57 protein-coding genes (1 of these 57 cut by a window edge) are annotated in these 55,052 nt (G+C 72.5%); 28 read left to right on the forward strand and 29 right to left on the reverse strand.

The annotated features are described in order from the left end of the window. Both CXR44_RS02275 and CXR44_RS02280 read right to left on the reverse strand, forming a co-directional pair. Window positions 1-674: serine/threonine-protein kinase (locus CXR44_RS02275; RefSeq protein ID WP_144069851.1), on the reverse strand; the 674-nt coding region annotated here is incomplete at its 3' end. Then, window positions 664-2,175: a serine/threonine-protein kinase gene (locus CXR44_RS02280; protein ID WP_101783133.1), complete on the reverse strand. Its 1,512-nt coding sequence runs from the start codon at window positions 2,173-2,175 to the stop codon at window positions 664-666. The genes CXR44_RS02275 and CXR44_RS02280, both read right to left, overlap by 11 nt. An 85-nt stretch (window positions 2,176-2,260) precedes the next feature. Between CXR44_RS02280 and CXR44_RS02285 the strand changes: the two genes are divergently transcribed. After that, window positions 2,261-3,985: a DEDD exonuclease domain-containing protein gene (locus CXR44_RS02285; protein ID WP_101783490.1), complete on the forward strand. Its 1,725-nt coding sequence runs from the start codon at window positions 2,261-2,263 to the stop codon at window positions 3,983-3,985. Window positions 3,986-4,089: 104 nt separating this feature from the next. Here the strand turns inward: CXR44_RS02285 and CXR44_RS02290 are convergent, their stop codons facing one another. Then, window positions 4,090-4,617 carry a CGNR zinc finger domain-containing protein gene (locus CXR44_RS02290; protein WP_101783134.1) on the reverse strand — a complete coding sequence of 176 codons (528 nt, stop codon included), beginning with the start codon at window positions 4,615-4,617 and terminating at the stop codon, window positions 4,090-4,092. A 26-nt stretch (window positions 4,618-4,643) separates the two neighbouring features. Here CXR44_RS02290 and CXR44_RS02295 point away from each other — a divergent pair, with 26 nt between their 5' ends. Together CXR44_RS02295 and CXR44_RS02300 are read left to right on the forward strand one after the other, a co-directional pair. Further along, window positions 4,644-5,108: a GNAT family N-acetyltransferase gene (locus CXR44_RS02295; protein WP_101783135.1), complete on the forward strand. Its 465-nt coding sequence runs from the start codon at window positions 4,644-4,646 to the stop codon at window positions 5,106-5,108. Further along, complete coding sequence (locus CXR44_RS02300) at window positions 5,105-6,268, forward strand: MFS transporter (RefSeq protein ID WP_245898760.1); 1,164 nt, start codon at window positions 5,105-5,107, stop codon at window positions 6,266-6,268. The genes CXR44_RS02295 and CXR44_RS02300 overlap by 4 nt, the downstream gene beginning before the upstream one ends. Window positions 6,269-6,327: 59 nt before the next feature. Here the strand turns inward: CXR44_RS02300 and CXR44_RS02305 are convergent, their stop codons facing one another. Beyond that, a complete protein-coding gene (locus CXR44_RS02305) occupies window positions 6,328-7,839 on the reverse strand; it encodes an alpha/beta hydrolase family protein (protein WP_101783136.1) in 1,512 nt (503 codons plus the stop codon). Continuing rightward, complete coding sequence (locus tag CXR44_RS02310; protein WP_101783137.1) at window positions 7,839-8,504, reverse strand: TetR/AcrR family transcriptional regulator; 666 nt, start codon at window positions 8,502-8,504, stop codon at window positions 7,839-7,841. The genes CXR44_RS02305 and CXR44_RS02310 overlap by 1 nt, the downstream gene beginning before the upstream one ends. A 172-nt stretch (window positions 8,505-8,676) precedes the next feature. On the opposite strand from CXR44_RS02310, the gene CXR44_RS02315 reads away from it, so the two are divergent. From CXR44_RS02315 to CXR44_RS02330, 4 genes are all read left to right on the forward strand, one after another. Next, window positions 8,677-9,201, forward strand: coding sequence for a Chromate resistance protein ChrB (locus CXR44_RS02315; protein WP_101783138.1), 525 nt, complete (start codon window positions 8,677-8,679; stop codon window positions 9,199-9,201). Next, entirely contained in the window at window positions 9,198-9,629 is a 432-nt protein-coding gene (locus CXR44_RS02320; RefSeq protein ID WP_101783139.1) for a chromate resistance protein ChrB domain-containing protein, read from the forward strand. The genes CXR44_RS02315 and CXR44_RS02320 overlap by 4 nt, the downstream gene beginning before the upstream one ends. Window positions 9,630-9,735: 106 nt before the next feature. Next, the gene (gene chrA, locus CXR44_RS02325; RefSeq protein WP_101783140.1) at window positions 9,736-11,094 is read left to right on the forward strand and encodes a chromate efflux transporter; all 1,359 of its coding nucleotides are present in this window, start codon (window positions 9,736-9,738) and stop codon (window positions 11,092-11,094) included. Window positions 11,095-11,210: 116 nt separating this feature from the next. Next, complete coding sequence (locus CXR44_RS02330) at window positions 11,211-11,498, forward strand: Lrp/AsnC family transcriptional regulator (RefSeq protein ID WP_101783141.1); 288 nt, start codon at window positions 11,211-11,213, stop codon at window positions 11,496-11,498. A gap of 300 nt (window positions 11,499-11,798) precedes the next feature. Here CXR44_RS02330 and qcrB read toward each other — a convergent pair whose 3' ends face one another. The 4 genes from qcrB to ctaE are packed head-to-tail and all read right to left on the reverse strand — an operon-like array spanning window position 11,799 to window position 16,067. Then, complete coding sequence (gene qcrB, locus CXR44_RS02335) at window positions 11,799-13,472, reverse strand: cytochrome bc1 complex cytochrome b subunit (RefSeq protein ID WP_101783142.1); 1,674 nt, start codon at window positions 13,470-13,472, stop codon at window positions 11,799-11,801. Then, window positions 13,469-14,593: a cytochrome bc1 complex Rieske iron-sulfur subunit gene (gene qcrA, locus CXR44_RS02340; protein ID WP_101783143.1), complete on the reverse strand. Its 1,125-nt coding sequence runs from the start codon at window positions 14,591-14,593 to the stop codon at window positions 13,469-13,471. Before qcrA ends, qcrB begins: the two co-directional genes overlap by 4 nt. Next, complete coding sequence (qcrC, locus tag CXR44_RS02345) at window positions 14,590-15,399, reverse strand: cytochrome bc1 complex diheme cytochrome c subunit (protein WP_180903149.1); 810 nt, start codon at window positions 15,397-15,399, stop codon at window positions 14,590-14,592. The genes qcrA and qcrC overlap by 4 nt, the downstream gene beginning before the upstream one ends. A gap of 14 nt (window positions 15,400-15,413) precedes the next feature. Continuing rightward, window positions 15,414-16,067: an aa3-type cytochrome oxidase subunit III gene (gene ctaE / locus CXR44_RS02350; RefSeq protein ID WP_101783145.1), complete on the reverse strand. Its 654-nt coding sequence runs from the start codon at window positions 16,065-16,067 to the stop codon at window positions 15,414-15,416. A gap of 196 nt (window positions 16,068-16,263) precedes the next feature. On the opposite strand from ctaE, the gene CXR44_RS02355 reads away from it, so the two are divergent. Next, on the forward strand, window positions 16,264-16,662 hold the full coding sequence (locus CXR44_RS02355) for a response regulator transcription factor (RefSeq protein ID WP_101783492.1): 399 nt from the start codon (window positions 16,264-16,266) through the stop codon (window positions 16,660-16,662). Between the two features lie 9 nt (window positions 16,663-16,671). Further along, window positions 16,672-17,712: an anthranilate phosphoribosyltransferase gene (trpD, locus tag CXR44_RS02360; RefSeq protein ID WP_101783493.1), complete on the forward strand. Its 1,041-nt coding sequence runs from the start codon at window positions 16,672-16,674 to the stop codon at window positions 17,710-17,712. Window positions 17,713-18,030: 318 nt separating this feature from the next. On the opposite strand, the gene CXR44_RS02365 is transcribed toward trpD, so the two are convergent. The 4 genes from CXR44_RS02365 to ctaC all read right to left on the reverse strand — a co-directional run bounded on the left by CXR44_RS02365 (window position 18,031) and on the right by ctaC (window position 22,309). Further along, on the reverse strand, window positions 18,031-19,230 hold the full coding sequence (locus CXR44_RS02365) for a L,D-transpeptidase (protein WP_101783146.1): 1,200 nt from the start codon (window positions 19,228-19,230) through the stop codon (window positions 18,031-18,033). Between the two features lie 138 nt (window positions 19,231-19,368). Continuing rightward, window positions 19,369-19,782, reverse strand: a complete 414-nt coding sequence (locus CXR44_RS02370; RefSeq protein ID WP_101783147.1) for a cytochrome c oxidase subunit 4 — start codon at window positions 19,780-19,782, stop codon at window positions 19,369-19,371. Beyond that, window positions 19,779-21,422, reverse strand: coding sequence for an aa3-type cytochrome oxidase subunit I (ctaD, locus tag CXR44_RS02375; RefSeq protein WP_397022199.1), 1,644 nt, complete (start codon window positions 21,420-21,422; stop codon window positions 19,779-19,781). The genes CXR44_RS02370 and ctaD overlap by 4 nt, the downstream gene beginning before the upstream one ends. 23 nt (window positions 21,423-21,445) lie before the next feature. Further along, window positions 21,446-22,309, reverse strand: coding sequence for an aa3-type cytochrome oxidase subunit II (gene ctaC, locus CXR44_RS02380; RefSeq protein WP_449596163.1), 864 nt, complete (start codon window positions 22,307-22,309; stop codon window positions 21,446-21,448). 132 nt (window positions 22,310-22,441) lie between these two features. Between ctaC and CXR44_RS02385 the strand changes: the two genes are divergently transcribed. From CXR44_RS02385 to CXR44_RS02395, 3 genes are all read left to right on the forward strand, one after another. Continuing rightward, entirely contained in the window at window positions 22,442-23,584 is a 1,143-nt protein-coding gene (locus tag CXR44_RS02385) for a cysteine desulfurase family protein (RefSeq protein WP_219601638.1), read from the forward strand. Continuing rightward, on the forward strand, window positions 23,581-23,826 hold the full coding sequence (locus tag CXR44_RS02390; RefSeq protein WP_101783150.1) for a sulfurtransferase TusA family protein: 246 nt from the start codon (window positions 23,581-23,583) through the stop codon (window positions 23,824-23,826). Before CXR44_RS02385 ends, CXR44_RS02390 begins: the two co-directional genes overlap by 4 nt. A gap of 85 nt (window positions 23,827-23,911) precedes the next feature. Continuing rightward, complete coding sequence (locus CXR44_RS02395; protein WP_101783151.1) at window positions 23,912-24,346, forward strand: CBS domain-containing protein; 435 nt, start codon at window positions 23,912-23,914, stop codon at window positions 24,344-24,346. A 107-nt stretch (window positions 24,347-24,453) separates the two neighbouring features. Here CXR44_RS02395 and CXR44_RS02400 read toward each other — a convergent pair whose 3' ends face one another. Together CXR44_RS02400 and erpA are read right to left on the reverse strand one after the other, a co-directional pair. After that, the gene (locus CXR44_RS02400; protein WP_101783152.1) at window positions 24,454-25,440 is read right to left on the reverse strand and encodes a carbohydrate kinase family protein; all 987 of its coding nucleotides are present in this window, start codon (window positions 25,438-25,440) and stop codon (window positions 24,454-24,456) included. A 121-nt stretch (window positions 25,441-25,561) separates the two neighbouring features. After that, window positions 25,562-25,915 carry an iron-sulfur cluster insertion protein ErpA gene (erpA, locus tag CXR44_RS02405; protein WP_101783153.1) on the reverse strand — a complete coding sequence of 118 codons (354 nt, stop codon included), beginning with the start codon at window positions 25,913-25,915 and terminating at the stop codon, window positions 25,562-25,564. A 162-nt stretch (window positions 25,916-26,077) separates the two neighbouring features. Between erpA and nadA the strand changes: the two genes are divergently transcribed. Further along, window positions 26,078-27,229, forward strand: a complete 1,152-nt coding sequence (gene nadA, locus CXR44_RS02410; RefSeq protein WP_101783495.1) for a quinolinate synthase NadA — start codon at window positions 26,078-26,080, stop codon at window positions 27,227-27,229. 27 nt (window positions 27,230-27,256) lie between these two features. On the opposite strand, the gene CXR44_RS02415 is transcribed toward nadA, so the two are convergent. From CXR44_RS02415 to CXR44_RS02435, 6 genes are all read right to left on the reverse strand, one after another. Then, window positions 27,257-27,874, reverse strand: a complete 618-nt coding sequence (locus CXR44_RS02415; protein WP_245898764.1) for an SIMPL domain-containing protein — start codon at window positions 27,872-27,874, stop codon at window positions 27,257-27,259. A gap of 39 nt (window positions 27,875-27,913) precedes the next feature. Next, complete coding sequence (locus tag CXR44_RS02420; RefSeq protein ID WP_180903151.1) at window positions 27,914-30,187, reverse strand: serine/threonine-protein kinase; 2,274 nt, start codon at window positions 30,185-30,187, stop codon at window positions 27,914-27,916. A gap of 226 nt (window positions 30,188-30,413) precedes the next feature. Then, complete coding sequence (locus CXR44_RS02425; protein WP_101783155.1) at window positions 30,414-32,231, reverse strand: alpha/beta fold hydrolase; 1,818 nt, start codon at window positions 32,229-32,231, stop codon at window positions 30,414-30,416. Between the two features lie 377 nt (window positions 32,232-32,608). Then, the gene (locus CXR44_RS38750) at window positions 32,609-32,827 is read right to left on the reverse strand and encodes a hypothetical protein (RefSeq protein ID WP_144069832.1); all 219 of its coding nucleotides are present in this window, start codon (window positions 32,825-32,827) and stop codon (window positions 32,609-32,611) included. Window positions 32,828-32,906: 79 nt separating this feature from the next. Beyond that, on the reverse strand, window positions 32,907-33,185 hold the full coding sequence (pspAA, locus tag CXR44_RS02430) for a PspA-associated protein PspAA (protein WP_101783156.1): 279 nt from the start codon (window positions 33,183-33,185) through the stop codon (window positions 32,907-32,909). Further along, on the reverse strand, window positions 33,182-33,994 hold the full coding sequence (locus CXR44_RS02435) for a PspA/IM30 family protein (RefSeq protein ID WP_180903152.1): 813 nt from the start codon (window positions 33,992-33,994) through the stop codon (window positions 33,182-33,184). The genes pspAA and CXR44_RS02435 overlap by 4 nt, the downstream gene beginning before the upstream one ends. Window positions 33,995-34,147: 153 nt before the next feature. Here CXR44_RS02435 and CXR44_RS02440 point away from each other — a divergent pair, with 153 nt between their 5' ends. Further along, window positions 34,148-34,732 (forward strand): DUF3043 domain-containing protein, encoded by a 585-nt coding sequence (locus CXR44_RS02440; RefSeq protein ID WP_281260232.1) that lies wholly within the window; start codon window positions 34,148-34,150, stop codon window positions 34,730-34,732. Window positions 34,733-34,839: 107 nt separating this feature from the next. Here CXR44_RS02440 and CXR44_RS02445 read toward each other — a convergent pair whose 3' ends face one another. Continuing rightward, window positions 34,840-35,880 (reverse strand): SMI1/KNR4 family protein, encoded by a 1,041-nt coding sequence (locus CXR44_RS02445; RefSeq protein ID WP_144069833.1) that lies wholly within the window; start codon window positions 35,878-35,880, stop codon window positions 34,840-34,842. 67 nt (window positions 35,881-35,947) lie between these two features. Between CXR44_RS02445 and CXR44_RS02450 the strand changes: the two genes are divergently transcribed. Beyond that, window positions 35,948-36,946 (forward strand): aldo/keto reductase family protein, encoded by a 999-nt coding sequence (locus CXR44_RS02450; RefSeq protein WP_101783160.1) that lies wholly within the window; start codon window positions 35,948-35,950, stop codon window positions 36,944-36,946. A 57-nt stretch (window positions 36,947-37,003) separates the two neighbouring features. Here the strand turns inward: CXR44_RS02450 and CXR44_RS02455 are convergent, their stop codons facing one another. Then, window positions 37,004-37,210: a hypothetical protein gene (locus tag CXR44_RS02455; RefSeq protein ID WP_101783161.1), complete on the reverse strand. Its 207-nt coding sequence runs from the start codon at window positions 37,208-37,210 to the stop codon at window positions 37,004-37,006. Window positions 37,211-37,345: 135 nt separating this feature from the next. On the opposite strand from CXR44_RS02455, the gene CXR44_RS02460 reads away from it, so the two are divergent. Beyond that, complete coding sequence (locus CXR44_RS02460) at window positions 37,346-38,356, forward strand: bifunctional adenosylcobinamide kinase/adenosylcobinamide-phosphate guanylyltransferase (RefSeq protein WP_101783162.1); 1,011 nt, start codon at window positions 37,346-37,348, stop codon at window positions 38,354-38,356. Window positions 38,357-38,368: 12 nt separating this feature from the next. Here the strand turns inward: CXR44_RS02460 and CXR44_RS02465 are convergent, their stop codons facing one another. Beyond that, a complete protein-coding gene (locus CXR44_RS02465) occupies window positions 38,369-39,169 on the reverse strand; it encodes an ABC transporter ATP-binding protein (RefSeq protein ID WP_101783163.1) in 801 nt (266 codons plus the stop codon). A 55-nt stretch (window positions 39,170-39,224) separates the two neighbouring features. Here CXR44_RS02465 and CXR44_RS02470 point away from each other — a divergent pair, with 55 nt between their 5' ends. Together CXR44_RS02470 and CXR44_RS02475 are read left to right on the forward strand one after the other, a co-directional pair. Next, window positions 39,225-39,947 (forward strand): aminoglycoside 3'-phosphotransferase, encoded by a 723-nt coding sequence (locus CXR44_RS02470; RefSeq protein ID WP_219601639.1) that lies wholly within the window; start codon window positions 39,225-39,227, stop codon window positions 39,945-39,947. After that, window positions 39,947-40,876 (forward strand): adenosylcobinamide-GDP ribazoletransferase, encoded by a 930-nt coding sequence (locus CXR44_RS02475; protein WP_101783165.1) that lies wholly within the window; start codon window positions 39,947-39,949, stop codon window positions 40,874-40,876. The genes CXR44_RS02470 and CXR44_RS02475 overlap by 1 nt, the downstream gene beginning before the upstream one ends. A 56-nt stretch (window positions 40,877-40,932) precedes the next feature. Here the strand turns inward: CXR44_RS02475 and CXR44_RS02480 are convergent, their stop codons facing one another. Both CXR44_RS02480 and CXR44_RS02485 read right to left on the reverse strand, forming a co-directional pair. After that, window positions 40,933-41,898: an SdpI family protein gene (locus CXR44_RS02480; RefSeq protein ID WP_144069834.1), complete on the reverse strand. Its 966-nt coding sequence runs from the start codon at window positions 41,896-41,898 to the stop codon at window positions 40,933-40,935. Next, the gene (locus CXR44_RS02485; RefSeq protein ID WP_101783167.1) at window positions 41,895-42,242 is read right to left on the reverse strand and encodes a GntR family transcriptional regulator; all 348 of its coding nucleotides are present in this window, start codon (window positions 42,240-42,242) and stop codon (window positions 41,895-41,897) included. The genes CXR44_RS02480 and CXR44_RS02485 overlap by 4 nt, the downstream gene beginning before the upstream one ends. Window positions 42,243-42,337: 95 nt before the next feature. Between CXR44_RS02485 and CXR44_RS02490 the strand changes: the two genes are divergently transcribed. The 10 genes from CXR44_RS02490 (at window position 42,338) to CXR44_RS02535 (ending at window position 52,978) form a co-directional block, all read left to right on the forward strand. Then, window positions 42,338-43,819 (forward strand): leucyl aminopeptidase, encoded by a 1,482-nt coding sequence (locus tag CXR44_RS02490; protein ID WP_101783168.1) that lies wholly within the window; start codon window positions 42,338-42,340, stop codon window positions 43,817-43,819. A 51-nt stretch (window positions 43,820-43,870) separates the two neighbouring features. Continuing rightward, window positions 43,871-45,235 (forward strand): dihydrolipoyl dehydrogenase, encoded by a 1,365-nt coding sequence (gene lpdA / locus CXR44_RS02495; protein WP_101783169.1) that lies wholly within the window; start codon window positions 43,871-43,873, stop codon window positions 45,233-45,235. 36 nt (window positions 45,236-45,271) lie between these two features. Beyond that, window positions 45,272-46,738 carry a 2-oxoglutarate dehydrogenase, E2 component, dihydrolipoamide succinyltransferase gene (gene sucB, locus CXR44_RS02500; protein ID WP_101783170.1) on the forward strand — a complete coding sequence of 489 codons (1,467 nt, stop codon included), beginning with the start codon at window positions 45,272-45,274 and terminating at the stop codon, window positions 46,736-46,738. 204 nt (window positions 46,739-46,942) lie between these two features. Then, the gene (locus CXR44_RS02505; RefSeq protein WP_101783171.1) at window positions 46,943-47,830 is read left to right on the forward strand and encodes a TIGR01777 family oxidoreductase; all 888 of its coding nucleotides are present in this window, start codon (window positions 46,943-46,945) and stop codon (window positions 47,828-47,830) included. A gap of 50 nt (window positions 47,831-47,880) precedes the next feature. Next, on the forward strand, window positions 47,881-48,618 hold the full coding sequence (locus CXR44_RS02510; RefSeq protein WP_101783172.1) for a Type 1 glutamine amidotransferase-like domain-containing protein: 738 nt from the start codon (window positions 47,881-47,883) through the stop codon (window positions 48,616-48,618). Between the two features lie 38 nt (window positions 48,619-48,656). Continuing rightward, a complete protein-coding gene (gene lipB / locus CXR44_RS02515; RefSeq protein ID WP_101783173.1) occupies window positions 48,657-49,352 on the forward strand; it encodes a lipoyl(octanoyl) transferase LipB in 696 nt (231 codons plus the stop codon). A gap of 116 nt (window positions 49,353-49,468) precedes the next feature. Beyond that, entirely contained in the window at window positions 49,469-50,449 is a 981-nt protein-coding gene (locus CXR44_RS02520) for a M48 family metallopeptidase (protein WP_101783174.1), read from the forward strand. 52 nt (window positions 50,450-50,501) lie between these two features. After that, window positions 50,502-51,431, forward strand: coding sequence for a lipoyl synthase (gene lipA, locus CXR44_RS02525; RefSeq protein WP_101783175.1), 930 nt, complete (start codon window positions 50,502-50,504; stop codon window positions 51,429-51,431). An 81-nt stretch (window positions 51,432-51,512) separates the two neighbouring features. After that, entirely contained in the window at window positions 51,513-52,193 is a 681-nt protein-coding gene (locus CXR44_RS02530) for a DUF4191 domain-containing protein (RefSeq protein ID WP_101783176.1), read from the forward strand. Further along, the gene (locus tag CXR44_RS02535; protein ID WP_101783177.1) at window positions 52,193-52,978 is read left to right on the forward strand and encodes a class I SAM-dependent methyltransferase; all 786 of its coding nucleotides are present in this window, start codon (window positions 52,193-52,195) and stop codon (window positions 52,976-52,978) included. The genes CXR44_RS02530 and CXR44_RS02535 overlap by 1 nt, the downstream gene beginning before the upstream one ends. Window positions 52,979-53,026: 48 nt before the next feature. Here CXR44_RS02535 and CXR44_RS02540 read toward each other — a convergent pair whose 3' ends face one another. The 3 genes in view from CXR44_RS02540 to CXR44_RS02550 are tightly spaced (at most 45 nt apart) and all read right to left on the reverse strand, a layout consistent with a single transcriptional unit that may run on beyond the window. Continuing rightward, window positions 53,027-53,965 carry a glycoside hydrolase family 113 protein gene (locus CXR44_RS02540; protein ID WP_101783178.1) on the reverse strand — a complete coding sequence of 313 codons (939 nt, stop codon included), beginning with the start codon at window positions 53,963-53,965 and terminating at the stop codon, window positions 53,027-53,029. Continuing rightward, window positions 53,962-54,711, reverse strand: a complete 750-nt coding sequence (locus CXR44_RS02545) for a TetR/AcrR family transcriptional regulator (protein ID WP_245898768.1) — start codon at window positions 54,709-54,711, stop codon at window positions 53,962-53,964. The genes CXR44_RS02540 and CXR44_RS02545 overlap by 4 nt, the downstream gene beginning before the upstream one ends. Window positions 54,712-54,756: 45 nt before the next feature. Beyond that, window positions 54,757-55,052, reverse strand: partial view of an NADP-dependent oxidoreductase gene (locus tag CXR44_RS02550; protein ID WP_101783179.1) — the 3' portion only. Its footprint extends 622 nt past the window's final position; 296 of the gene's 918 nt are visible here — the last part of the coding sequence; its start codon lies beyond the right edge, outside the window; its stop codon occupies window positions 54,757-54,759.

Here is a 55,052-nt window from a genome sequence, read left to right on the forward strand (position 1 = left end):
ACCGCGGCCGCCACGGCGGCGGGCATCGGCCGCTCGAACGGCGCCCGCCCCTCGGCCGCCGCGTACAGGGCGGCGCCCAGCGACCACAGGTCGGAGGCGGGGCCGGCGGCCTGCTGGTTGAGGCGTTCGGGCGCCATGTAGCCGAGCGAGCCGCCGGCCGGGCCGCCGCCGTCCTGGCCGTACAGGGGCACCGCGATCCCGAAGTCGGTGAGCATGGCCGAGCCGTCGGCGTCGAGCAGGATGTTGGCCGGTTTGACGTCGTGATGCAGGATGCCGTGCATGTGCGCCGTCTCCAGCGCCGACAGCACCCGCAGCCCGATCCGGGCCACCTCGTGCGGCGGCAGCGGCCCGTCCGCCTTGATGACCTTGTCCAGCGAGCGGCCGGTGACCAGGTCCATGATGATCCAGGGCTGGTCGCCGTCGAGCACCACGTCGTGCACGAGCACGATGGCGGGGTCGCGCAGCCGCCCGGCCGAGCGGGCCTCGTGGATGGCCCGGCCGGTGAACGCCGTGCGCTCCTGCGGGGTGAGGCCGGCCGGCACGCGCACCTGCTTGACCGCCACCTGCCGGTCGAGCACCCGGTCGACGGCCCGCCACACGGTGCCGGCGCCGCCCTCGCCGAGCCGCTCGGTGAGGAGGTAGCGGCCGGCGAGCAGGTAGGGCTCAGCCCGCACGGCGCAGCGCCCCCTCGACCGCCCGCGCCGCCGTGAGCGCGTTCCGCTGGATCTCCTCGTCGCTCAGCCGGTCTCCCAGGGTCGTGTAGTGGGCCCGTACGACGAGGTTGGCGAGCCGGTAGTAGACGTAGGCGGAGTGCGTCAGCTTCGTCGGGCCCTGCAGCTCATGGGCGAACGCCTCCTCCCCCAGGCCGCTGACGGCGCGGACCGGCGTGCTCGTCGCGCTGAGACGTCTGTCGGCCCCGATCTCGGGCCAGGACCAGTCGACCTGCTTGCCGGCGAGCTTGCCGTAGTAGCGCTTCTGGTTCTCGAACAGCGTGTGCGCCGTGGCCGGCGTCATGGACCACGGGTCGGGGGTGTCGGAGTCTCTCTGCACCTGCAGGCTCAGCCCCTGCTGCTGCTCCTTGGCCGGCCATGCGCAGGTCGGGCCCTCCCCGTTGGAGCCGGGGCGCCCCTTGGGCGGACTCTGCACGCGCAGGATGCGGCCGACCTCCTCCTGCGTCAGCAGGGAGCACACGTCCATCGGCAGGACGAACGCCTCGGGCACCCCGTCGTCCTGGCCGCGTACCACGACCAGCGTGACCGCGGCCGCGACGGCGACGAGCGCCGCGGCGGCCGCCGCCCACAGCCAGGACCGCCCGCGTCTTCTGATCCTGCCCGGCACCGTGGCGTCGTGGTGCGGGAGCTGGGGGGCCTGGCCGGCGGCGACCTGCCTGAGCGCGTTGCGGGCGCTCCAGGCGTCGGGCCGGGCGACCGGGTGGCGTGCCGTCATGGCCGCCACGACCTCGCCGACCGGGCCGGAGGCGCGCGGCGGCGGCACGGTGAGCGTGGCGGTGATCCGTTCGCCCGGCGCGCCGTCGTACATCGGCCGGCCCTCCACCGCGACGTACAGCGTCGCCCCGAGCGACCACACGTCGCTGGCCGGGCCGCCGGGGTCGCCTTCCAGCCGCTCCGGCGCGATGAACCCGGGCGAGCCGATCATGACGCCCTGCTCGGTGAGGGCGGCCTGGCCCTCCTGCCGGGCGATGCCGAAGTCGGTGAGCACCACGCGGCCGCCGTCGGTGAGGAACACGTTCCCCGGCTTGACGTCGCGGTGCTGCAACCCCTGCGCGTGGGCGGCGGACAGCGCCTCCAGCACGTCGGCGCCGATGCGCGCCGCGTGCTCCTGCGGCATCGGCCCGTGCCGCTGGACGACCTCGCCGAGCGTGCTGCCGCGCAGCAGCTCCATGACGAGCCAGGGCCGGTCGTACTCGACGATGACGTCGTGCAGCGCCACGATGCCGGGGTGGCGCAGCCGCGCGGTGGCCTGGGCCTCGCGTACGGCGCGCGTGACGAGCTCGGCCCGCTCCGCGGGCGGCAGGCCCTCGGGCAGGGTGAGCTCCTTGACCGCCACCTCACGGTCGAGCATCTCGTCCCTGGCCAGCCACACCCGCCCCATGCCGCCGCTGCCGAGCGGCCGTACCAGGGCATAGCGGTCGGCGAGTCTTCCTTCGCCGGACATAAACGGAAGAGTAACGAAGTCTGCAAGAGACCGGATATCGGTCCGCGACGCCCGACTGTCGGTCGGGGTCTCTATGGTCTTGGTCGTGGACGCGGTTCAAGGCACTCTCGACGAGCTCGGCACTCCGCTGAGTGACGTCACGTTCGTCGTGTTCGACCTGGAGACGACCGGCGGCTCACCGGCCGAGCACGCGATCACCGAGATCGGCGCCGTCAAGGTGCGGGCCGGCGAGGTGCTCGGCGAGTTCTCCACGCTGGTCGATCCCGGAGGGCCGATCCCGCCGTTCATCTCCGTGCTGACCGGCATCACCGACGCCATGGTGGTGGCGGCTCCGCGCATCGAGGCGGTGCTGCCGAGCTTCCTGGAGTTCATCCGCGGCACCACGCTGGTGGCGCACAACGCGGGTTTCGACACCCGGTTCGTCAAGGCGGCCTGCGCCGCGCACGGCTATCCGCCGCCGGCCAACCCGGTCGTCGACACCGTCGACCTGGCCCGCCGGGTGCTGACCCGCGACGAGACGCCCAACGCCAAGCTGGGCACGCTGGCGAGGTTCTTCCGCAGCCCGGCCGAGCCGTGCCACCGCGCCCTGCAGGACGCCAGGGCCACCGTCCACGTGCTCCACGGGCTGATCGAGCGGGCCGGCTCGTTCCAGGTGCACACGCTGGAGGAGCTCAAGTCGTTCGTCCGCGCTCCCACACCCGAGCAGCAGCGCAAGCGCCACCTGGCCGAGTCGGTGCCCCACGCCCCCGGTGTCTACCTCTTCGAGGACGAGCGGGGCGAGGTCCTCTACATCGGCAAGTCCACCAACCTGCGCAACCGCGTCCGCTCCTACTTCACGGCCGGCGAGACCCGCCCGCGCATCCGCGAGATGATCGGCATCGCCGAGCGGGTCCGCCACATCGTCTGCGCGACCGCCCTGGAGGCCGAGGTGCGCGAGCTGCGGCTCATCGGCGGCGCCAAACCCCGCTACAACCGCCGTTCCCGCTTCCCCGAGCGGGTCGTCTGGCTGAAGCTCACCCAGGAGCCGTTCCCCCGCCTGTCGATCGTGCGCGAGCTCAAGGACGACGGGGCCGCCTACCTCGGCCCGTTCGGCAGCACCAGCGCCGCCGACGACGCCCGCATCGCGCTGCACGAGGCGGTGCCGCTGCGCCAGTGCACCCAGCCCATCAGCCTGCGCACCCGCCGCGCGGCCTGCGTGCTGCACGAGATGGGCCGCTGCGGCGCCCCGTGCGAGGGCAAGGAGAGCCCCGCCGACTACGCCGTCCACGCGGCCAACGCCCGCCGCGCCATGACCGACGACGCCTCCCCGGTCCTCGCCGCCGTGACGGCCCGGATGGAGCGCCTGTCCCTGGAGCAGCGCTACGAGGAGGCGAGCGTCGACCGCGACCGGCTGGCGGCGTTCGTCCGCACGGCGGCCCGCATGCAGCGGCTGTCCGCCATCACCCGCATCCCCCAGCTCGTCGCGGCCAGCCCGGCGTTCGACGGCGGCTGGGACATCCACGTCGTCCGCTACGGGCGGCTGGCCGCCGCGGGGGTCATGCCGCGCGGGGCCCATCCCACGCCGTTCGTCGAGTCGCTGGTCGCCACGGCCGAGGCGGTCATCCCCGGGCCGGGGCCCGTCCACGCGGCCAGCGCCGAGGAGACCGAGTGCATCCTGCGGTGGCTGGAGTCGCCGGGGGTGCGGCTGGTGGAGGTCGACGGCGAGTGGAGCCTGCCCGCCCACGGGGCTGCCCGCCACAAGGCGCGCATCGACCTCGCCTACCGGCCCCTCGTCGCGCCCCGCTCCCGCGAAGGCCGCCCCCTGACCTGACACCCCCTCCCGGCCCGCGCTGGCCGCCGCCGGCTGGCGGCTCCCGCCGGAACCCACGACGAGCTGCCGGCGGGCGACGCCGGCCACCGCCGCCTGCCTGCCGGTCAGGTGGAGGGCGTGGACTGACGGGCGCGATGGCGGCGTACCGCGTCCCGGTTGGCGCACGGGTGGGAGCAGTAGCGCTGCCGTGCGGTGCGTGAGGTGTCCGCGAAGATCGTCTCGCAACCGGCGGCGGCGCACCGTCCGAGCCGGTCCATGCCCCGGCTGACGAGGTGCATCGCGGTGCCCACGGAGATCAGCGCGAACAGCACCGCGCCGAGCGGCTGCAGGTCGTCGCGATAGTGCAGGTGCCACCCATGAGCGTGGTCGGTCAGCCGGGGGTAGGCGGCCGACCGGGCCAGCATCTCGTTGACCAGCTTGGCCTTCTCGCGCTCCCCCGTGGCGTCGACGACGTTCGTCCAGGCGTCGATGACGGCGAGGGTCTGGTCGAGGTCCGACGGTTCGACGGGGCGCTCCAGCACCAGACCGGCCGTGCGGCAGCGGTCCGCGAGCTCGTCGGCGCTCGTCGGAGGGCGGTTCGCCAGGTCCGCGGCGAAGTTCACCACGTCGGCGCCGTAAGGGTTGAGGTGCACAAGCTCATTACATCAGCCTGTACGTCATGGCGCGAACAGCAACAGAGCACGATATTCCGGAACTCGTCCGCCTCCGGGCGCTGCTCTTCGACGACCTCGGCGGTGACTTCTTCAACCCGGCGAACTCCGTTGACGACTGGCGCGACGCGCTCGCCCGGGTTCTCAGGCGGAAGCTGACCGACCCCGACTGCCGGATCCTGGTCGTGGACGGCGGCACCGGCCTGGCCGCGTGCGGCATCGGCACGATCGAACAGTGGTTCCCCGGCCCTCACTCCCGCAACGGGAGGATCGGCCACGTCATCGGCGTGGTCACCGACCCGGCGTATCGGCGGCGTGGGCACAGCCGGGCGATCATGATCGGTCTGCTCGACTGGTTCCGCGACCGCGACGCCGTACGGGTCGACCTCACCGCCTCCCACGAGGCGGAGCCGCTCTACCGGCAGCTCGGCTTCGCCGACCACCCCGATCCCCTGCTGTGCTGGAAGCCGTGAGGACATCGCGATACCGCTGGGTCATCCTGGGTGTCGCGACCTTCACCCAGGCCGCGGCCGCGTTCTTCGTGCAGGGCATCGGCGCGATGAGTGTCCACCTGCGACGAGACCTGGAGCTGAACACGACCCAGCTCGGCCTGCTGCAGTCGGCGGCTCAGCTCCTTCCGCTGGCCGGACTGCTCGTGGCGGGACGACTGCTGGACCGCCACGACGAGCGCTGGGTCGTCGGGATCGGTGCTCTTGTGGTCGCCGTCGCGTTGGCCGCCGGCAGCGCGGTCCCGGGGTACGTCTCCTTGCTCGTCGTCCTGCTGGTCGCCGGTGCGGGGTACAGCACCGTTCAGCCGGGCGGCAGCAAGTCGGTGGCGTCCTGGTTCGACGCCTCGCAGCGTGGCCTGGCCATGGGTATCCGCCAGGCCGGACTCCCGCTCGGCGGCGTCCTCGCCGCCTGCGCACTTCCCTCACTCGCGACGGCCTACGGCTGGCGGTCGACGCTCGCGGCCGGCGCGCTCGTCGCGCTGTCGGGCGCCGTCGCCTTCATGGCCTTCTACCACCGTCCACCGGACCGGCGCCCCGTTGCGACCACGTCCCGCGTGCGGCCGGCCCTGCTCCGCGAACCGTACATGAAGAAGATCATCTTGTCCGGCGCCAGTATGGTGTCGGTGCACAGCGGCGTGGGCGTGCTCACCGTGCTGTACCTGCACGAGGTGACGGCCATGGACCCCGCCTCGGCGGCCTTGGTGTACGTCGCGGTCCAGTGCGCGGGCGCGCTGGGCCGGGTCTGCCTGGCGGCCTGGAGCGACCGGCACGGAGCCGGCCGCTACGCCTGCGTCCTGACCTGCCTGGCCGCCGTGATCATCGGGATGGCGGTGTTGACGACCCCCATCGGCCGGTCTCCCGTCGCGGCCTGCCTGCTCTTCGTCTGGCTCGGCTTCTTCGGAATCGGCTGGTACGGCCCCTGGGTCGCCTACGCCGCCGAATCGGCGCCGCCGGACCACACCGGATTCGCCCTCGGCCTGGCCATGGCCGTCAACCAGGTGGCGGTCGTTCTGGCGCCACCCGTCCTCGGCCTGCTCACGGACCTTACCGGCAGCTTCGCGCCCGCCTGGGCCCTGCTCGCCGCGCTGACCGCCGCCGCCATGACGCTGACGGCCCGGCTGTGACCGGTCCGGACGGCAGGTGGTCCTTGGCCGCCGGCGAGGACGCCGGCGACCGCCGGAGACTAGGGCTTGGCAGGCGACGGCGCGCCCTGGTGATGTCGCAACCGCGCTTCCGGGAAGCGGCTCGACGGCCCCTTGAGCAGTGACGGTGACCGTCCCCGGAGATGCGCGTCGAAGAAGGCGAGCGAGTAGGCGTTGATGATGTCGTGTCCCCGCTGGGGGTCGAGCGTCCCGTTCAGGCCCAGCTGCCCTGTGAGGGGGGAGAACAGCGGGGCGTCGGTGAAGTCGGCGTGGAACAACCCGGGGACCTCCACGTAGTAGCCGGCGCCCGGCAGGCGTCCGTACACGTCGGTCATGGTGTCGATGGTCCCGGAGATCTCCTCCTCCGGCCACCCGCCGCCGCGCTCCCGTTCGAGACGGAAGGTCGCGGCATCGCGGGTCATGAACATGACCGGCTGCCGCAGGCCCGCCCGGACGACGTTGGCCGTCATCTGGACGTCCATGATGAAGCACGCCTTGATGCGCTGGTCGTTCGCGCACGCCTCGGCGGCGGTCGCGCCACCGAGGGAGATCCCGAAGACGCCGGCGCGCTCGAGGTCGAGGCGGCCGGTCAGGATGCCGTGGGGGTCGGCCTCGTTCAGCGTGGCGAGCCGATCGAGCGCGAAGCCGACGTCCTGCGCGAAGTACGGGATGATCCCGTCGGGAAGCGCCTTTCCACGAAGGGCCGGCGCGTCGGGCCGCGGCGTCCAGCTCTGGCTGATCAGCGGGTAGATCTCGTCCCTGGACCATGCCGGGATCTGCCGCCCGTCGGGGAAGCGCGTCATGGCGGCGGCGCCCGGCTGGTCGAGCCCGACGACCACATAGCCGTGCGAGACGAGCTCCTGGATCTGGAAGGTGCTCGCGGCGCGGAACCCGTGCAGCCCGGTGAGGGAGATGAGCACCGGGTAGCGGGGGCGGCCGGCCGCCATCCGGGCGGATGCGACGGCGTTGCCGGTCACGTGTCCGAGTTGGCTGAAGGCGAGCTCGGGCAGGCCGAACAGGCGCGCGATCGCCGGCGCCACCGCCTCGGCGTCCTCGATGTAGGGGGCGCGCGGCGCTGACGGCCGAGGCTCGGCGGGATACCAGATCTGCGCCATGAGCTCCCGTCGATCATCGGGGGCGTTCGTGAACAGCTCAGGGCGGCTCGAGTCCACCCAGTGGTAGGTCGTGGTGCCGACCGCGTACGGCCCGGTCGGCTCGGGAAAACGGAACACGGGCATCACCGTTGCCAGGAGGACGGAGGCGAGGGCCGCCAGCACACCCAGGCCGGCGCCTGAGCCGGCGACCAGCCGGTTGCCGCGCACGGCGCTCGGTCGCACGGTGCGGGCCAGCCAGACCAGCGGGAGGATCGCGGACAGCACGTAGGCGGGGACCATCTGCCAGCGCGGGCTCTCGACGAGAACCTGCGTGACCGCGAGCAGCGGCGCGACGGGAACCGCGAAGCCCGTCAGGCGCGACGCGCGCAGCCGGGGAATCGCCACGGTCGTCAGCGCCAGCAGGTTGACCGCCGACAGAAGGATCTCCAGGGGTCGCATCAGACGCTCCTCACGTCGTGGCCGCCACCGGCCGCACGGGCGCGGTCCAGGATTCCGCCGAGCGCGGTGCCGAGGATCCGGTCGAACTCCTCCACGGACCCGAAGCCGGCCTGCAGGGGTGCGAGAGCCGCCATCGTCGGGTACGTGGTGGCGTCGATCGCGGGCATGGCGCCGCCCCCGCCGGATCCGCCGCTGAGGACCGCCATCAGGTAGCCGTTGAGAAAGCCGAACAGCGTCATCGGCGCGTCGGCGACCACCTGGTCGGGCAGGCCCGCCTCCCGCATCGCGGTGACCAGCCGTTCCAGGGCGGCGAGGGCCACCGGTGAGGTCTGGGCGCGCGTGGCCAGCAGCGGGAACACCTGAGGGTGCCGGTAGGCCGTCTCGCGGTAGGCGTGCGCCGTCCGGCTGGCGATCTCCTGCCAGCCGTGTGACGCGTCGTGCGCGGCGGGCGCCACCTCGGCGAGCACGGCCTCAGAGATCGCGTCCAGCAGTGCCGCCTTGCCCTTGATGTGGTGGTAGATCGACATCGGGTCGACTCCGAGTTCGTCCGCGAGTCGCCGCACCCCGAAGCGCTCCAGGCCGTCGCGGTCGACGAGCGCGACGGCGGCGGCCGCGATGCGCTCGCGGTCGAGCCCCGCCGAGGTGCCCTGGGTCCGTCTGGCCACATCCGCTCCTCTCTGCCGTCAAACCTACGTCGTAGGATAACAGACGAAATCTACAACGTAGGTTTCTCGGTCGGCCGCGGTGCCGGAGATGTCTCGCCCGTCGAGTGGAGGGACCCACTGGGCGCTGTCCCTTGAGATGTGCAACCATGGCTACAGTAACTATGGTTACTGTATGGAGGCTGACGTGGAGGAGACGTTGACGGGCGCGACCGGGCAATGGGTGCTGCTGGCGTATCGCATCCCGCGCCAGCCCTCGACGCTGCGGATCACGATCTGGCGCAAGCTGGACCGGCTCGGTGTGGCGCGGCTGGGTGACGGGCTGGTCGCGTTGCCCGCCGACGCCCGGACCCGGGAGCAGATCGACTGGATCGCCGAGGAGATCGGCGAGATGGGCGGCAGCTCCACCGTGTGGCTCGCCGCCGCCGGCAGCGCCGCGCAGGAGAAGGCGATCGCCGCCGAGATGCGGACCGCCCGGGCCGCCGAATACCGGGCAGTGCTGGAGCAGGCCGAGGCGGCGGCCCGAGGGCGACCGGGCGAGCGCAGTCGCGCTGTGAAACGGCTGCAGGCCGAGCTGCGCAGGATCGGCCGGCGCGACCACTTCCCGCCCGCCGAGCGTGAGGCCGCGCAGCGCGCGGTGCGGGCGCTGGCCGACACCGGCTCCGGCGCCGACACCGATGCGAGGGAGGTCGCGCGATGAGATGGGCCACGCGGGCCGGCGTGCACATCGACCGGGCGGCATGTGCCTGGCTGATCCGGCGGCACCTCGATCCCGAGCCGGAGTTCGTGTTCGTCGACGACCCCGCGGCGGTGCCCGCGGACGCGACGCCGTTCGACATGCGCGGGGCCGAGTTGTCCCATCACGGCGGCGACTGCAGCTTCGAGACGATCCTGCGCCGCTACGAGCTCGACGACCCGGTGCTGTGGAAGCTGGCCGAGATCGTGCACGAGGCCGACATCGACGACGAGCGCTTCGACGCACCCGAGGCGCCCGGCGTGGACGTGATCCTGCGCGGACTGTCCATGATCTGCGACGACGCCCGGGTGCTGGAGATCACCGGGCCGGTCTTCGACGGCCTGTACGAGTTCCACCGGCGCGCCCTCCTGCTGGGGCGGGAACCGGCGTGAGCAGCGCGGCCGGCCCGTTGCCGACCTCTCACGCGCTGCGCGGACCTCCCCTCCGGCGGATCTCCCGGTCCGTCCGCCTGCCTATATCGCCCTCTGAGAGGCCGTCATGACGATCGAAGCCACCCGGGATGTGATCCCGTTCCGCCAAGCCGTACGGGCCTGGTTCCTGATCTCGCTGCAGACCTTCGGCGGCCCGGCCGGGCAGATCGCCGTCATGCAGCGCACCCTGGTGGAGGAGAAACGCTGGATCGGCCAGCAGCGCTTCAACCACGCGCTCAACTACTGCATGCTGCTGCCCGGACCGGAGGCCCAGCAGCTCGCCATCTATGTCGGCTGGCTGCTGAACGGCACCCGCGGCGGACTGGTGGCCGGCACCCTGTTCGTCCTGCCCGGCATGCTGGCGTTGCTGGCCCTGTCGGCGGTCTACATCCTGTGGCAGGACACCACGGTCGTGACCGCGCTGTTCGCGGGCATCGCCCCGGCCGTGCTCGCGATCGTCGCCCAGGCCGTCATCCGGGTCGCCAGGCGCTCGCTCACCCACCCCTTCTTCGTCGCGCTGGCCGTGGCCGCCTTCGCCGCGCTCGCGCTGTTCGCCGTACCGTTCCCGATCGTGGTCGCCGCCGCGGCGCTCGCCGGCCGGCTGGTCCACCGGCTGGCCCCGCACGTCTTCAAGGCGGGCAACGGGCACGGCGGCGACGGCGGCCCGGCACCGCTGATCCCCGACGACGCCCTGCACCACGCCCAGCCGAGCCGGCGGTCGGCGGGCAGGATCCTGGCCGTCGGGCTGGTCGTCTGGTGGGTGCCGGTCGCCGCGGTGGCGCTCCTCCTCGGCACCGACAGCGTGTTCACCGCCCAAGGCCTGTTCTTCTCCGGCACCGCGCTGGTCACCTTCGGCGGCGCCTACGCCGTGCTGGCCTTCGTCGCCCAGCGTGCCGTGGAGGTGTACGGCTGGCTGACACCGGGAGAGATGGTCCGCGGACTCGCGTTGGCCGAGACCACCCCCGGACCGCTCATCATGGTGGTGCAGTTCGTCGCCTTCCTCGGCGCCTACCGCGACCCCGGCGCGCTGACCCCGTGGGCCGGGGCGCTGCTGGGGGCGCTGCTGACGACCTGGGTCACGTTCGTGCCGTGCTTCCTGTTCATCTTCCTCGGCGCCCCCTACGTGGAGAAGCTGCGGCACAACACCGCCATCAGCGCCGCGCTCACCGGCATCACCGCCTCCGTGGTGGGCGTCATCGCCAACCTGGCGTTCTACTTCGCGGAGCACACCCTGTTCGGGCGGACCTTCACCTGGGCGTGGGGCCCGTTCACCGTGCAGGTCCCCGAACTCGGCAAGGTCGACCCGGTCGCCCTGGTCATCACGGTGGCCGCGCTGGTCATGACGTTCGCGCTGAAGTGGCCGATGCTGCGCGTCCTCGGGATCTGCGCGCTGCTCGGCGTCGGCACGGTGCTCCTGCCCGGGTAGCGGCCACCGGCCCGGCGCAGGTCCACCTGCCCCGGCCTGGCCCGGCCTGGGCGGGCTCGCCGCGTCCGGCCTCCGGCGAGAGGCCGGACGCGGGCGTGACCCGCTAGAGTTGGGCCATGGTCACGGCTATCGTTCACATCAACGCCGAGGTGGACCGGATCCCGGAGGTCGCCCAGACGATCGCCGAGATCGCCGGGGTCAGCGAGGTCTACTCCATCACCGGCGAGTACGACCTGCTGGCCATGGTCCGGGTCGCCGCCTACGAGGAGATCGCCGAGGTCGTCCCGGGCCGCATCAACAAGGTCGCCGGCGTGCTGCACACCGAGACCCACATCGCCTTCCGCGCCTACTCCCGCCACGACCTCGACGCGGCGTTCTCGATCGGCTTCACCGAGGCCGACTGACTCCGTCCGTCCGCCACCCTCCGAGCGCATCACCGCGCACGCCGTCCGCACGCCGCGCGCTGTCCACACGCGTCCGCACGCCGTCCGCACGCCGCAGGCCGTCCGCGACCGCAGGCTCCGGCCGGCCCTGGCCACGCTGAGCAGAGCCGAGCCGAGCCGAGCTGAGCGCTCAGGATCTGGAAGGCCCAGCGCTACACCTGAGGCTCCACGCGCGGGCATGCCGACCGTGGACAAGACCCGGAAAAGCCCGAGGCCCGGACGGAGAGATCCGTCCGGGCCCCGGGGCCGATCTGTTCGACGTCAGCGCGTCAGCGACCGGTCCTCGTCGTCCGAGCCCGAGCCGATGGCGGCGGGCTCCTCCTCGTGACCGTGGCCGTGGCCGTCGCCGTGCGGCTCCTCGAGCGCGATCTTCTCGCCGCCGTACGCCTGCGACATGCGGGCGCGCAGCTTGCCGACCGGACCGCGCATGCCCTTCGGCGGGATGCCGGAGCGGTCCTCCTCGACCGGCAGCATGGGCACCGGCTTCTTGCCGCGCACGTGCGCCTCGATGTCGTCCGCCGGAGCGGTGTGGACCTCGATGAACTCACCGTGCGGCAGCCGCTTGATGACACCCGACTCGACACCGTGCGAGATGACCGCCGCGTCGGAACGCTGCAGGCCGAGGCAGATGCGGTAGGTGATCATGTAGGCGATCGCCGGGCCGACGAAGACCAGGACGCGGCCGGCGTAGGTGGTCCAGTTGAGGTTGATCTGGAAGAACGCCGACAGCTCGTCGTTGGCGCCGAGCAGCCACAGCACACCGTAGAAGGTGATGCCGGCCATGCCGATCGAGGTGCGGTGCGGGTTGTTGCGCGGGCGGTCCACGACGTGGTGCTCGCGGCGGTCGCCCGTCACCCACTGTTCGAGGAACGGGTAGAGCGCCAGCCCCGTCATGATGATGCCCATCGGCACCAGCGCCGGGACGATCACGCTCATCGGCAGCGTGCCCGCGTGGGCCGTGCCGAACATGTTGATCTCCCAGGCCGGCATGAGCCGCAGCGAGCCTTCGAGGAAGCCCATGTACCAGTCGGGCTGCGAGCCGGCCGACACGTCGGCCGGCGTGTAGGGACCGAAGATCCAGATCGGGTTGATCTGGGTGAAGGTCGCCAGGCCCGCGATGACCGCGAACGTGAACAGGAAGTACGCGCCCGCCTTGGCCATGAAGGCCGGGTAGAACGGGGCGCCCACCACGTTCTTGTCGGTGCGGCCCTTGCCGGGCATCTGGGTGTGCTTCTGCACCCACATGAGGACCATGTGGGCCGAGATCAGCGCGAGCAGGATGCCCGGGATGAGCAGGATGTGCAGCGAGTAGAACCGGGAGATGACATCGTGCCCCGGGAACTCCCCGCCGAACAGGAAGAAGGTGATGTACGTGCCGACCAGCGGCAGCGAGATCGCCACGCCCTCGGTGATCCGCAGACCGGCGCCGGACAGCAGGTCGTCGGGCAGCGAGTAGCCGGTCAGACCCTCGGCGAGCGCCAGCGTCAGCAGCAGCACACCGATGATCCAGTTGAGCTCGCGCGGCTTGCGGTAGGCGCCGGTGAAGAACACCCGCAGCATGTGCACGGTCATGCCGGCCACGAACAGCAGGGCCGCCCAGTGGTGCATCTGCCGCATGAGCAGGCCACCGCGCACCTCGAAGCTGATCTCCAGCGACGAGGCGTACGCCTCGGACATCATGACGCCCTTGAGCGGCGCGTACGGGCCGTCGTAGGGGACCTCCATCATGCTGGGCTTGAACCAGAGCGTCAGGAACGTGCCGGTCAGCAGCAGGATGATGAACGAGTAGAGGGCGATCTCACCGAGCAGGAACGACCAGTGGTCGGGGAAGACCTTGCGCAGGTTGCGCTTGAGGAAGTTGCCCGCACCGATGCGGTCGTCGAGGTACGACGACGGGCCGGCGATGGCCTTGGGAACCGTTGTCAGCTCGCTCATGCCTGGCCTCCCTTGGACCTGGCCTCGGCCTCAGCGTCGCCGCGCTCCCAGTAGCTGGGACCGACGGGCACGTTGAAGTCGCCCTGCGCGATCAGGTAGCCCTGGTCGTCGACCGTGATCGGCAGCTGCGGCAGCGGCCTGGCGGCGGGGCCGAAGATGACCTTGGCGCCGTCGGCCGCGTCGAACGTCGACTGGTGGCAGGGGCAGAGGATGTGGTGGGTGGTCTGCTCGTACAGGGCCGCCGGGCAGCCCACGTGGGTGCAGATCTTGGAGTAGGCCACGATGCCGTCGTGCGTCCAGTTCTTGTTCGTGCCCGACTTGATCTCCTCGGGACGGAACTTGATCAGGATCAGCGTGGCCTTGGCGAGGGCGGTGAGGTCGTGCTCGTAACCCTCGGGCACGACCGACAGGATGCCGCCCGGCGAGTTGAAGTCGGCGGCGCGGATCGGCTGGCCGGTGCCCTCGACCACGAGGCGCAGCGGCTTGCCCTCCTTGTTCTTCTCGCCCCAGACGGTGTGGCGCAGCGTCTCGTTGAACTTGGAGGCCGGCATCTTGGAGTTGTCGAGGTCGCGCAGCAGCACGATCGGCAGCAGGCCGAGCGGTGCCGCGGCCAGCAGCATCGTGCGGCGCAGCAGCGGCCGCTTGACGAACCCGCTCTCGTTGGCGCCCTGGACGAAGGTGTCGGCGACGACCTCACGGGTGTCGTCGTCGGAGGCCATCGCGTGGCGCTCCTGGATCAGCGAGTACTTCGGCATGATCTGGCGGACCCAGACCACGATGCCGATCGCCAGTGCCAGCAGCGCGAGGGTCAGCGTCCCGCCGAGCGCGAAGTTGGAGGCTCCGGTCGCCTCCAGGCTGCCGACCTGGAACACCACGTAGGAGATGATGAAGGCGATGGCCGCGAGGAACGTGACCGTGAAGCAGAGCGCCACGATCTTCTCGGCCTTGCGCGCCTTCTGCTCGTCCTGGAACGTCACGCCGGAGGTCTCGGAGGTCGTGGCCTCGTGCGGTTGCGCGGACTCCCCGTCGCCGAGCAGCGAGGTGCCCGCCGCGGGGGTGCCGATCACGCGCTTGGGAACGCGCTCGTCGACCTGCTCGTTCTCGTGCTCGTTGTCTGTCATGACTTCTGTCGCTTCTTCGCGGTGATCCAGATGGCGGCAAGGGCGAGAGCGCTGATGCCCACGACCCAGCCTACGAGGCCCTCGGTCACGGGGCCGATCCGCCCCAGTCCGAAGCCTCCCGGGTCCTTCTGCTCGCGGACCTGGGTGATGTAGGCGATCATGTCGCGCTTCTCTTCGGGGGTGATCGTCGTGTCGTTGAACACCGGCATGGCCTGCGGGCCGGTCACCATCGCCTCGTAGATCTGCTCGGGCGTGGCCTCGTTGAGGTTGGGGGCGTACTTGCCCCGGGTCAGCGCGCCACCGGCGCCCGCCCAGTTGTGGCACTGGATGCAGTTGGCGCGGAAGAGCTGGCCACCCTTGCCGGCGTCACCCTTGGCGGGGTCGACCTGGTCCTTGGTGGGCACCGCCGGGCCTCCGCCGAGCGACTGCACGTAGGCCGAGAGCTGCCTGATCTTCTCCGGCGTGACCCAGCCGGCCATCGGCTTGCGCGGCATCTGCGCGCCCGGGTTGGCGGCCGGCATGCGGCCCGTGCTCACCTGGAAGTCGACCGCGGCCGCGCCCACGCCGATCAGCGTGGGACCCGTCAAGGTGCCCTCCGCGTTCAGGCCGTGGCAGCTGGCGCAGTGAACCTGGAACAGGCTCTTGCCGGCCGCGACGTCGTCGACCTTGCCGGACGCGAGGGCCGCGTCGGCGGGCTTGCTCGCCTGCACGAAGGCGGCATATACCATCCCGACCAGCGCCAACGCCAAAATCAGGACGGCGTATCTCGCGAGGGGATGCCGCCGCCACGCGGTGGTCCTAATCACAGAGATCCCGTTCCTTAACGAATGATGTAGATGGTCGCGAAAAGACCGATCCAGACGACGTCGACGAAGTGCCAGTAGTAGGACACGACGATCGCGCTGGTGGCCTGCTCATGCGTGAAGCGCTTCGCGGCGTACGTGCGTCCCAGCATGAACAGGAACGCGATCAGGCCACCGGTCACGTGCAGGCCGTGGAAGCCCGTCGTCAGGTAGAACACCGAGGTGTAGGCGTTAGCGGACAGGGTCGCGCCCTCGCTCGCCAGCTCCATGTACTCGTACAGCTGACCGGCGACGAAGACGGCGCCCATCAGGAAGCTGACGATGTACCAGAAGCGCAGCTTGCCGACCTGCCCCTTCTCCGCGGCCCACACGCCGAGCTGGCACGTCACACTCGACAGCACCAGGATGATCGTGTTGACCGTCGCGAACGGGATGTTCAGGTGAGCGGCATGCTCGGAGGAGGCACCCTCACGCAGCATTGCGGGGCCCCACTCGAAGCCGTTGCCAATGCTCACCGACCGGATGGTGAAGTACATCGCGAACAGCGCCGCGAAGAACATGAGCTCAGAGGACAGCCACACGATCGTCCCCACGCTGACCAGGTTGGGTCTGCGGGACGAGTGTGCTGTCGTCGTCGAAGTTATTGCGGATGCTGTCGCCACGGGCAGCATTATTGCGGCTCCAGTGGTCGGTCCGGCGCACGACCCCCCGTTAGCGGGCGGCGACGGCGCGGCGACCTGCGATAATCGGGATGAAAGCCCTGCTGGGGACGGCGGCCTGGGACTCCACGCCACCGCACCGGTACGATCCCAGTTGACCATACCGCTTCGACCGATAGTGAGCGCGACCGTGAGCACCGACGACACGATGAGGGTCCTCGTCTACAGCGACGACGCCGCCACCCGCGAGGAGGTACGGCTGGCCCTCGGCCGGCGCCCGGCGGCCGACGTCCCGCTCGTGGAGATCGTCGAATGCGCCACCGAGCCCAAGGCGCACCAGTGGCTCGGCTCCGGCGAGATCGACGTGGCCGTGCTCGACGGCGAGACCCAGCCCGCCGGCGGCATGGGCGTGTGCCGGCAGGCCAAGGACGAGGTCTACGACTGCCCGCCGATCTGCCTGATCGTCGCCAGGCGCGACGACCGCTGGCTGGCCGAGTGGTCCAGGGCCGACGCCGTCGTGCCGCAGCCGCTGGAGCCGATGGTCCTGGCCGACACCGTCGCCGACCTCATGCGCCGCCGCTCCTCGACCCGACTCAACGCGAAGTAGGTGCCCTCCGTGGATGCCCGGACGACCTGGCCCGCCCTGCTGTCGGCGCTCCTCGCCGGCGAGCATCTCACCGCCGACGAGACCGCCTGGGCGATGCGGGAGATCATGTCCGGCTCCGCGACACCCGCGCAGATCGCCGGTTTCGCCATCGCGCTGCGCGCCAAGGGCGAGACCGTGGCCGAGGTGGTGGGCCTGGCCCGCACCATGCTGGAGCTGGCCACGCCGCTGAGCGTGGAGGGACCGGTCGTCGACGTGGTCGGCACCGGCGGCGACCGGGCGCACACGGTCAACGTCTCCACCATGGCGGCCATCGTCGCCGCGGCGGCGGGCGCGCGGGTGGTCAAGCACGGCAACCGGGCGGCCTCCTCCTCGTGCGGCGCCGCCGACGTCCTGGAGCACCTGGGCATCCGCCTCGACCTGACGCCCCAGCAGACGGCGCGCGTGGCGCGGGAGGCGGGCATCGCGTTCTGCTTCGCCCCCGTCTACCACCCGGCGCTGCGCTTCGCCGGCCCGCCGCGCAAGGAGATCGGCGTCCCGACGGTCTTCAACTTCCTCGGCCCGCTCACCAACCCGGCCCGCCCCGCCGCCCAGGCCATCGGCGTCTACGACGCCGCCATGCTGCCGGTCCTCGCGGGCGTGTTCGCCGAGCGGGGCGTGTCGGCGCTGGTCTTCCGCGGCGACGACGGCCTCGACGAGCTCACCATCGCCACCACCTCCACGGTGTGGACGGTCAGGGACGGCGCCGCCACGCAGACCGTCTTCGACCCGGCCGTGCTCGGCATCCCGCGCGCCGACGCCGGAGCCCTGCGCGGCGGCGACGTCGCCTTCAACGCCCAGGCGGTGCGCGACCTGCTGGCCGGCCGCACCGGGCCGGTGCGCGACGCGGTCCTGCTCAACGCCGCGGCCGCCCTGGTCGCTCTCGGCGGCCCGTCCGACGACCTCGACTCCGCCATGATCGACGCGTACGCGCGGGCGGTGCAGGCCGTCGACTCCGGCCGCGCCGCCGCCACCCTGGACCGCTGGGTCGAGGTCAGCAGCGCCGTCTCCTGACCCCGCCCGTCCAGAGGCGCTCCAGAAGCGCCCCTGGACGGCCGCACGCTCGCCGGAGGAAAACTCTTCCGACGCGACGCCGCGGAGGCCGCGAGAAGGCACCCAGGGCGCCCCCGCGCCGTCCGGCCACGGGACCGACCCCTGGAGCATTCCCGGCGCCGCGCGACCGCCTGGCCCGGGAGCACCCTCGCGCCACCCGACCGCCGGGCCCGGGAGCGCCCTGGCGCCGCGCGACCGCCGGGCCGGGAGCGCGCTCGGCGCCGCCCCGCCGGGCGGCCCGGGAGCGTCCCCGGCGCCGTCCGGCTCTGCGGGCCTCGGTCAGATGTCGAGCGGGAGCGTGGGGCCGTCCTTGGTGGAGCTCCACTGGAGCCACTGCTTCCAGCTCTCCTGCCAGTGCCCCCACCCGTTGGTCGGCTCCAGCTTGCGGGGCGTGCCCGTGATGATGATCGGGTCCCCGATGAGCGTGTTGTCGATGAACCACTTCGCGTTGGCCGGGCTGACGTTCACGCAGCCGTGGCTGACGTTGGAGTTGCCCTGCGAGCCCACCGACCAGGGCGCGCTGTGCACGTACTCGCCGCTGTTGGAGATCCGGACCGTGTTGTAGACGGTCAGCCGGTAGTAGCCGGCCTGGCCGGGGCCGATGCCGGGCGAGGTCATGATGGTGACGGGCTCGCGCGACATGGCCAGGTGCACGCCGGAGGTCGTGTAGTACTTCCAGACGCCGCCCTTGCCGGCGCTCATCGGCATGGAGCGGACCCTCTTTCCGTCGCGGACGACGTGCAGCACGTGCTCCTGGGTGCTGCCCTTGGTGATCTGCGAGCGGCCGATTTTGAAGTCGAGCGTCACGTCGCGCTTGCCGTACAGGCCCTCGCCGCCGCGCACGCCGGCCAGGCGTGCCTCCAGGCGGACCCGGGTGTGGGCGGGCCAGTACTCGTCCGGCCGGAAGTCCACGTGCCGGTCGTCGAACCAGTGCCAGGCGCCGTGCACCGGCTTGGAGGTGCGCACGATGAGGTTGCGCTCGACGGAGACGCGGTCGGTGACGGGCTGGTCGAAGGCGATCATGATGGGCATGCCGACGCCGACGGTCAGGCCGGTGTAGTCCTTGCTCGGGGTCAGCTGCTCGATGTCGAAGGTCTTGGTCGCCTTCACGGTCGAGAACGTGCTGGTGGACCGCCTCTCCCTGCCGTCGGGGTTCACGGCGACCGAGGTGACCGTGTAGGTGGCGCCGGGCCGCGCGGTGCGGTTGCTGCGCCAGCGGGTGCGGTCGGCGCTGATCACGCCGGGCAGCTCGCCCTGCCTGCCGGTGACGCGGACGCTCTTCAGCGTCCCGCCCTGCGCGGAGACGACCACCGGCTCGTCCGTGGGGACGTTCCCGGCCCTGTCGAGAGGGGTGACCACCACCGCGACGTCCGGTGCGGCCTCCGGCGCGGCGGCCCGTTGCGGGGTCCGGGCCTCGGAGCACGCGACCAGCAGAGACAGGGCCAGCAGGCCGGCACAACCAACAGAGAGGCGCCCCACGAGTACTCCCCCGTCCCGTTCGGTCCCTTCGCCTGCCTATTACCCAGCGTGATGCATTCGTCACGGGCGAGGCATGTAAAGGGCGGCAAAAAGCGGGCGCCCTCCCCGGAGGGAGGACGCCCGCTCGGCAGCCGTGGGTCAGTGGGAGAAGTTGCCCCGGTAGTACTGGAACACGAACCCGATCATCGCCATGATCACCATGAACACGCCGATCAGGAACATCCACAGGCCGATCACGAAGCCGGCGAAGGCGAAGGCGGCGGCCAGGCAGAGGAACAGCGGCCACCAGCTGCTCGGGCTGAAGAAGCCGAGCTCACCGGCGCCGTCGCTGATCTCGGCCTGCTTGTCGTCCTCCGGCTGGTTGCCGATGCGCCGGGCCGTGAACATCAGGTAGTAGCCCACCATGAAGGCGAAGCCGACCGAGATGGCCATGGCCGTGGTGCCGACGGGCTCCCCGACGCCGGTCTCCGCCTTGGTCCAGAACCAGTAGGCGATGTCGACGGCGGCGAAGAACAGGCCGCACAGCAGGAACAGCCAACCCTGGACCTTCATCGGGCCTCGACCTCCTGGGCGGACTTGGCGGACACGTGCGGGTAGCGCATGTCGAACGCGGGGCGCTCGGACCGGATGCGCGGCAGCGAGGTGAAGTTGTGGCGCGGCGGCGGGCAGGAGGTCGCCCACTCGAGCGAGCCGCCGAAGCCCCACGGGTCGTCCACGGTGACCTTGGGCGCGGTGCGCCAGGTCTTCCAGACGTTGTAGAAGAACGGCAGCGTCGAGGCGCCGAGCACGAACGCGCCCACCGAGGAGATCATGTTGAGGTCGGTGAACCCGTCGATCGCGCTGTAGTCGGCGTAGCGGCGCGGGAAGCCCAGCACGCCCAGCCAGTGCTGCACCAGGAACGTGCTGTGGAAGCCGATGAACAGCAGCCAGAACTGGATCTTGCCGAGCCGGTCGTCGAGCATCTTGCCGGTGAACTTCGGCCACCAGAAGTAGAAGCCCGCGAACATCGCGAACACGACGGTGCCGAAGACCACGTAGTGGAAGTGGGCGACGACGAAGTAGGTGTCGCTGATGTGGAAGTCGAGCGGCGGCGAGGCCAGGATGACACCGGTGAGCCCGCCGAGGAGGAAGGTGACCAGGAAGCCGATCGAGTAGAGCATCGGCGACTCGAAGCTCAGGTGGCCCCGCCACATCGTGCCGATCCAGTTGAAGAACTTCACGCCCGTCGGCACCGCGATGAGGAACGTCATGAACGAGAAGAACGGCAGCAGGACCTGGCCGGTGGGGAACATGTGGTGCGCCCACACCGTGATGGAGAGGCCGGCGATGGAGATGGTCGCGCCGACGAGGCTGATGTAACCGAAGATCGGCTTACGGCTGAAGACCGGCAGGATCTCGGTGACGATGCCGAAGAACGGCAGCGCGATGATGTAGACCTCGGGATGGCCGAAGAACCAGAACAGGTGCTGCCACAGCATCGGCCCGCCGTTGTCCATGGCGAAGATCTGGGTGCCCAGCTTGCGGTCGGACTCCAGGGCGAGCAGCGCGGCGGCCAGCACCGGGAAGGCCATCAGCACGAGCATGCTGGTGAGCAGGATGTTCCAGGTGAAGATCGGCATCCGGAACATCGTCATGCCCGGCGCGCGCATGCAGATGATCGTGGTGATGAAGTTGACCGAGCCGAGGATCGTGCCCAGGCCCGACAGCGCCAGACCCATGATCCACAGGTCGGAGCCGATGCCGGGCGAGTAGATCGTGTTGGACAGCGGCGTGTAGGCGAACCAGCCGAACGAGGCCGCGCCGCCGGGGGTGAAGAAGCCCGCCACCGCGATGGTGCTGCCGAACAGGTAGAGCCAGTAGCTCACCATGTTGAGCCGGGGGAAGGCCACGTCGGGAGCGCCGATCTGCAGCGGCATCAGCTCGTTGGCGAAACCCGCGAACAGCGGCGTCGCGAACATCAGCAGCATGATCGTGCCGTGCATGGTGAACAGCTGGTTGAACTGCTCGTTGGTGGTGAGCTGCAGCTCGGGCTGCATCAGCTCGGCCCGCATCACCAGCGCCATGACGCCGCCGATGAGGAAGAAGGCGAACGACGTGATCAGGTAGAGGTGTCCAATGATCTTGTGATCGGTGGAGGACAGCCACTTCGCGATCACCCGGCCCTTGGGGGTGGGCCGGACGGTCGTCGTCACGAGGGGTGGTTCTTGGATGGCGGTCACTGGGCACTCCCAGTCTGGGTCGCGATGTAGCGGTCGAACTCGTCCTGCGTCACGAGCTTCACGTTGAAGAGCATGCGGCTGTGGTCGACGCCGCACAGCTCGGCGCAGCGGCCGGCGTAGACGTTCGGCTTGTTCAGCGTGGTGACCTGGAACTTACGGCCCTTGCTGGTCTCGGGGATGCCGGGGATGACGTCGCGCTTGAAGTTGAAGGCCGGGATCCAGAAGGAGTGGATGACGTCCGGCGACTCCAGGTCGAACTCCACCCGCTTGTTGACCGGCAGCACCAGCTGCGGGCCCTCGCGGTAGTCGCTGACCGGCTTGCCGACGACCGGCTGGAGGGTCTTGCCGTTGACCGTGGTCGTGAAGCGCCAGCTCCACTGGAACGCCTCGACCTTGACCTTCACGTCCGGGTTGGGGGGCAGCGCCTCCAGGGCCCGGCTGTCACGCGCGGTGAAGAAGAAGAACACCGACACCATGACGAGCGGGACGAGGGTGTAGAGCATCTCGATCGGCAGGTTGTAGCGCACCTGCGGCGGAAGCTCGGCCTTGGCCCGGCTCTTGCGGTGGAACAGGCACGCCCACACGATCAGGACGATGACGACGACGCCCGTGGCGAGCGCAGCGATCCAGGCCCCGTTCCAGAGGCTCGCGATCGTGTCGCTCTGCGAGGTGATGCCCTCCGGCAGGAGGCCACGAGACCAGTCGGCCTTGGGAATGTCATTAGCACACGCCGTAGCGGAGGCCAGCAGCAACGCCAAAACGGCGGCGCGCGGCACCCCGCGCCGGGCCAACGAACGCCGTGTCGAACGGCGAGTCGGACTCACGGATCGCCTACCCCACAGATAGAGCCCAAGAGCCACTCTTGGGCGCTCGTATTTCCATATGCACAGCTGATTGCAGACACATTAGCGTGCAGGGGCCTTGCCCTCCCGCGCGCCCCCTCGGTGCGCCGCCCGGCGCCGCGCCGCGAGCGCCCCGTCCCGGGTGGGACGATGGGACCCGTGGCGTACTTCGACGCGGCCTCCACCGAGCCGCTGCACCCCCAGGCGCGCGAGGCGCTCCTGACGGCGATCGACGCCGGCTGGGCCGACCCCGCGAGGCTCTACAACCAGGCCCGCCGCGCCCACCTGCTCCTGGAGCAGGCCCGCGCGGAGGTGGCCGAGGCGCTCGGCGCGCGGCCCGACGAGGTGGTGTTCGCCTCCTCGGGGACGCAGGCCGTGCATCTCGGCATGCTCGGCACCCTACACGGCAGGCGGAGGGCCGGGCGCCATCTGGTCGCGAGCGCGGTCGAGCATTCCAGCGTGCTGCACGCCGCGCAGGCGCACGAGCGCGACGGCGGCACCGCCGAGACGGTGGGGGTGAGCCTGACCGGGCGGGTCGATCTCGACGCCTTCACCGCCGCCGTGGCGCGGGAGGGTGTGGCGCTGGCGTGCCTGCAGACCGCCAACCACGAGGTGGGCACCCTGCAGCCGGTGGAGGAGGCGGCCGAGGCGTGCCGCCGGCACGGCGTGCCCCTGTTCGTGGACGCGGCGCAGACGGCGGGCCGGCTGCCGGTCCCGGCGGGCTGGTCGGTGCTGGCGGCCAGCGCCCACAAGTGGGGCGGACCGGCCGGGGTGGGGGTGCTGGCGGTGCGCAAGGGCACCCGGTTCCGGTCGTTCGTGCCCGAGGACGAGCGGGAGCGCCGCCGCGTCCCCGGCTTCGAGAACGTGCCCGCCGTCGTCGCGGCCGCCGCCGCGCTGAAGGCCGTGCGGGCCGAGGCCGAGGCCGAGGGCGCGCGCCTGTCGGCGCTGGTGGACCGGATCAGGGAGACGGTGCCGAAGATCGTGCCCGACGTGGAGGTGATCGGCGAGCCGGTCGAGCGGGCGCCGCACATCGTGACGTTCTCCTGCCTGTACGTCGACGGCGAGGCGCTGCTCACCGAGCTGGACAGGGCCGGCTTCGCCGTCTCGTCCGGAAGCTCGTGCACCGCTAGTACGCTTCGTCCATCGCACGTCCTGGAGGCGATGGGCGTGCTGACCCATGGGAATGTCCGGGTCTCGCTGCCCAGGGGCGCCTCTGCGGCGGAGGTCGACAGGTTTCTCGCCGTGCTGCCCGACGTGGTGCGCCGGATCCGCAAGGACGCAGGAGTCGCATGACCGACGTTACTCAGCCCGCACTGACGATCGACGCGCTCGGGAAGAAGTGCCCGATCCCGATCATCATGCTCGCCGAGCAGATCAACTTCGTGCCCCTCAACGCCGTGGTGGCCGTGCTGGCCGACGACCCGGCGGCCTACACCGACGTGCCGGCCTGGTGCCGGTTGAAGTCGCACCGCCACGTGGGCTCGTACGAGCTGCCGGAGGGCGGGTGGGCGATCCACGTACGACGGAACTACTGACGGGCGATATGTCGGACATGTGGCATCGTGTCCGATCTGGGTAAGGAGTCCTGCGGACCATCGCCGACCCTCGGGGAGGACAGACATGACCGCAGGACACCCGCACGAGACGGCGCGTGACGTCATGCACCCGGGCGCCATGTGCCTGCCGGAGCACGAGACCCTCGACCGGGCCGCCCAGATGATGCGCGACCACGGCGTCGGCGCCCTGCCCGTGTGCGGCCAGGACGACCGCATCATGGGCATCATCACCGACCGCGACATCGTGATCAAGTGTGTGGCCCAGGGGCACGACCCCACCTCGACACGCGCGGCCGACCTCGTCACCGGGCTGGTGTCGGTGACGCCCGACACCCCGATCCAGGAGGCGCTCGACCAGATGGAGCGGCACCAGATCAAGCGGCTGCCCGTCGTCGAGTCCGACCACGTCGTGGGCATGATCAGCGAGGCGGACCTGGCCAGGCACCTGCCCGACGACCAGCTCGCCGACTTCGTGCACCGCGTCTACGCGAAGAGCTGACCGATCAGGGCCGGCCCGGGCCGGGCCCGTGAGCGGACCGTCCCCGCCGCGCACCGGCGCAGGCGGGGACGCTCATGTCAGGGGCCGACCGGGCCGGGGGCCGCCGGTCAGGGGTGGTGGCAGCGGATGTGCGCGCCGACCTCTGCGGCGGCGCTCGCCCCGTACGCGGCGGCGAACCGCTCCAGGAAGACCTTCTGCCCCAGCTCGTACTCCTGGCCGCCGACGCGCTCCAGCACGTGGGTGGCGGTGAGGTTGCCGATCTGGCCGCAGCGCTCCAGCGACAGCCCCCACGCGAGCCCGGCGAGGAACCCGGCGCGGAAGGCGTCGCCGACGCCGGTGGGGTCGGCCTTGCCCAGCTCGGGGGCGGGCGCCACGTGGATGGGCGGCTCGCCGGCGCGATCGATGACGGCGCCCTTGGGACCGAGCGTGGTGACGCGGACGCCGACCCGGCCGAGGACCTCCTCGTCGGACCAGCCGGTCTTCTGCTCGATGAGCCCCTTCTCGTAGTCGTTGGAGAACAGGTAGGCGGCGCCGTCGACCAGCTCGCGGATCTGCTCGTCGGCCATGCGGGCGAGCTGCTGGGACGGGTCGGCGGCGAAGGGGATGCCGCGCTGGCGGCACTCGTCGGTGTGCCGCAGCATCGCGTCGGGGTCGTTGGGGCTGACGAGCACCAGGTCGAGGCCGCCCACGCGGTCGGCGACCGGCTGGAGCTCGATGAGCCGCGCCTCGGCCATCGCGCCGGTGTAGAAGGAGGCGATCTGGTTGTGGTGCTCGTCGGTCGTGCACAGGAAGCGGGCCGTGTGGTGGTGCTCCGAGACGTGGACGGACCCGCAGTCGACGCCGTGGCGCTCCAGCCAGGAGCGGTAGTCGGCGAAGTCGCCGCCCACCGCGCCGACGAGGATCGGCGCCAGGCCGAGACACCCCATCCCGAACGAGATGTTGGCCGCACACCCCCCGCGACGGATCTGCAGATCGTCGACCAGGAACGAGAGCGACACCCGGTCGAGCTGCTCGGCTATGAGCTGGTCGCCGAAGCTTCCTGGGAAGGTCATCAGTTGGTCTGTCGCGATGGAGCCGGTCACGGCGATGCGCACGGGATTCTTCTTCCTCGTTGTCAGCAAGCCAAATGGGCCCCACGAGAATACGCGAAGGTCCCGCGCGCACAAAGGCGGGCGGGACCGTGTGGCACCGTGAAGGTGACGACCTGTCAGACGCCTAGTTGAAGGAGTCGCCGCAGGCGCACGAACCGGTGGCGTTGGGGTTGTCGATGGTGAACCCCTGCTTCTCGATCGTGTCGACGAAGTCGATCGACGCGCCCATGAGGTAGGGGGCGCTCATCCTGTCGGTGACCACGCTGACGCCGTCGAAGTCCGACACCACGTCGCCGTCCATCGAACGGTCGTCGAAGAAGAGCTGGTAGCGCAGGCCGGAGCAGCCACCCGGCTGCACGGCCACGCGCAGCTGCAGGCCTTCCTCGCCCTGCTGCTCGAGCAGGCTCTTGACCTTGGCGGCGGCCGCGTCGGTCAGGATCAGGCCCTGCGCTGTGGTCTCGCTGCTCTCAACCGTCATCTGCTGACTCCCTAACCGGCTGTCTCTTTCTGACGTCCTACCTAGACGCTACCAACTCCCATCGGGTGCGTAACATTCCCCGCCCGCCTCACCCCGGAACGGAACACCGCGAACCGTGTGCCATCATGGGTATCGTCACTTAGACGATAAGGGGGTGTGGCCATGGCCACCCAGACTGGGCTGCCGCTCTTCGTCCTCGGCCAGGGAGCCGATCCGCACGCCGAGCGAGGTGTCGACTGCCCGGGCGAGCTGCCGCCCGCCTCCGACCCCGACCTGGTCGAACGGGCCCGCAAGGCCAAGGAGGCGCTCGGCGACCGGCTGTTCGTGCTGGGGCACCACTACCAGCGTGACGAGGTGATCCAGTTCGCCGACGTGACGGGCGACTCGTTCAAGCTGGCGCGGCTGGCGGCGGCGCGGCCCGAGGCCGAGTACATCGTCTTCTGCGGCGTGCACTTCATGGCCGAGTCGGCCGACATCCTGACCGCCGACTCGCAGAAGGTGGTGCTCCCGGACCTGGCGGCCGGCTGCTCGATGGCCGACATGGCCACGTTCGACCAGGTCGAGGAGTGCTGGGAGGCGCTGGAGGACGCGGGCCTGGCCGGTGACGTGATCCCCGTCACGTACATGAACTCCAGCGCCGACATCAAGGCCTTCTGCGGCCGCAACGGCGGCGCGGTGTGCACCTCCTCCAACGCCCGGCGGGCCCTGGAGTGGGCGTTCGAGCAGGCCGGCAAGGTGCTGTTCCTGCCCGACCAGCACCTCGGCCGCAACACGGCGGTCCTGGAGATGGGCATGTCGCTCGACGACTGCGTCGTGTGGAACCCGCACCGTCCCGGCGGCGGCCTGACCCGCAAGCAGCTGGAGCGGGCCAGGATGATCCTGTGGAAGGGCCACTGCTCGGTGCACGGCCGCTTCACGACCGAGTCGGTCGACGACGTACGGCGGCGCATCCCGGGCGTGAACGTGCTCGTCCACCCCGAGTGCCGGCACGAGGTGGTGCTGAAGGCCGACCAGGTCGGCTCCACCGAGTACATCATCAAGGCGCTGGAGGCGGCGCCCGCCGGGTCGAGCTGGGCCATCGGCACCGAGCTCAACCTGGTCAAGCGGCTGGCGCAGATGTTCCCGGACAAGAGCGTGTCGTTCCTCGACCGCACCATCTGCTACTGCTCCACCATGAACCGGATCGACCTGCCGCACCTGGTGTGGGCGCTGGAGTCGCTGGCGCTGGGCGAGGTGGTCAACCAGATCACCGTGGACGACGACACCTCCCACTGGGCGCGGGTGGCGCTCGACCGCATGCTGGCGCTGCCGTAGCTCCCCGGCGGCCACGCCTTCGTCGGCTCAGTCGCCGAAGGCGTAGACGACCCGGACGCCGACCGTGAGAGTCCGGCGTCCGGGACTGACCGACCCGGCGTCCTCCGCTGCCATGGTGGCGAATCCCAGCGGCTGCGGGCCGTCCCACGACTCCTCCGAGACGGAGACGACCGGGCCGAGGGGCCGGCCGGCGAGCCGGGCGTACTGACCGGCCTTGGCGGCGGCGTCCGCGAACGCCCTGGCGCGGGCGGCGGCGAGCGCCTCGGCCGGATCGGACAGCTCGAACGCCACGCCGCCGAGCCGTGCCTCCTCCCCCACCCCGGCCACCGCGTCCACGACCCTGTCGGCGCGGGCCAGGTCGCGGACCACGGCCTCGACGCCCTGGGCCGCCCGGTAGGCGGCCACCTTGGGGTAGGCGTCGTACTCCGGCCCCAGGGACAGCTCCGTGGTGCGCAGGTCCTCCTCGGCGACGCCGGCCTGCCGCAGCACGCCGGCCAGCCGGGAGGACGCCGCCCTGACCTCGGCGAACGCCTCGGCCGCCGACGCTCTGCGCACCTCGACGCCCGCGCTCAGCCGCATGACGTCGGGGACCGCGTCCGCCGTTCCCTCACCGGCGACGGCGATCTGCTCGTGTTCGATGCTCACGTGCACCCCTCCGGGATCGTAGGTCGGCCCCCGCTCCTGCTACGGCGTGCCGCGGCTGAAGCGGAAACCCATGGCGTCGAGCTCTGCCTTGCTGCGCGCCGTGGCGAGCACCCGGGTCACCTGCCCCCGCATGTCCACCACCACCGCCTCGTACCCACCGCCCTCCGGCCGCCAGCCGGCCAGGTGCGCGTCGTCCCACCAGCCGATGAGCCGGGTGCCGTCGAACGGCACGACGCGGGGCTCGGCCGCCTCACCCGCGCCTGTGGTGGGGTAGGCGCAGATCGTGCGGCGGGCGGCCGGGCAGGAGGCGACGAACAGCTCGCCCGACGGCGAGACGTCCTCGCCCTCCACCCAGATGGGCGAGCCCCGGCCAATCAGCTTGCGGATCTGCCTGCCCTTCAGGTCGTAGAACGTCATCGTGCCGCCCACCCAGGTGCCCACGGCGCGGCCGTCGGCGGCCCAGAAGAAGCGCCACTCCCCCGCGCCCTTCTGCCTGATCCGGAAGGTCCTGCCGGTGCCGCGTGCGACGTCGATCACGCCGAAGCCGTGCTCGACGCTCGCGCCGTCGGTGGCCCGGTAGAGGGTGACCAGTCCCCGCCTGCCGTCGGGCGACCAGCGGGGCGTGGTGGGGAAGACCGGCGCCCGGCTCAGCTTGACGCGCCGCCTGTCGCTGGTGCGGTGGTCGACGATCGACACCTGGGCGTGGTGGTCGCGGGTGTACTCCACGTCGATGGCCAGGGCGCGGGCGCCGGTCGCGTCGAGGGCGTACTCGAAGTAGCGGGAGTCACGGGTGAAGGACGGGGTGCCGGGGCGGCGGACGTACACCCGCTTGCCGCCGCCGACGCTGTAGGAGGCGAGTTTCAGCGGGTCGGCGGCGTCCTCGTGGACCGTGACGGAGGTGCCGGGAAGCGCCATCGCCGTGCCCGCGGCGGGCAGGGGGCCGCTCGCGGTCTCGGCGGGAGCGGGCGAGCTCACGGACGGAGACGCCGACGAGGCCGGGGTGGGAGTGGGCGCGGCGGCGAACCGCACGGCGGTGAAGACGCCTGCACCGGCCAGCACGACCACGGCCGCGACGGTGGCCGCGATGATCATCCCCATGCCGCGCCTGCCGCTCTTCGGCACGTCGATCGGGGCGGGTCCTCCCGGCCGCGCCGGCGGCGCCGCGAACGCCTGCGGACCTCCCTGACGCGGACCGCCTGGCCCGTGGTACCCGCCGCCCTGCGCCAGGTGCCCGTACGGCACGCCACCCGGCGGCAGGTGGCCGTTCGGCACGCCACCCGGCGGCAGGTGGCCGTTCGGCACGCCACCCGGCGGCGGGTGCCCGTTCGGGGCACCGCCTGGAGGCTGGTGGCCGTACGGGGGTTGGTGGCCGTTCGGGGCGCCGCCCGGGGGTTGGTGGCCGTTCGGGGCGCCGCCGTGGGAGGGGTGCCCGGGGTGCGACTGCGCCGGGGCCGGCTGCTGCTGTGGCGGGCCTGCCGGTGGCACCTGGGCGGGAGTGCCCGAGGCGGCCGCGGCGGCGCCCTCCTGGAGCAGGGCCGGGGACGGGCCGCGGCCCAGCAGCCGCGTCAGGGCGTCGCCCGCGCGCGGCCGCCGCGCCGGGTCCTTGGCCAGGCACTCCGTCACCAGCGCCCGCAACTCCGGATCGGCCACGCAGCCCACGTCGGGCTCGGCGTGCGCGATCCGGTGGACCACGTCGGGCAGGCTGTCATGGCCGAACGGCGGCTGCCCCGACGCCGCGTACAGCAGCGTGCACGCCCAGGCGAACATGTCGGCCGCCGGGCCGGGAGCGGCGTCGGTGAGCTGCTCGGGCGCCATGAACGACGGGGTCCCGACGGCGCCGGCGGTCAGCGAGGACGTCAGGTCGAGCGCCCGCGCGATGCCGAAGTCGATGACGCGGGGGCCGTCGGAGCCGAGCAGCACGTTCGACGGCTTGAAGTCACGGTGCACGATGCCCGCCTGGTGGACGGCCAGCAGGGCGGTGAGGGTGCCGACGGCCAGGCGGTGCAGCGACGCCCCCGAACGGGGCCCCTCCGCCCGCACCGCCTCCGCCAGGGAGGGGCCGTCGACGTACTCGCTCACGACGTACGGCCGGTCGCCGAACAGGCCCGTCTCGACGACCTGGGCCGTGCAGAACGGCGCGACCCGCCTGGCCGGCTCCACCTCGCGGACGAACCGCGCCGACGCCTCGGCGTCCCCGGCGAGGTCGGACCGCATCAGCTTGACCGCGACCCTCGTCCCGCCGGGCGCGGTGGCGAGGTAGACGGTGCCCTGCCCGCCCTCGCCGATCCTGCCGTCGAGGGTGTAGTGACCCACCGAGGATGGATCCCCTGGCCGCAGGGCCGCGAGGTCCGGCATTCATACCCCCACTTTCGGCATCTTTGCCGCCATTCTGGTGGTTCGTGGGCCCGGACGTCAGTACTTCGCCCACCTGTTCCGCCCCCCTCGCCCCCCGACCGGCCCGTCAGCCCTCGTCGCCGGGCCCTCAGCCGGCGTCACCCGGCCCTCATACGCCTCGCCTTCGGACGGCGTCGCCCGGCCTTCAGACGGCGTCGGCGATCGCCCCCGGGTCGTCGAGCTGGGCGTGCCGGCCGCAGCCGGGCAGGTGGACCAGCTTGGCGTCCAGCAGGCGCGCCACCCGTTCCCGGCAGCGGCTCCTCCCGCCCGAGCTGATCACCGTCACCGGAACGTCGGGCAGCGGGTACGCGGCCCTGATGCGCCGCAGGTCGGCTGCCATGCCCCGGCGGGCCAGCCATTCCCCCGCCACGGTGGCGGGCACCCGGCCGCGGCGGTAGACGCCGTACGCGTCGGGGAGCCCGACGAGCAGCCGGTGCGCGGCCGGGCCGGTCAGCCGCGCCAGCGCGGTGGCCCCCCAGGTTCCCCCCAGCGCGGGCATCCAGTCGCCGAGCATCCGCCCCACCGGCGATCCCTCCGCCCCCGCCCCACCGGCCACACGCCACGGGCCTCCGGCCCGGCCGGCCGGAAGCCGACCAGCCGGCCGCCAGCCCGATCCGAACCGGTCGGCCGCGCGCCGACCCGCCGTGACCCGACCGGCCGCGCGCCGACCGGCCGTGAGCCCGCCCGTGGCCGCCCGCGAACCGACCACGCGCCCACCTGACCCGGGACGTCCGGACGCCGGACCATCTGCCGCCCGACCGCCTGACACCCGCCCGCCCGGGGCCCCTTCGCCGGACACGATCCCCGGCCCCGAACGGTCCGACGACATCTCGCCTGCCCGGCTCCCCGGGCTCTCGCCCCGCACGATCTCCCCGTACGGGATCTCGCCGTGCACGACGTCCCCGCGTGGGCTCTCGTCCGGCGTGGGGTCGTCGGCGGGCGGGCGGCCGCTGGATGCGATCTCGCCCGGCCCGGGGCGGCACAGCGTGTGGGAGAACCGCCGCCGGCCCCGCTCGCAGGCAGGGTTCACCAGGACGAGCCCGGAGACACGCAGCGGGTGCAGCCGGGCGAACGCCTCCGCGTGCCAGGCGGCGACCGAGCCCGCCACGACGGTCACCCGCTGAGGATGGGGCGGGGCCAGGGCCGCCAGGCGGGCGGCCTCGCCGTACAGGGTGGGCGGGACGGGCGAGGCGGGGCTGAGACCGAGGCCGGGCCGGTCGAAGCGGGTCACCAGGTGTCCGCGCGCCAGTTCGCGGGCCACCAGGTCCCAGTGGAACCAGGCGCCGCCCGGCCCCGCGCTGACGAGCACGGCGGGTCCGGCGCCCTCGGCGAGCACGTGCTGGCGCCGTGTCCGGCGCGCGGGCGGCTCGGCGATGAGGAGCCGGAGCGCGACGTACACCAGCCAGGCGGCGACGAGCAGCACCTGGACGCGCTGGGCGACGCCGGCCAGCCGGCCGGACAGGACGGCGGCGAGCGTCAGGGCGCTGACGCCGAACGCGGCACCGGTGATCAGCGTGGCGCCCCAGGCCTGCCAGCGCCGGGTCAGCAGCGCCATGGCGGCCAACACGGCGGCGGACGGCAGCGCCGCGGTCGCGACGTGCGCGTGGTGCGACGGCGACAGCGGCCCGCCCGCGCAGGCGGGGTCGCTGAGCACGGCGCAGTCGTACGGGAACACGGCGCCGGCGACGGTGAACGCGCCGAAGGCGGCCATCGCCAGCCAGCCGGCCCACTGCCGCCGCGCCCTCGGCAGCAGCGCCACCCCGGCGAGGCAGGCCAGCCCCGCCAGCGCGTCGGTCGTCCGGAACAGCCTGGTCCACGGCTGATCGCGGGCGGCCAGCTCCCCGAGGAAACCCTCGGTCCTGTCCACGGCCGGCGTGGTGAACTGGCCGGTCACCCACGCGCAGGACAGCACGGCCGCGACGATGAACGCGGAGGCCGCGAGCACCACGAGTCTTCGCTCCACGCGGTCATTAGACCACGTAGCGTGACCATAGCCTCAGTGCACCCCAGATCGGGAACCATCCACCGAGATCAGGATCGACAGTGAGCCTCTGCCGCGAGAAGGCCACAGACCTGGAGTTCGGGGGCGTTGTCCCGCCGCCGGCCACCGAACGGGGCGGACGCGTGGAAGCCGCCCCGTGCGCAGGGCCGACGGCGCCGGTCCGGGCCGGTCGAAGGACACCAGGGAGCACGAACGGTCGGCGAAGAGGGCGGCGGCGCGCCGACCGGGCGGGCCGGCAGGGCGATCGTCACGACCGCCACGGCGGGCGACGTGCGAGAGCTCGTGGGCCAGCACTCCCTTCGAGCTCTCGCCGGTCGAGGCGGCGCAGCGGGCGGTGGTCACGCGGACGACGGCCTGCCCCGGTCGCGGCCGGTGGCGAACGCCTCGGGGACGTAGGAGTCGGCGGTCGCCACCCGCGGCTCGGCATCTCGGCCATGGCGCGCAGCCGGTCGGCGGGCCCGCGCGGCTCGGGAGCCTCCCGGGGCGACGGGGACGCCGACGGGACACGGGGACGCCGACGGGACGACGTGCGGCAGCCCGGGCAGGACCATCGTCATGGCCATAGCCTGGGCAGGACCATCGTCATGACCATGCGGCGGGCCGGCCGCGGGGCCGCGGGGCCGCGGGGCCGCGGGGTCAGCCTGGGATGAGCCCCTGGTCGCCCAGCATCTCGCGGACCTCCTCGATCGAGGCGTCCGCGGGGGGAAGGATCAGCTCCGACGGCTCAAGGCTGTCGTCGGGAAGCGACTTGCCCACGTGGCGCACCTTGTCGAGCAGCGCGTGCAGCTTGACCCGGAAGGCGGCCTCGTCGTCGGCCTCGATGGCCGACTCCAGCTCGCCGTCCAGCTCGTTGAGCACGGCGATGTCGTCGGGCGAGATCTGCACCTGGCCCTCGCCCATGATCCTGATGATCATGCGCCCTCCCCGGGCTGGCGGTACTGCTGCGTCTGCGGCTGCTGCTGGGGCTGCTGCTGGGACGGGGCCTGCTGCTGGCCCTGCTCGATGGCGCCCTGCGGGGCCGGGCCCTGGCCGAGCTCGGCCTTCATGCGCGCCAGCTCCAGCTCGACGTCCATGCCGCCGCCCATGCGGTCGAGCTCGGCCTGGATGTCGTCGCCGCGGGTGCCGCTGTAGTCGTCGAGCGCGCCGCTGGCGAGCAGCTCGTCGATGGCCCCGGCGCGCGCCTGCATCTGCGCGGTCTTGTCCTCGGCGCGCTGGATGGCCAGGCCGACGTCGCCCATCTCCTCGGAGATGCCGGAGAACGCCTCGTTGATGCGCGTCTGCGCCTCGGCGGCCGTGTAGGTGGCCTTGATGGTCTCCTTCTTGGTGCGGAAGGCGTCGACCTTGGCCTGCAGCCGCTGGGAGGCGGTGGTGAGCTTCTCCTCCTCGGCCTGCAGGTTGTCGTGCTGCACCTTGAGGTCGGCCATCTGGGTCTGCAAGTTGGAGCGGCGCTGCAGCGCCTCGCGGGCCAGGTCCTCGCGGCCCACCGACAACGCCTTGCGGCCCTGCTCCTCATAACGCTTGGCCTGCTGCTCCAAGCCGTTGATCTGCAGCTCGACCCGCTTGCGGGAGGTGGCGACGTCGGCCACGCCCCTGCGCACCTTCTGCAACAGCTCCAGCTGCCGCTGGTAGGAGTAGTCGAGGGTCTCGCGTGGATCCTCCATCTTGTCCAGGGCCTTGTTGGCCTTGGACTTGAAGATCATCGAAAGTCTCTTCATCACGCTCATGCGCGTCGGCCGTCCCCTTCTTAGGTCGTGCTGGTGTGAACCCAGTGCAGCGCAGCCGCCTTGGGATTACCCTACGCATAACGCACGGGGGCGTCACTAAGTTGCAGTCCAGGTAGGGTTGACGTCGTGTTGCGACGCCGTTCCCCATCTTCCGTGGACGACACCCCCGTCCCCGCTGACGATCCTAAGCCCCAGGGCAAGGGTCGCCCCACACCCAAGCGCCGAGACGCCGAGGGCAGGCGGCGCCAGCCCGTGAGCGCGCCGAAGGACCGCAAGGAGGCCTATCGGCAGCTGCGGGCCAAGCAGGCGGCCGAGCGCGAGCGGGCCCGCAAGGGCATGCTCTCGGGCGACGAGCGCTACTTCCCCGCCCGCGACAAGGGGCCGGCGCGCAAGTTCGCGCGCGACTGGGTCGACTCCCGGCGGCTGCCGAGCCAGTACTTCCTGCCGTTCTCGCTGTTCATCCTGCTGGTGACGTGGATTCCGTGGCCGCCCGCCATCCAGCCGATGGTGATCGGCTACGTGATCACGATCGGCTGGCCGCTGATGATGTTCGGCGTGCTGTTCACCTCCGTCTTCGTGTCCTGGAAGGTCAAGAAGCTGGTGGCCGAGAAGCACCCCGGCGAGAGCGTGCGCGGCGTCGGCTTCTACGCGGCGATGCGCGCGCTGCAGATCCGCAGGCTGCGCTTCCCGCCGCCCACGGTGCTGCCGGGCGGCAAGCCCGTCCCTCCGAAGAAGTAGCGGCCCCCTCCGCCGTCCACAGAAGTGGCGGCCCTCTCCGCCGTCCACCGGCGCGCGTCCGGCCTTCGGTCCCGCGGCGACCCTGTCCGGGGTGACCGGGCCGGGGGTTACGGGGTCCGGGCCGGCCGGGCCGGCGTCCAGCGCAGGGAGCCGCGCACCACCCGCGGCTCCCGCCCCTGCACCTGCCCGCCCCGTTCGAGGGCGTCGGCGGTGGCCCGCACCAGGGCGTACCACGCATACGCGCCCCTCCCGGCCCGCTGCGCCTCCGGCCTGCCCCCGGCCCGCTGCGCCTCCGGCCTGCCCCCGGCTCCGGGCGTGCCCGTCCGGTGACCGGCGTCGCCCGTGCGCGCCCGCAGCACGCTCCACCCTCCGTCCGCCCGCCGCTGCACCGGGATGAGGCCGCCGTGCCACGTCCCGCCCGCGACGCCGTCCCCGCGCGGGCCTCCCCCGCGGCACAGGGCCCGCCAGGCGTCGCGGATCTCCCGGACGCCCAGGTGCGCCGGATGCCCGAACCCGAACGCGGCCGACCCGTCGTGCCGCAGCAGCGAGGCGCGCAGGTCGTCGGGGAAGCCGACGCCCATCTGCGACTCGGCGACCGCGATCGTCCCCGCCCGGCCCGGCCCCTCCAGCGCCGCGTACGTCCGAGGCGCGCGGGCCTCCAGCCACCGCTCGATGCGCCGCCACTGCCGGTCCACGGCCCGCCTGACCTTCGGGTCCAGCGGGCGCACCACGACCGGCCGGGCCGCCGGACGGCACCCCGGCGTCTCCCGCGCCGCCGGCTCGGCGGCCGGCGTGGCCGGGCCGGTCCCGGGAGTGCGCTCGGCCTGGGCGGTGGCGCGGGTCGCGGCCGGTGCGGCGACCTCCATCTGCCGAACGCGGCCGAACCTGTCCGGCATCACCATGTACGCGCTCAGCGTGAGAGCCGCCACCACGACGGCGCTCGCGCCGAGCACCAGGGGAACGACCCGCCGCGGGCGCCGCATCCCGAACCGGGTGGGCCGCCTCGCCGCGGGGCCGGCCAGGGCGGCGCCGGGACCGGCGCCGGCCTCCGCCGGCCCGGGGCCGAGCAGGCGCGCACGGCGGCGCAGCCGCACCGCCAGCGCGGCGAGGACGGCCGCGGTCAGCGCCGCGCGTACGAGCTTCAGCACGTCGCGCACCCTATCCCGAATCGGACCCGGATCAGATCATGACGGGACACCGCCTAAGGTCGGTCGTATGGAATTCAGGCACCTCGGCCGCAGCGGTCTCAAGGTCAGCGAGATCAGCTACGGCAACTGGCTCACCCACGGTTCCCAGGTCGAGGAGGACGCCGCCAAGCTCTGTGTGCAGGCGGCACTCGACGAGGGCATCACCACCTTCGACACCGCCGACGTCTACGCCGGCACCAAGGCCGAGGAAGTGCTCGGCCGGGCCCTGAAGGGTGTGCGCCGGGAGTCGCTGGAGATCTTCACCAAGGTCTACTGGCCCACCGGCCCGGGCCGCAACGACAGTGGTCTGTCACGCAAGCACATCACCGAGTCCATCCACGGCTCCCTGCGCCGCCTGCAGACCGACTACGTCGACCTCTACCAGGCGCACCGGTTCGACTACGAGACACCGCTGGAGGAGACACTCAAGACGTTCGACGACCTCGTCCGGCAGGGCAAGGTCCTCTACGTCGGCGTCAGCGAGTGGACGGCCGACCAGATCGCCCAGGCCCTGAAGATCGCCGGCGAGATGGGCTTCGACCGGATCGTGTCCAACCAGCCGCAGTACTCGATGCTGTGGCGCGTCATCGAGTCGGAGATCGTGCCGCTGTGCGAGCGGGAGGGCGTCGGCCAGATCGTCTGGTCGCCGATCGCCCAGGGCGTGCTCACCGGCAAGTACCTTCCCGGCCGGCAGCCCCCCGAGGGCTCCCGGGCCACCGACGCGAGCGGCAGCGGCATGATCGCCCGGTTCATGAAGGACGACGTGCTCACCCGGGTGCAGGAGCTCAAGCCCGTCGCCGCCGACCTCGGGCTCAGCATGGCCCAGCTCGCGGTGGCGTGGGTGCTGCAGAACCCCAACGTCTCCAGCGCGATCATCGGCGCCTCCCGCCCCGAGCAGGTGCGCGACAACGTCAAGGCGGCGGGCGTCAAGCTCGACGCCGACGTGCTGAAGCGGATCGACGACGTGCTCGGCTCGATCGTGGAGCGTGACCCGGCCCGGACCACGAGCCCGAACCCGCGCCCGTAACGCTCCGGCGGCGTGCCGGACCTCGCGGGCTCCCCGGCCGGGGAGCCCGCGGCCCGGTCACTCCTCGCGCAGCGACAGTCCCGCGTACTCGACGCGCTCCTCCTCCAGCAGGGCCACCCGCTCGACGCCGGACTCGAGCAGCTCACGCCAGTTCTCGCCGAGCCATGACTCGGCGTCGGCCTGACTGGGGAAGACCTCACGCGGCAACGGGCGGTCGTTGACCTCGCCGCCGTTCGCGTTCTCGTAGCGCCACCGCCATGTCATGCCACACGCTCCTTCTCCGTGGGTTCGCCGGCGCACGTCCGGCGGCACTGGCACCCTACTGCGGGGCGGACGTCCATCGACGATCAGCCGGGGCGGCGCGCCGCCCGTGCCGCGGGCGTCTGTACCCTCGTCGCGGTGAAGGTCCTTCTCAGGGGCACGGCGGGCGGCGAAGGATGGCCGCTGCCGGGCTGCCGGTGCGCCTCCTGTTCCGTCCTGCCCGCCGGGCACCGCCGGCCGTTCGAGCCGGTCGTGGACGAGGCGGTCCGGTTCCCGTTCGACGCGCCGCCCGGCGGCTACCGTCCGTTCGCCGGCGGGCACGGCCTGGCCGGGCCCGACGGCTCGCGCCTGCTGTACGTGCCCGGCGGGCCCCTCCCCGACCTGGCCACCGCCGGGACCGTCCGGTGCGACCTGGTGCTCGTCGACCTGCTCGGCGGGCCCGAACGCCTCGGCCTGCTGCGGCGCGACGGGGTGGTGGACGGCGGCACCGAGGTGGTGGCCGTGGGGCTGGACCACCGGATCAGGTCGGAGGGCGAGCTGGCGCGACGGCTGGCGCTGTGGGGGGCGCGGGCCGTGCCCGACGGGACCACGCTCGACACCCTCGCGCCCGTGGCCACGCCGCCGGTGCCCGCCGGGCGCAGGGAGCTGCTGCTGGGCGGGTCGCGGTCGGGCAAGTCGGCCGAGGCCGAGCTGCGGCTGGCCGGCGAGCCGTACGTCACCTATCTGGCGACCGGGCCGCGGGGCGAGGGTGACGGCGAGTGGGCCGCGCGGGTGCGCGCCCACCGGGAGCGCAGGCCCGCGCACTGGGCGACGGTGGAGACCACGGACCTGGCCGGGGCCGTCCGCGGCGCCACGTCGCCGCTGCTGGTGGACGGGCTGGGCACGTGGCTGGCCGCGGTGTTCGACGAGCACGGCGCCTGGGAGGGCGACCGGTCGGCGGTGTGGCGGCGCTGCGACGAGCTGGTGGCCGCGTGGCGGGAGACGGACTGGCGGATCGTCGCCGTGTCGGACGAGGTGGGCATGGGCGTGGTGCCCGCCACCTCCAGCGGGCGGGCCTTCAGGGACGCGCTCGGGCGGCTCAACGAACGGCTGGCCGCCGAGTCGGAGGACGTGACGCTCGTCGTGGCGGGGCGGCCGCACCGGCTGTGAGCCGGGCTGCCGTCAGAGGCGTGCCGCGCGGGCGTACCAGCGGCCGTCGAGGCGGTCCACGTGCAGCGGACGGCCGAAGCACTCCGACAGGTGGGCGGGGGTGAGCACGTCCGTGACCGGCCCCGCCGTCAGCACGCGGGCGTCACGCATCAGCATGGCGTGCGTGGTGGTGGACGGCAGCTCCTCCAGGTGGTGCGTCACCGTGATCGTCGTCAGCACCGGCCTGGTGGCCGCCAGCCGCTCCACCGCCGCGACGAGGTCCTCGCGGGCGGGCAGGTCGAGCCCCGCGAACGGCTCGTCGAGCAGCAGCACCGCCGGGTCGGCCATCAGGGAACGCGCCACCCGGATCCTGGCCCGCTCCCCCTGGGAGCACACCCGGAACGGCCGGTCGGCCAGGTCCTTGCAGCCGAGGTCGGCGAGCAGCCGCAGCGCCCGCTCGCGCTCCGCCTCGCCGTACCTGTCCCACAGGGGGGCGCTCGTGCCGGTGTGCCCGGTGAGCACCACGGTCTGCGCGGTGGCCCCCTCCTCCTCCATCAGGCCCTCGTCGACCAGCCGCCCGCTCGCGGCGACCAACCCGATGTGGCGGCGCAGGGCCCGCAGATCGACCCGGCCGAGCCGGTGGCCGAGCACGCTGACCGCGCCCTCGCTGGGGTGCCGAACGGCCGCGGCCAGCGACAGCAGCGTCGTCTTGCCGGCGCCGTTGGGGCCGAGGACCGCCCAGTGCTCCCCGTACTCCACGCGCCAGTCGACCCCGCTCAGCAGCGTCTTGCCGACGGCCCGGACGGCCACGCCTTCGAGTTCAACCACGTGCATCCGAACCACCTTAGTGGGCCTAGGATCGGCCTCTATGCGGCTTCCAGGACGGATCTTGGACTTGTTCGGCGACGAGGCGGTGTGGTCCGACGACCACGAGGGCATGAGCGGCGAGACGCTGCGGGTCACCGCGCCGGCCGGTGTCTTCTACGTCAAGGCGGGCCCGGTGGCGCGGCGCGAGCACGACCGGCTGCTGTGGCTCAAGCGCTGGCTGAGCGTGCCCGACGTGGTGGCGCTGGAGGGCGACGCGCTGGTGCTGGCGGACGCCGGCTGGCGCAGTCTCGAACGCGTCCCGGCCGGCGCCGGCGCGGTCATGGGCCGGGTGCTGCGCGCGCTGCACGACATCCCCGTCGGCGAGTGCCCGTTCGACGAGCGGCTCGACGTCCGGCTCGGCCGGGCGCGCGAGCGGGTGGCGGCCGGGCTGGTCGATCCGGACGACTTCGACGACGACCACGCGGGGATGACACCGGAGCAGGTGTACGAGCGGCTGGTGGCCACGCGCCCCGCGGACGAGGACCTCGTGGTCACGCACGGCGACTTCACGCCGTCGAACGTGCTCGCCCCGCCGGCCGGATGGCGGGGCGAGGGCGGCGCGGGCGCCGGGCCGGTGCTGCTGGACGTGGGCGCGCTGGGGGTGGCCGACCGGTACGTGGACCTGGCCGTCGCGCTGCGCGAGCTCGACGGGCCGGCCGTCGCCGACTTCCTGGAGGCGTACGGGCTGGCGGAGCCCGACGAGGCACGGCTCGCCTACTACCGGCTGCTGGACGAGTTGTTCTGATGCACGGCGCCCGGCTGGCGATCGGCACGCTGACCGTCTTCCGCGTCCGGGTGGACCGGGTCGACCGCCGGGCCGCCGGTCAGGCCATGCTGCTGGCCCCGGCCGTGGGCGTCCTGCTGGCGGCGCCCGCGAGCCTGCCGCTGGTGGTGCCGGGGCTGCCGCCGCTGCCGGCGGCGGTGCTGGCGGTGGGCGTCCTGGCGGTGCTGACGCGCGGGCTGCACCTGGACGGCCTGGCCGATCTCGCCGACGGGCTGGGCAGCGGCAAGCCGGCGGATCGGGCGCTCGACATCATGCGGAAGTCGGACATCGGGCCGTTCGGCGTGATGGCCCTGGTGCTGACGCTGCTCATCCAGGTGTCCGCCCTGTCGGCGCTGGCCGCGGCCGCCGATCCGGTGTCCTGGCACGGGGGTCCGATCCGGCTGCCCGGTGCGCTGTCGGCGCCGTACGCGCTGGTCACGGCCTGCGTGGCGGGCCGCCTGGCGCTGACGTGGGCCTGCCGGGCCGGGGTCCCCGCCGCCCGGCCCGAGGGCCTCGGCGCGATGGTCGCGGGCACGGTACGACCGGCCGCCGCCTGGCTGGCGACCCTCGCGGCGCTCGTGGGCACCTTCGTCCTGGGCCTGGCCGCCACGGCGTTCGCCCTCAGGCCGTCCGCCCTCATGCCGCCGGACTCGGCGGACTCGGCGAACTCCGCGTCGGCGCAGTACTTCCTCGGCGGCGGCCACCTCCTGGACGCCGGTCCCGCGTCGCCGCTGGGCGAGCTGCCGCCCGCGCTGGTGCTGCCGCTGAGCCTCCTCGCGGGGCTCGGGGCGGCGGCGCTGCTGCTGGCGCGGGCGCGGCGGCGGCTCGGCGGGATCACGGGAGACGTGCTGGGCGCGCTGGTCGAGACGGCCACGGCCGCGACTCTGGTGACCTGCGCGTTCCTCGCCTGACCGGCCGGACGGCCCCTGCCCGGCCTCGGGGCCGGGCGGGGGCCGTCCGGTGGCGATCAGGCCGGGGCGCGTTCGGCGATCAGGGCGTTGAGGAGGGCCGCGCCGCGTTCGGCGTCGTCGATGCTGACGGCCAGGGTGCCGCCTCCGCGGTAGCCGACGACCAGGCAGTCGCCGGCCCGCAGCATGATCGTGGCCCTGCCGGGCAGGCCGCGCACGCCCCAGCCGCCCACGTCGGCGGGCCGGCGCGGCTGCGACCAGGCGCGCTCGATGCGGGACAGGGGGATCCGGCGCAGCGGCCACCCGAACGGCCCGAACAACAGGGTGAGCCCGTCGGCGGTGACCCGGGCCGTCACCGAGGAGGTCAGCAGCCCGAGTGCCAGGACGAGGACGACGACCGGAAGTACGGCGCCGGCGGCGACGCCGCTGACGACGCCGAACATCTGGAGCACCAGCAGGACGGTCAGGACGACGGCCGCCCCCACGCCGAGCAGCACGAGCCACGGATTGCTGACGTGGCTGACCCAGACGACCCGCTCCCCTCCGCGCAGGTGGAGGACCGGCGGCTCGGCGCGCGGCCCCGCCGCCGGGTCGGGGGCGCCGCGGCCCAGGTAGCCGGCGAGCCCCGCCGCCGCGAGGCCCGCGGCGAGCACGGTGAGGACGTGCCGGCCGTCGAGGGCGGCCGCACGCCACGTCGGCGCGTCGAGGTTGGCCAGCAGCGACGTGACCCCCATGCCGATCACGAACACGCTCATGCCGGCGAGCGACCCCCACCAGGAGACGCGTGACATCCTCCTGTCCAGGCCGCGCAGCGCGGCGACGACGAGCCCCAGCCAGATCAGGCCCCACACCGCCACCTGCATCCCCACGGCCACGGGGAACGCCATCGACCCGTCGGGAACGTTCCCGGGCCCCCAGTGGGTCGCCATCGGATCGGGTAGCCGGTCACGCAGGGCGAGGGGCAGCGCCACGAGGACGGCGGTCACGGCCGGGCCCACGATCGGGGCGGCTCGTCTGGGTGTCATGACAGCTCCTTCAGCATCGCGATGAGGTCGTCCCGGCCGTAGCCGAGCTTCCCGGCCTCCTCCAGCAGCTCGCGCACCCGCGCCACGAGCTGCGCGCGGCCGTCGGCACGGCCGGCCACGCTCACGCCGCGGCCCCGCCTGAACTCCAGCAGTCCCTCGTCGCGAAGGTCGCGCAGCGCGCGCAGCACGGTGTTGGCGTTGATGCCGAGCGCCTGCGCGAGGTCGCGCGCGGGCGGCAGGCGGTCGCCGGGGGCGTAGGAGCCCTCGGCGATGGCCCTGCGGATCGAGGAGGCGACCTGCTCGTGCAGGGGGCGGGCGTCGTTCAGGTCAAGTGCGAGCAACATGGTGCTAATGACTATAGCACCATGCCGTCACCGCTGAATCATCGGATGAGCCCCTGTTTGTGGGTACCTCGTAACCCTCGATAGCATCGGTTTACGTGACCACTGTGCGGCTGAACTCAGCAGATCCCGTCTCCTTCGACGCCGACGCATTGATCGTCGGGTTCCGGTCCGGCCCCGACGGGCCCCAGCCCGCCACCGGCGCCGACGCGCTCGACTCCGCCTTCGGCGGCAAGCTCGCCGCCTCCCTGGCCGCCATGGGATTCACCGCCAAGCCCGGTGAGGTCGCCAAGGTCCCGGCCTTCGGCGCGATCACCGCTCCGCTGCTGGTCGCGGTCGGCCTGGGCGACACCTCCGACGCCGAGGGCCTGCGCCGGGCGGCCGGCGCCGCCGTCCGCTCGCTCGACGGCACCGCCCGCGCCGCCCTGGCGCTGCCCGCCGACTCCGCCGCCGACGCCGAGGCCGTCGCTCTCGGCGCGCTGCTCGGCGCCTACGCCTTCGCCCGCTACCGCACCGGCGGCGACCGCAAGGAGCCCGTCGCCGAGCTGACCGTGCTCTCCTCGCTCCCCTCCGGCGAGGCCGACTCGGTGGCCGATCGGGCCACCGTGCTGGGCGAGTCGGTGGCGCTGGTCCGCGACCTGGTCAACACCCCGCCGTCCGACCTGTGGCCGGCCAGGTTCGCCGAGATCGCCGAGCAGACCGGCGGCAAGGCCGGGCTGTCGGTCGAGGTGCTCGACGACAAGCAGCTCAAGGACGGCGGCTACGGCGGTCTCGTCGGCGTCGGCCAGGGCTCCGCCAACCCGCCGCGCCTGGTCCGCCTGTCCTACACCCATCCCGACGCCGCCAAGACGCTGGCGTTCGTGGGCAAGGGCATCACCTTCGACTCCGGCGGCCTGTCGCTCAAGCCGTCCGCCTCGATGGACTGGATGAAGTCCGACATGGGCGGCGCCGGCGCCGTCTTCGGCGCCCTGGTCGGCATCGCCCGGCTCGGCCTGCCGGTCAACGTCGTCGGCTACCTGTGCCTGGCGGAGAACCTGCCGAGCGGCACCGCCCAGCGCCCCTCCGACGTCATCCGCAGCTACAGCGGCAAGACCGTCGAGGTGCTCGACACCGACGCCGAGGGCCGCCTGGTGCTCATGGACGGCATCGCCCGCGCCGCCGAGGACGGCCCCGACCTCATCGTCGACGTGGCCACCCTGACCGGCGCGCAGATCGTCGCCCTCGGCTGGCGCACCGCCGGCGTCATGGCCAACGACGACGCCGTCCGCGAGCTGGTGGTCGACGTCGCCACGGAGGCCGGCGAGGGCGCGTGGGGCATGCCGCTGCCCGAGGAGCTGCGCAAGGGGCTCGACTCGCCGATCGCCGACATCGCCAACCTCCAGCCCGAGCGCTGGGGCAGCATGCTCGCCGCCGGCATCTTCCTCAAGGAGTTCGTGCCCGACGGGGTGCGCTGGGCGCACATCGACATGGCCGGACCCGCCTTCAACAAGGGCGAGCCGCACGGCTACACCCCCAAGGGCGGCACGGGCGCCATCACCCGTACCCTCATCGGACTGGCCGAGCGGCACGCGAGCATCTGAAACAAATGAAAAGATGACGGCATCACGAACACCCCGACAAGGAGCCTTCCTGTGGCCTACGACATCGTCGTCCTAGGTGGCGGCAGCGGCGGCTATGCCTGCGCGCTGAGGGCGGCCGAGCTCGGCAAGTCCGTCGCCCTGATCGAAAAGGACAAGATCGGCGGCACCTGCCTCCACCGGGGATGCATCCCCACCAAGGCTCTGCTGCACTCCGCCGAGGTCGCCGACGAGACGCGCGAGAGCGAGACGTTCGGCGTCAAGGCGCGTTTCGACGGCATCGACGTCCCCGGCGTCCACGCGTTCAAGGACAAGATCGTCAATCGTGCCTGGAAGGGCGTGCAGGGCCTGCTGAAGGGCGCGGGCGTGACGATCGTCGAGGGCGAGGGCCGCCTCGTCGGGCAGCGCGCGATCCAGGTCGGCTCCGAGGTCTACGAGGGCGCCAACATCGTGCTCGCCACCGGCTCGGCCCCCCGGTCGCTGCCCGGTCTGGAGATCGACGGCGAGCGCGTCATCACCAGCGAGCACACGCTGACCATGGACCGTGTGCCGGCCTCCGTGATCGTGCTGGGCGGCGGCGTGATCGGCGTCGAGCTGGCCAGCGTCTACCGCTCGTTCGGCGCCGAGGTGACGATCGTCGAGGCGCTGCCGCACCTGCTGCCGCTGGAGGAGGAGTCGAGCTCCAAGCTGCTGGAGCGCGCCTTCCGCCGCCGCGGGATCAAGTACGAGCTGGGCGTCTTCTTCGAGGGCGTCAAGACCACCGAGACCGGCGTGGTGGTCACCCTGGCCAACGGCAAGACGCTCGACGCCGAGCTGCTGCTGGTGGCGGTCGGCCGCGGCCCCGTGTCGGCGGGCATGGGCTTCGAGGAGGCCGGCGTCAGGATGGAACGGGGCGCCGTCGTCGTCGACGAGCACTGCCGGACCTCGGTGCCCGGCGTCTACGCCATCGGCGACCTCATCCCCACGCTGCAGCTCGCCCACGCCGGCTTCGCCGAGGGCATCATGGTGGCCGAGCACATCGCCGGGCTCAACCCGCCGCCCATCGACTACGCGGGCGTGCCGCGCATCACCTACTCCGACCCCGAGGTCGCCTCGGTCGGCCTGACCTCCGCGCAGGCCGCCGAGCGGGGCATCGAGATCGTCGAGCAGGTCTACGACCTCGCCGGCAACCCCAAGAGCCAGATTCTCGGCACGGCGGGCGCCGTCAAGGTCATCGCCCAGAAGGACGGCCCCGTCGTCGGCGTCCACATGGTGGGCCGCCGCATCGGCGAGCTCGTGACGGAGGGCCAGCTCATCTACAACTGGGAGGCCCTGCCCGCGGAGGTCGCCCAGCTCATCCACGCACACCCGACCCAGTCCGAGGCCGTCGGTGAGGCCATGCTGGCGCTGGCCGGCAAGCCGCTGCACGTACACAACTAAGTCCAGCCCTCGACAAGAACGCGAGAGAAGATAACGATGCCGGTCTCCGTACAGATGCCCCAGCTCGGCGAGAGCGTCACCGAGGGCACGGTAACCCGTTGGCTGAAGAAGGAGGGCGAGCGCGTCGAGGCCGACGAGCCGCTCCTCGAAGTCTCGACCGACAAGGTCGACACCGAGATCCCGTCGCCGTCGGCCGGCGTCATCACCAAGATCGTCGTCGCTGAGGACGAGACGGTCGAGGTCGGCGCCGAGCTGGCGATCATCGACGAGAACGCCCAGGAGGGCGCCGCCGCTCCCGCGCCGGAGGCTCCCGCCCCCGCCGCGCAGCCCGAGCCCGAGCCCGCCCCGGCCTCCTCGATCCCGCAGCCCGCGCCCGCCGCCCAGCAGGCCCCGCCGCAGCCGGCTCCGGCTCCCGCGCCCGCTCCGGCCCCGCAGGCCGCGCCCGCCCCGGCTCCCGCGCCGCAGGCCCAGGCGCCCGCCGCGGCCCCGGCTCCGCAGGCGCCCGCGGCCGAGCCGTCGGGTGAGAGCCCCTACGTCACGCCGCTGGTGCGCAAGCTCGCCAACGAGCACGGCGTCGACCTGGAGTCGATCAACGGCACCGGCGTCGGCGGCCGCATCCGCAAGCAGGACGTGCTGGAGGCCGCCAAGGCCCAGCGCGACAAGGCCGCCGCGCCGGCTCCGGCCGCCCAGCCCGCCGCCGCTCCCGCGGCCGCCCAGGCGGCGCCCGCCGCGCCGGCGCAGGTCGCCGCCGCTCCCGAGCCGGTGGAGGTGGACACCACGCTGCGCGGCCGTACGGAGAAGATGTCGCGCCTGCGGCAGACCATGTCCAAGCGGCTGGTCGAGTCGCTGCAGACCGCGGCCCAGCTCACCACGGTCGTCGAGGTCGACGTCACCAGGATCGCGCGGCTGCGCGACCGGGCCAAGGCGGAGTTCCTGCGCCGCGAGGGCGTGAAGCTGTCGTTCATGCCGTTCTTCGAGATGGCCGCGATCGAGGCGCTCAAGCAGCACCCCAAGCTCAACGCGACGATCAACAACGAGACCATGGAGGTCACGTACTTCGACGTCGAGCACCTGGGCATCGCGGTCGACACCGAGCGCGGCCTGATCGCGGCGGTCATCAAGAACGCCGGTGACCTCAACCTCGCCGGGCTGGCCCGCAAGACCGCCGACCTGGCCGAGCGCACCCGCGCCAACAAGGTGACGCCCGACGAGATCACCGGTGGCACGTTCACGCTGACCAACACCGGCAGCCGCGGCGCCCTGTTCGACACGCCGATCCTCAACCAGCCGCAGGTCGGCATGCTCGGCACCGGCGCCGTCGTCAAGCGTCCCGTGGTGGTCGACACGCCCGACGGCGAGGTCATCGCGGTCCGCTCGATGGTCTACCTCGCGCTGACCTACGACCACCGCCTGGTGGACGGCGCCGACGCGGCCCGCTTCCTGACGACGATCAAGCGTCGTCTGGAGGAAGGCCGTTTCGAGGCGCAGCTGGGTCTCGCCTGACAGCAGTGAGTCGCGGCGCCCGGGGTGCTCCCCGGGCGCCGCGCGCTTATCCGCCGCCGGTCACCGGGTGTCCGGCCCGTGCCCCGGCCCGGTCCCTTCCCCCCGCCCGCGGCGCCCGGTGGTCTCCCCGCCTGGCGAGCCCTTCGACAGCGGCGGTGGGCGTGGGCTGGTGACAAACGGGCGGAGAGGTGCTGGGCTAGGCAGATGATCGTGGTGACGGGGGCGTCCGGCCTGCTCGGCGCGGCGCTGGTGCGCAGCCTGCGGGACCGGGGCGAGCAGGTGGTGACGCTGGTGAGGCGGGCGCCGCGAAGCCCCGGCGAGCGGTTCTGGCAGCCCGCGGAGGGCGTGCTGGACCCGCAGGCGCTCGACGGCGCCCGGAGCGTGGTGCACCTGGCCGGGGCTCCCATCGCCGAGCGGCGCTGGACCGAGGTGTACAAGCGCGAGCTCGTCCGCAGCCGGGTGGACAGCACGCGGACGCTGGTCGGCGCGCTGCGGGAGCTGCCGCGCCGGCCCGAGGTGCTGGTGTCGGCCTCCGGCGTGGACTTCTACGGCGACACCGGCGACCGGCTGGTCGACGAGGGCGCCGGCAGGGGCGAGGGGTTCCTGGCCGGGCTGTGCGAACGCTGGGAGACCGAGGCGCGGGAGGCGGAGGCGCTGGGCATGCGCACCGCGCAGCTGCGCACCGGCATCGTGCTCAGCGGACGGGGAGGGGCGCTCGCCCGGATGCTGCCGCTGTTCCGGATGGGCCTGGGCGCGCCCCTGGGCACCGGCAGGCAGTACTGGTCGTGGATCTCCGAGGACGACTGGGTCGGCGCGACGCTGCACGTCCTCGGGAACCCCGGGATCTCGGGCCCGGTCAACCTCGTCTCCCCCTCCCCCGTCACCAACGCCGAGTTCACCAGGACACTCGGCAAGGCGCTGCGCAAGGGCACGATGCCGATGCCGGTGCCGGGATTCGCGCTGCGGGCCGGACTCGGCGAGTTCGCCGGGGAGCTGCTGTCGAGCCACCGCCTGGTGCCGCGCAAGCTGGAGGACAGCGGGTACGGCTTCGCCCATACCGGTCTCGACGCCGCGCTGCGGGCCGTACTCTAGGGTGCTGTCCGTCACGGGCGGAGACGCCGGGAGACAGGGGAGACAACGGCATGACGAGGTCGGGGCAGTCGCACATCCTTGCCATCGGCGGCGGTTCGTTCCGCCCGACCGAGCGCTACGGCTTCTACGAGGCGAGCCCGCTGCTGCGTTATGCCCTCGACCTGACCGGCCAGGACCGGCCCAAGCTGGGCCTGCTGGCCACGGCCACGGGTGACGACTCCGACTGGTTGCTCAAGATGTATGGGGCGTTCGCCGGGTGGGACGTCGAGGTGAGCCACCTGACCGTCTTCCCGATGCCCAACGTCGCCGACCCGCGGGCCTGGCTGCTGGAGCAGGACGTCGTCTACGTCTCCGGTGGCAGCGTGGCCAACCTCATGGCGCTGTGGCGGCTGCACGGCCTCGACGAGGCGCTGGAGGAGGCGTGGCGGTCCGGGGTGGTGCTGTCGGGGCAGAGCGCCGGGGCGCTGTGCTGGCACGTCGGCGGCAACACCGACTCCTTCGGGCCCGAGCTGCGGGTGTGGGCCGACGGGATGGCGCTGCTGCCCTACTCGTGCGGCGTGCACTACGATTCCGACCCCCAGCGCAGGCCGCTGCTGCAGCAGTCGGTGGCCAGCGGCGAGCTGCCCGGCGGCTACGCCGCCGACGAGGGCGTCGCCCTGCACTACGTGGGCACCGAGTTCATCCAGGCGGTGACGATCACGCCCGGCTCGGCCGCCTACCGGCTGGAACACGACGGGACCGGCGGCGTGAAGGAGTTCAGGATCGAACCTCGGTTGCTGACCTCCTGAATTACCCTTCAGGTGTGACGGAACGGCACAATGGTCCCATGCGCCCCAAGCACGGGGTCGATCCCCACGCGCTCGCCATCGTCCGACTTGGTGTCGACGTCCCCTACGAGCAGGCTTGGGCGCTTCAGCGCCGGGTGCACGCCTGGCGGGTGGCGGGTGAGCTGACCGACACGGTCCTGTTGCTGGAGCACGCGCCCGTCTACACCGCCGGCAGGCGCACCGCGCCCCACGAGCGTCCCTCCGACGGCACTCCCGTGATCGACGTCGACCGGGGCGGCCGCGTCACCTGGCACGGTCCTGGGCAGCTCGTCGCCTATCCGATCGTCGCGATCGGCGACGTCACCACGTACGTGTGCCGGCTGGAGGAGGCGATGATCCAGATCTGCGCCGACTTCGGCGTCTCGGCGCGGCGTGTGGCGGGGCGGGCCGGGGTGTGGGCCGTGGGCGACGCCGCCCTGGGGCTGCCCGACCGGCTGCTGGGCGCGGTGGGCATCCGGGTCACGCGCGGGGTCGCCATGCACGGGTTCGCCCTCAACTGCGCCAACGATCCGCGCTGGTTCAACCGGATCGTCCCGTGCGGCCTGCCCGACGTGGGCGTCTCGACGCTGTCGGCGGAGACGGGTCGCCGGATCGTGGTGGAGGAGGTCCTGCCGATCGCCGAGAAGCGGCTGGCGGAGGCGCTCGGCCTGCGGGCGTTCGACCTGCACGAGGAAGACCTGCTGCGCGGCCGCTGATCCCGACCTGCACGAGGAAGACCTGCTGCGCGGCCGCTGAACCCGACCTGCCGGGCGGCCCTGGCGGGCGGCTGCCGGGGCTGGGCGGCAGGCGCGAGGTGTCCTACGATCACCTCGTGAACCGGCTCCTCGCCCTGGCCCTCGCGGTCCTGGTGCACACGCTGACCCTGGCCTTCGTCGCCGTCGGCCTCTGGACCGCGTACGTCAACTCCGGGCTGCTCATCGGCTGGCTGTTCGGCGGGCTGCTCGTCGCGATCGGGTGGATGCTGCGGCCCCGTCTGAGCACCGGGCTGCCCGCCGACGCCGAGGTGCTCGACCGGTCCGCCGCCCCGGAGCTGTACGGACTGGCGGAGCGGGTGGCCGACCGGGTCGGGGTGCCGCGGCCGCACCGCGTCGCGGTCAGGGACCTGGACCCGAGAACGCGCTACCTGCGCACCGGCCCGCGGCGCACGCCCACGCTGACCGTCGGGCTGCCGCTGTGGCTGGCGCTGTCGCCGCGGCAGCGGGTGACGATGCTGGCCGCGGCCTGCGCCGAGACCCCGTCCGCCGAGGAGGTCGTGGTGGACGGCGCGCTGTCGACGCTGGCGGAGTGGCGCGAGGCGCTGCTCGGCGCGGCGCCGCTGCGGGTCCGGGAGGAGGCGCAGACGAAGGTCACCGCCGCCTCCCTGACCGCCGAGCACCCGGGCACCGGCTACGAGGTGGCGGGGCTGCTCGGCCGGGCCATCGGCAGGGTGCTGGGCGGGCCGGTGCTGCTGGTGGAGTACGTCCTGACCCGGCTGGCCCGTTCGGACGAGGGCCGCAGGAGGCGGCGTCGCGAGGAGCGGGCGCTGCGCGCGGTGCCGGCGGCGGACCTGGCCGAGCTGGAGGCGCTGGCGGCCGGCGGGCGCTACCTGGCCCCGATGCAGGCGGCGGCGCTGCGCGGGGAGAGCGTGGCGTCGATCAGGGCGGGAGCGCTGGACCGCGTCCTGCCGGGCGACGGGGTGCGCACGTCGGCCCCCGGCGCGCAGGTGCTCGGCTCGGCCGAGTCCGACCGGATCGACGAGGAGCTGGAGCGGCACTACGACCGGGCGGTGCGCGGCTTCGGGCTGATCAGCTGACCCGGCCGCCCCCTAGACCGGGGCGCCCAGGCGGGAGACGTAAGCTGGGTTCGTGACCGTTGCTCCTGAAGGCCGTAAGCTCCTCCGCCTGGAGGTGCGCAACGCCGAGACCCCCATCGAGCGCAAGCCCCCGTGGATCAAGACCAAGCTGAAGACGGGCCCCGAATACACCGAGCTGAGATCGCTCGTGCGCCGGGAGGGCCTGCACACGGTCTGCGAGGAGGCGGGCTGCCCCAACATCTACGAGTGCTGGGAGGACCGTGAGGCGACGTTCCTCATCGGCGGCGACCAGTGCACGCGACGCTGCGACTTCTGCCAGATCGACACGGGCAAGCCCAAGGAGTACGACAAGGACGAGCCGCGCCGGGTCGCCGAGTCGGTCCAGCAGATGGGCCTGCGCTACGCGACGGTGACCGGTGTCGCCCGCGACGACCTGCCCGACGGCGGCGCCTGGCTCTACGCCGAGACGGCGCGGCAGATCCACTCCCTGCTGCCCGGCTGCGGCGTCGAGCTGCTGGTGCCCGACTTCAACGGCAACCGCGAGCAGCTGGAGGAGGTCTTCTCCGCCAAGCCCGAGGTGTTCGCGCACAACGTCGAGACGGTGCCGCGGATCTTCAAGCGCATCCGGCCTGCGTTCCGCTACGAACGCTCCCTCGATGTGATCACGATGGCCCGCGAGGCCGGGCTGGTCACCAAGTCCAACCTGATCCTCGGCATGGGCGAGACCCGCGAGGAGGTCGTCCAGGCGATGCGCGACCTGCACGCCGCCGGCACCGACCTGCTCACGATCACCCAGTACCTCCGGCCCACGCCGCGGCACCACCCGGTGGAGCGGTGGGTCAAGCCCGAGGAGTTCGTGGAGCTCCAGGCCGAGGCGGAGGCGATCGGCTTCGCCGGAGTGCTGTCCGGGCCGCTGGTCCGTTCGTCCTACCGGGCCGGTCGGCTCTACCAGCAGGCCATCGCCGCGCGTCAGGCCACCTGAGGCCGCGGCCCCTGCGGCCCGGCGACCGGGCCGCAGGTCACGTTTTCCTCTCGCGACCACTTGGTTTGTATCCTTGCCAGCATGGCGAAGTCCGTGGACCCAGAGAAGCCGGGGCGCATCAAGCAGCTCCGCATGATCGCACAGATCATCAAGCAGGCAAATCCCAAGGGGATGCCGATCGTCTTCCTGTCGGCGGTCGGCACGCTGGCTGTGATCGTCGTGATCGGCCTGGTCACGGACTACCTGTGGTATTCGGTGTTCCTCGGCATCCTCGCCGCGCTCACCGTGGGCCTGGTGGTGTTCGGCCAGCTGGCGCAGCGTGCCCAGTATTCGATCCTCGACGGCCAGACCGGCGCCGCCGCGGCCGTGCTGCAGGGCATGCGCGGCAACTGGCAGGTGACCCCGGCCATCGCGGTCAACCGCGACCAGGACCTCATCCACATGGTGGTCGGGCATCCCGGCGTGATCCTCGTCTCGGAGGGACCCGGCAACCGGGTCGCCCGGATGCTGGCGGCCGAGAAGAAGCGCGTCGCGCGGGTGGTGCTCGGCGTCGAGATCTACGACATCCAGTGCGGTGACGGCGAGGGCCAGGTGCCGCTGGGCAAGCTGCAGCGCCACATCATGAAGCTGCCGCGCAACCTGAAGAAGCCCTCGGTCAACGAGGTGAAGGACCGCCTGCGGTCGCTGCCGAAGAACGTGCCGATGCCCAAGGGGCCGATGCCCAAGGGCATGCGGATGCCCCGCGGCCCCAAGATGCGCTAGTGCGCCACGACGACGCGCCCGGGTCGTCGGTCTCGTCGCGGGCCAACCGCGGCTGGTGGGACGGCAACGCCGACGACTACCAGGTCGAGCACGGCGAGTTCCTGCGCGACGACGGTTTCGTGTGGTGTCCGGAGGGCGTCGACGAGGCCGAGGCGCGGCTGCTCGGCGAGGTGCGCGGGCGGCGGGTGCTGGAGATCGGCTGCGGCGCGGCCCAGTGCGCCCGGTGGCTGGTGGCGCAGGGGGCCGAGGTGGCGGCGTTCGACCTGTCGCACCGCCAGCTGCGCCACGCGCGGCGCATCGACGAGGCGACCGGGCTGCGGGTGCCCGTGGTGCAGGCCGACGCCGAGGCGCTGCCGTTCGCGAGCGGCGGCTTCGACGTGGCCTGTTCGGCGTTCGGCGCGCTGCCGTTCGTGGCCGACCCGCTGGCGGTTCTCCGCGAGGTGCACCGGGTGCTCCGGCCGGGCGGCCGGTTCGTCTTCTCGGTCAGCCATCCGATCCGCTGGGCGTTCCCCGACGATCCGGGGCCGCGCGGGCTGACGTCCGACCGGTCCTACTTCGACCGGTCCCCCTACGTGGAGCGCGCCGAGGACGGCACGGTCACCTACGTCGAGCACCACCGCACGATGGGCGACTGGGTGGGCCTGGTGGTGTCGGCCGGCCTGACCCTGACCGGGCTGCTGGAGCCGGAGTGGCCGCCGGGGCACGAGCGGGTGTGGGGCGGGTGGAGCCCGCTGCGCGGCCGGCACCTCCCCGGCACCGCGATCTTCAGTTGCGCACGCCCTTGACACTCGGCGACGGACGTGGCGCGCCCGCGCGCGTGCGTCGCTGACGGCTCAGCGGCGGGTGTAGCGGGCGGCCATGGCGTGGAAGACCGCCTTGGGCTCCCACGTGGTCGCGCCGAGCATCCGGACCACCCCGTAGGAGCCGAGGTCGGCCCGGCCGGTGCGGGTGTAGCCGGCGAAGGTGAACCACAGGGCCGTCTCCACCCCCTCCTCCTCGAACACGTCGAGCAGCTCCTCGAGATACCGGACCTGCTCCTCCTCGTCCGGCACCGCGTCGCCGGGCACCACCCAGGCGTGGCCGCCGAGCTCGGCCGCCCCCCGGTAGGCGCAGGTGCCGAACTCGGTCACCGCGACCGGCTTGCCGTGCGCGAAGTGGGCGCGCAGTTCCTCGCGGAAGCGGCCGGCGTTGTAGGCGGCGCGGTAGGCGTCCAGGCCGACCAGGTCGAACGGGCTCCAGTCGATGAGCTCCCACGGCGCGGCGGCGTAGGTGACCCTGCCGCCGAACAGGGGACGCACCGTCGCGGCCGCCTCGGCGAGGAAGGCGTTGAGCCGCGGCAGGATCTCCGTGATCGACTCCCACCAGGTCAGGTCGGCGGAGGCCATGGCGGCGAGCCGGTCGCCGTAGGTGTCGCCGGGGATGAAGCCCGGGCCGAAGGCGCTCGTCTCGCAGCCGGTGACGAGCACCACCTCGGCGCCGCCGCGCCGCAGCTTCTCGGCCCGTCGGGCGCAGCCGGCGTACAGGGCCAGCATGTCGTCGTGCGGAACGTCCACGGGGAAGGGCGCCAACCAGACCTCCAGCCCGGCCTCCGCGGCGACCTCGGCGGCCAGTTCGAGCCGGTCGGGGTCGCGGCCCGAGACGCGGACGACCTGGCAGTGCAGTTCGTCGGCGATCACCCGCATCTCGCGGCGTACGGTGGCGGCGTCGAAGACCGGACGTGACAGGTGCGATCCCGGGAGGAACCCGGTGTCGTAGTTGATCCCCTTTTTCATGGCTTTTCTCCTGACAGGCGTGTCGTGCAGCCGTGTTCGAGCAGGTCGAACGCCACCTCGACGTCCTCGGAGAGCCGCCGCGCGGCCTCCGTCAGCGGAGTCCCGGCGGCCAGTCGATGGAAGAACGTCTCCTGGAGCGTCGTGACGGACGCGGTGATCTGGGCGGCAACGAGAGCGGCGACCAGGCCGGGCGTCACGCACTCCGCCGTGCCCCCGGCGCGCCCCTCACCCCCGGCGCCGCGGGTGCCGCCAGTATCGCCGTCGGCGCCGGCCCTGCCACCGATGCCGCCGTCGCCGCCGGTGGCATCCATGGGACCCGCGCCACCGGCGCGCTCCAGGGCGGCGGCCAGTTCGTGGCGCTGGCGCGCGTACGTCTGGTGGAGGGCGGCCATCAGGGACGGGCTGGACGAGATGACGCCGACGCGGGCCGTCAGCGCGGCCACGTCCGGCTCTCCGAAGCCCCGCGCCGCCATCGACCGGTAGTGCTCACGCAGGGCGCCGAGCGGCGTCTGCCCGGCCCGCCGCCTGGTCACGATGCCGGCCATGTCCTCCTCGACGCCGTCGAGGGCGAGGCACTCCTTGCTGGGGAAGTAGCTGAACAGCGTCACCTTGGCCACGCCGGCCGCCTCGGCGATCCGGGCCACGGTGACCGCGTCGTAGCCGCTCTCGGCGAACAGCCGCAGCGCCACCTCGGCGATGCGCCGCCGCGTCTGTTCCTTCTTGCGTTCCCGGAGTCCTGCCATCATGACCCCACGATAACCGTACCCGGTTCGTTTTTGAACCCGGTACGGTCAGCGGACTCGGAGCACCACCTTGCCCGGGACGCCGCCCTGCTTGGCGGCGAACGCCTTCCCCGCCTCGGCCAGCGGATAGATCGCGCCGACATGGGCCCGCACCGCGCCGCTCCCGGCCAGCCGGGCGAGTTCGGCCAGCTGGTCCCGGTCGGGTTCGACGATGAAGAAGGCGGCCCGCCCGCCGGCGGGTGCGGCCGGCGGCGGCGCGGTGATCGAGACGAGCGTGCCACCGGGCCTCACCAGGCCGGCGGAGCGGGCGAGCAGCTCGCCCCCGATGGTGTCGAAGACGACAT

Origin of the sequence: Nonomuraea indica (assembly GCF_002850745.1) — a bacterium.
GTDB classification, from domain to species: domain Bacteria; phylum Actinomycetota; class Actinomycetes; order Streptosporangiales; family Streptosporangiaceae; genus Nonomuraea; species Nonomuraea indica.

Excerpts from the sequence above, each read along its gene's own strand:
- CXR44_RS02280 (WP_101783133.1), bottom strand. The coding sequence starts at position 2,175 with ATGTCCGGCGAAGGAAGACTCGCCGACCGCTATGCCCTGGTACGGCCG.
- CXR44_RS02295 (WP_101783135.1), top strand. The coding sequence starts at position 4,644 with ATGGCGCGAACAGCAACAGAGCACGATATTCCGGAACTCGTCCGCCTC.
- CXR44_RS02305 (WP_101783136.1), bottom strand. The coding sequence starts at position 7,839 with ATGCGACCCCTGGAGATCCTTCTGTCGGCGGTCAACCTGCTGGCGCTG.
- CXR44_RS02315 (WP_101783138.1), top strand. The coding sequence starts at position 8,677 with ATGGAGGCTGACGTGGAGGAGACGTTGACGGGCGCGACCGGGCAATGG.
- CXR44_RS02320 (WP_101783139.1), top strand. The coding sequence starts at position 9,198 with ATGAGATGGGCCACGCGGGCCGGCGTGCACATCGACCGGGCGGCATGT.
- chrA (WP_101783140.1), top strand. The coding sequence starts at position 9,736 with ATGACGATCGAAGCCACCCGGGATGTGATCCCGTTCCGCCAAGCCGTA.
- CXR44_RS02330 (WP_101783141.1), top strand. The coding sequence starts at position 11,211 with ATGGTCACGGCTATCGTTCACATCAACGCCGAGGTGGACCGGATCCCG.
- qcrB (WP_101783142.1), bottom strand. The coding sequence starts at position 13,472 with ATGAGCGAGCTGACAACGGTTCCCAAGGCCATCGCCGGCCCGTCGTCG.
- qcrA (WP_101783143.1), bottom strand. The coding sequence starts at position 14,593 with ATGACAGACAACGAGCACGAGAACGAGCAGGTCGACGAGCGCGTTCCC.
- ctaE (WP_101783145.1), bottom strand. The coding sequence starts at position 16,067 with ATGCTGCCCGTGGCGACAGCATCCGCAATAACTTCGACGACGACAGCA.
- CXR44_RS02355 (WP_101783492.1), top strand. The coding sequence starts at position 16,264 with ATGAGGGTCCTCGTCTACAGCGACGACGCCGCCACCCGCGAGGAGGTA.
- CXR44_RS02370 (WP_101783147.1), bottom strand. The coding sequence starts at position 19,782 with ATGAAGGTCCAGGGTTGGCTGTTCCTGCTGTGCGGCCTGTTCTTCGCC.
- CXR44_RS02385 (WP_219601638.1), top strand. The coding sequence starts at position 22,442 with ATGGGACCCGTGGCGTACTTCGACGCGGCCTCCACCGAGCCGCTGCAC.
- CXR44_RS02390 (WP_101783150.1), top strand. The coding sequence starts at position 23,581 with ATGACCGACGTTACTCAGCCCGCACTGACGATCGACGCGCTCGGGAAG.
- CXR44_RS02395 (WP_101783151.1), top strand. The coding sequence starts at position 23,912 with ATGACCGCAGGACACCCGCACGAGACGGCGCGTGACGTCATGCACCCG.
- erpA (WP_101783153.1), bottom strand. The coding sequence starts at position 25,915 with ATGACGGTTGAGAGCAGCGAGACCACAGCGCAGGGCCTGATCCTGACC.
- nadA (WP_101783495.1), top strand. The coding sequence starts at position 26,078 with ATGGCCACCCAGACTGGGCTGCCGCTCTTCGTCCTCGGCCAGGGAGCC.
- CXR44_RS38750 (WP_144069832.1), bottom strand. The coding sequence starts at position 32,827 with ATGACGATGGTCCTGCCCGGGCTGCCGCACGTCGTCCCGTCGGCGTCC.
- pspAA (WP_101783156.1), bottom strand. The coding sequence starts at position 33,185 with ATGATCATCAGGATCATGGGCGAGGGCCAGGTGCAGATCTCGCCCGAC.
- CXR44_RS02435 (WP_180903152.1), bottom strand. The coding sequence starts at position 33,994 with ATGAGCGTGATGAAGAGACTTTCGATGATCTTCAAGTCCAAGGCCAAC.
- CXR44_RS02450 (WP_101783160.1), top strand. The coding sequence starts at position 35,948 with ATGGAATTCAGGCACCTCGGCCGCAGCGGTCTCAAGGTCAGCGAGATC.
- CXR44_RS02455 (WP_101783161.1), bottom strand. The coding sequence starts at position 37,210 with ATGACATGGCGGTGGCGCTACGAGAACGCGAACGGCGGCGAGGTCAAC.
- CXR44_RS02465 (WP_101783163.1), bottom strand. The coding sequence starts at position 39,169 with ATGCACGTGGTTGAACTCGAAGGCGTGGCCGTCCGGGCCGTCGGCAAG.
- CXR44_RS02475 (WP_101783165.1), top strand. The coding sequence starts at position 39,947 with ATGCACGGCGCCCGGCTGGCGATCGGCACGCTGACCGTCTTCCGCGTC.
- CXR44_RS02480 (WP_144069834.1), bottom strand. The coding sequence starts at position 41,898 with ATGACACCCAGACGAGCCGCCCCGATCGTGGGCCCGGCCGTGACCGCC.
- CXR44_RS02485 (WP_101783167.1), bottom strand. The coding sequence starts at position 42,242 with ATGTTGCTCGCACTTGACCTGAACGACGCCCGCCCCCTGCACGAGCAG.
- sucB (WP_101783170.1), top strand. The coding sequence starts at position 45,272 with ATGCCGGTCTCCGTACAGATGCCCCAGCTCGGCGAGAGCGTCACCGAG.
- CXR44_RS02505 (WP_101783171.1), top strand. The coding sequence starts at position 46,943 with ATGATCGTGGTGACGGGGGCGTCCGGCCTGCTCGGCGCGGCGCTGGTG.
- CXR44_RS02510 (WP_101783172.1), top strand. The coding sequence starts at position 47,881 with ATGACGAGGTCGGGGCAGTCGCACATCCTTGCCATCGGCGGCGGTTCG.
- lipB (WP_101783173.1), top strand. The coding sequence starts at position 48,657 with ATGCGCCCCAAGCACGGGGTCGATCCCCACGCGCTCGCCATCGTCCGA.
- CXR44_RS02530 (WP_101783176.1), top strand. The coding sequence starts at position 51,513 with ATGGCGAAGTCCGTGGACCCAGAGAAGCCGGGGCGCATCAAGCAGCTC.
- CXR44_RS02540 (WP_101783178.1), bottom strand. The coding sequence starts at position 53,965 with ATGAAAAAGGGGATCAACTACGACACCGGGTTCCTCCCGGGATCGCAC.
- CXR44_RS02545 (WP_245898768.1), bottom strand. The coding sequence starts at position 54,711 with ATGATGGCAGGACTCCGGGAACGCAAGAAGGAACAGACGCGGCGGCGC.